This is a genomic window from Peptoniphilus sp. DNF00840, from assembly GCF_001553125.1.
Classification (GTDB): domain Bacteria; phylum Bacillota; class Clostridia; order Tissierellales; family Peptoniphilaceae; genus Peptoniphilus_A; species Peptoniphilus_A vaginalis.
Genome location: NZ_KQ960184.1, coordinates 1 through 56,550 on the forward strand (window position 1 = coordinate 1; position 56,550 = coordinate 56,550).

59 protein-coding genes are annotated in these 56,550 nt (G+C 34.9%); 55 read left to right on the forward strand and 4 right to left on the reverse strand.

Going from position 1 to position 56,550, the window contains the following annotated elements:
- Positions 1–118: 118 nt before the first annotated feature.
- Positions 119–310, reverse strand: a complete 192-nt coding sequence (rpmB, locus tag HMPREF1864_RS00005) for a 50S ribosomal protein L28 (RefSeq protein WP_005955693.1) — start codon at positions 308–310, stop codon at positions 119–121.
- A gap of 180 nt (positions 311–490) precedes the next feature.
- On the opposite strand from rpmB, the gene HMPREF1864_RS00010 reads away from it, so the two are divergent.
- From HMPREF1864_RS00010 to HMPREF1864_RS00035, 6 genes are all read left to right on the forward strand, one after another.
- The gene (locus HMPREF1864_RS00010; protein WP_062570813.1) at positions 491–844 is read left to right on the forward strand and encodes an Asp23/Gls24 family envelope stress response protein; all 354 of its coding nucleotides are present in this window, start codon (positions 491–493) and stop codon (positions 842–844) included.
- Between the two features lie 13 nt (positions 845–857).
- A complete protein-coding gene (locus HMPREF1864_RS00015) occupies positions 858–2,522 on the forward strand; it encodes a DAK2 domain-containing protein (RefSeq protein ID WP_062570814.1) in 1,665 nt (554 codons plus the stop codon).
- A gap of 70 nt (positions 2,523–2,592) precedes the next feature.
- Positions 2,593–4,623 carry an ATP-dependent DNA helicase RecG gene (recG, locus tag HMPREF1864_RS00020; RefSeq protein ID WP_062570815.1) on the forward strand — a complete coding sequence of 677 codons (2,031 nt, stop codon included), beginning with the start codon at positions 2,593–2,595 and terminating at the stop codon, positions 4,621–4,623.
- Positions 4,624–4,677: 54 nt separating this feature from the next.
- Complete coding sequence (rsmD, locus tag HMPREF1864_RS00025; protein ID WP_062570816.1) at positions 4,678–5,244, forward strand: 16S rRNA (guanine(966)-N(2))-methyltransferase RsmD; 567 nt, start codon at positions 4,678–4,680, stop codon at positions 5,242–5,244.
- Positions 5,222–5,707 carry a pantetheine-phosphate adenylyltransferase gene (gene coaD / locus HMPREF1864_RS00030; RefSeq protein WP_062570866.1) on the forward strand — a complete coding sequence of 162 codons (486 nt, stop codon included), beginning with the start codon at positions 5,222–5,224 and terminating at the stop codon, positions 5,705–5,707. Before rsmD ends, coaD begins: the two co-directional genes overlap by 23 nt.
- On the forward strand, positions 5,704–6,144 hold the full coding sequence (locus tag HMPREF1864_RS00035; protein ID WP_062570817.1) for an ATP synthase subunit B family protein: 441 nt from the start codon (positions 5,704–5,706) through the stop codon (positions 6,142–6,144). Before coaD ends, HMPREF1864_RS00035 begins: the two co-directional genes overlap by 4 nt.
- A gap of 594 nt (positions 6,145–6,738) precedes the next feature.
- On the opposite strand, the gene HMPREF1864_RS08785 is transcribed toward HMPREF1864_RS00035, so the two are convergent.
- Positions 6,739–6,822, reverse strand: coding sequence for a putative holin-like toxin (locus HMPREF1864_RS08785; RefSeq protein WP_369817822.1), 84 nt, complete (start codon positions 6,820–6,822; stop codon positions 6,739–6,741).
- 629 nt (positions 6,823–7,451) lie between these two features.
- Between HMPREF1864_RS08785 and prfB the strand changes: the two genes are divergently transcribed.
- From prfB to tsaD, 35 genes are all read left to right on the forward strand, one after another.
- A complete protein-coding gene (gene prfB / locus HMPREF1864_RS00040) occupies positions 7,452–8,567 on the forward strand; it encodes a peptide chain release factor 2 (RefSeq protein WP_062570818.1) in 1,116 nt (371 codons plus the stop codon).
- A 7-nt stretch (positions 8,568–8,574) separates the two neighbouring features.
- Positions 8,575–9,279, forward strand: coding sequence for an orotidine-5'-phosphate decarboxylase (gene pyrF, locus HMPREF1864_RS00045; RefSeq protein ID WP_062570819.1), 705 nt, complete (start codon positions 8,575–8,577; stop codon positions 9,277–9,279).
- Complete coding sequence (gene pyrE, locus HMPREF1864_RS00050; RefSeq protein ID WP_062570820.1) at positions 9,279–9,908, forward strand: orotate phosphoribosyltransferase; 630 nt, start codon at positions 9,279–9,281, stop codon at positions 9,906–9,908. Before pyrF ends, pyrE begins: the two co-directional genes overlap by 1 nt.
- 61 nt (positions 9,909–9,969) lie before the next feature.
- Positions 9,970–10,350, forward strand: a complete 381-nt coding sequence (locus HMPREF1864_RS08570; protein ID WP_062570821.1) for a YkvA family protein — start codon at positions 9,970–9,972, stop codon at positions 10,348–10,350.
- Positions 10,325–10,942, forward strand: coding sequence for a DNA-3-methyladenine glycosylase (locus tag HMPREF1864_RS00060; protein WP_082718884.1), 618 nt, complete (start codon positions 10,325–10,327; stop codon positions 10,940–10,942). The genes HMPREF1864_RS08570 and HMPREF1864_RS00060 overlap by 26 nt, the downstream gene beginning before the upstream one ends.
- A 57-nt stretch (positions 10,943–10,999) precedes the next feature.
- Complete coding sequence (locus HMPREF1864_RS00065) at positions 11,000–11,824, forward strand: energy-coupling factor transporter ATPase (RefSeq protein ID WP_062570822.1); 825 nt, start codon at positions 11,000–11,002, stop codon at positions 11,822–11,824.
- Positions 11,815–12,681 carry an energy-coupling factor transporter ATPase gene (locus HMPREF1864_RS00070; RefSeq protein ID WP_062570823.1) on the forward strand — a complete coding sequence of 289 codons (867 nt, stop codon included), beginning with the start codon at positions 11,815–11,817 and terminating at the stop codon, positions 12,679–12,681. The genes HMPREF1864_RS00065 and HMPREF1864_RS00070 overlap by 10 nt, the downstream gene beginning before the upstream one ends.
- Positions 12,674–13,471 carry an energy-coupling factor transporter transmembrane component T family protein gene (locus HMPREF1864_RS00075; RefSeq protein WP_062570824.1) on the forward strand — a complete coding sequence of 266 codons (798 nt, stop codon included), beginning with the start codon at positions 12,674–12,676 and terminating at the stop codon, positions 13,469–13,471. The genes HMPREF1864_RS00070 and HMPREF1864_RS00075 overlap by 8 nt, the downstream gene beginning before the upstream one ends.
- The gene (truA, locus tag HMPREF1864_RS00080) at positions 13,468–14,202 is read left to right on the forward strand and encodes a tRNA pseudouridine(38-40) synthase TruA (RefSeq protein WP_062570825.1); all 735 of its coding nucleotides are present in this window, start codon (positions 13,468–13,470) and stop codon (positions 14,200–14,202) included. The genes HMPREF1864_RS00075 and truA overlap by 4 nt, the downstream gene beginning before the upstream one ends.
- A gap of 348 nt (positions 14,203–14,550) precedes the next feature.
- Entirely contained in the window at positions 14,551–14,937 is a 387-nt protein-coding gene (locus tag HMPREF1864_RS00085; RefSeq protein ID WP_062570826.1) for an Asp23/Gls24 family envelope stress response protein, read from the forward strand.
- Positions 14,934–15,332, forward strand: coding sequence for a transcription antitermination factor NusB (gene nusB / locus HMPREF1864_RS00090; RefSeq protein WP_062570827.1), 399 nt, complete (start codon positions 14,934–14,936; stop codon positions 15,330–15,332). Before HMPREF1864_RS00085 ends, nusB begins: the two co-directional genes overlap by 4 nt.
- 1 nt (position 15,333) lies before the next feature.
- Positions 15,334–16,785, forward strand: coding sequence for an exodeoxyribonuclease VII large subunit (xseA, locus tag HMPREF1864_RS00095; RefSeq protein WP_062570828.1), 1,452 nt, complete (start codon positions 15,334–15,336; stop codon positions 16,783–16,785).
- Positions 16,786–17,010: an exodeoxyribonuclease VII small subunit gene (gene xseB / locus HMPREF1864_RS00100; RefSeq protein ID WP_060799977.1), complete on the forward strand. Its 225-nt coding sequence runs from the start codon at positions 16,786–16,788 to the stop codon at positions 17,008–17,010.
- Positions 16,994–17,851 carry a polyprenyl synthetase family protein gene (locus tag HMPREF1864_RS00105; protein WP_062570829.1) on the forward strand — a complete coding sequence of 286 codons (858 nt, stop codon included), beginning with the start codon at positions 16,994–16,996 and terminating at the stop codon, positions 17,849–17,851. Before xseB ends, HMPREF1864_RS00105 begins: the two co-directional genes overlap by 17 nt.
- Positions 17,851–18,651: a TlyA family RNA methyltransferase gene (locus tag HMPREF1864_RS00110; protein WP_062570830.1), complete on the forward strand. Its 801-nt coding sequence runs from the start codon at positions 17,851–17,853 to the stop codon at positions 18,649–18,651. The genes HMPREF1864_RS00105 and HMPREF1864_RS00110 overlap by 1 nt, the downstream gene beginning before the upstream one ends.
- A 7-nt stretch (positions 18,652–18,658) precedes the next feature.
- A complete protein-coding gene (gene recN, locus HMPREF1864_RS00115; RefSeq protein ID WP_062570831.1) occupies positions 18,659–20,320 on the forward strand; it encodes a DNA repair protein RecN in 1,662 nt (553 codons plus the stop codon).
- Positions 20,321–20,872, forward strand: coding sequence for an NUDIX hydrolase (locus HMPREF1864_RS00120; protein WP_062570832.1), 552 nt, complete (start codon positions 20,321–20,323; stop codon positions 20,870–20,872).
- A complete protein-coding gene (locus HMPREF1864_RS00125; RefSeq protein WP_062570833.1) occupies positions 20,865–21,665 on the forward strand; it encodes a purine-nucleoside phosphorylase in 801 nt (266 codons plus the stop codon). The genes HMPREF1864_RS00120 and HMPREF1864_RS00125 overlap by 8 nt, the downstream gene beginning before the upstream one ends.
- Positions 21,665–22,966 (forward strand): thymidine phosphorylase, encoded by a 1,302-nt coding sequence (locus HMPREF1864_RS00130; RefSeq protein WP_062570834.1) that lies wholly within the window; start codon positions 21,665–21,667, stop codon positions 22,964–22,966. The genes HMPREF1864_RS00125 and HMPREF1864_RS00130 overlap by 1 nt, the downstream gene beginning before the upstream one ends.
- 1 nt (position 22,967) lies before the next feature.
- Positions 22,968–23,600: a site-2 protease family protein gene (locus tag HMPREF1864_RS00135; protein ID WP_062570835.1), complete on the forward strand. Its 633-nt coding sequence runs from the start codon at positions 22,968–22,970 to the stop codon at positions 23,598–23,600.
- On the forward strand, positions 23,579–24,325 hold the full coding sequence (locus HMPREF1864_RS00140) for a segregation and condensation protein A (RefSeq protein ID WP_062570836.1): 747 nt from the start codon (positions 23,579–23,581) through the stop codon (positions 24,323–24,325). Before HMPREF1864_RS00135 ends, HMPREF1864_RS00140 begins: the two co-directional genes overlap by 22 nt.
- Positions 24,294–24,821, forward strand: a complete 528-nt coding sequence (gene scpB / locus HMPREF1864_RS00145; RefSeq protein ID WP_062570837.1) for an SMC-Scp complex subunit ScpB — start codon at positions 24,294–24,296, stop codon at positions 24,819–24,821. The genes HMPREF1864_RS00140 and scpB overlap by 32 nt, the downstream gene beginning before the upstream one ends.
- Positions 24,818–25,525: a pseudouridine synthase gene (locus tag HMPREF1864_RS00150; protein ID WP_062570838.1), complete on the forward strand. Its 708-nt coding sequence runs from the start codon at positions 24,818–24,820 to the stop codon at positions 25,523–25,525. The genes scpB and HMPREF1864_RS00150 overlap by 4 nt, the downstream gene beginning before the upstream one ends.
- A complete protein-coding gene (locus HMPREF1864_RS00155) occupies positions 25,522–26,076 on the forward strand; it encodes a tRNA 5-(aminomethyl)-2-thiouridylate-methyltransferase MnmM (protein ID WP_062570839.1) in 555 nt (184 codons plus the stop codon). The genes HMPREF1864_RS00150 and HMPREF1864_RS00155 overlap by 4 nt, the downstream gene beginning before the upstream one ends.
- Positions 26,073–27,263 (forward strand): BaiN/RdsA family NAD(P)/FAD-dependent oxidoreductase, encoded by a 1,191-nt coding sequence (locus HMPREF1864_RS00160; RefSeq protein ID WP_062570840.1) that lies wholly within the window; start codon positions 26,073–26,075, stop codon positions 27,261–27,263. Before HMPREF1864_RS00155 ends, HMPREF1864_RS00160 begins: the two co-directional genes overlap by 4 nt.
- An 86-nt stretch (positions 27,264–27,349) precedes the next feature.
- Complete coding sequence (gene cmk / locus HMPREF1864_RS00165; protein ID WP_062570841.1) at positions 27,350–27,970, forward strand: (d)CMP kinase; 621 nt, start codon at positions 27,350–27,352, stop codon at positions 27,968–27,970.
- Positions 27,971–27,973: 3 nt separating this feature from the next.
- On the forward strand, positions 27,974–28,564 hold the full coding sequence (locus tag HMPREF1864_RS00170; protein WP_062570842.1) for a lysophospholipid acyltransferase family protein: 591 nt from the start codon (positions 27,974–27,976) through the stop codon (positions 28,562–28,564).
- Entirely contained in the window at positions 28,549–30,654 is a 2,106-nt protein-coding gene (locus HMPREF1864_RS00175; RefSeq protein WP_062570843.1) for a bifunctional 4-hydroxy-3-methylbut-2-enyl diphosphate reductase/30S ribosomal protein S1, read from the forward strand. Before HMPREF1864_RS00170 ends, HMPREF1864_RS00175 begins: the two co-directional genes overlap by 16 nt.
- 218 nt (positions 30,655–30,872) lie before the next feature.
- Positions 30,873–31,478 carry a hypothetical protein gene (locus HMPREF1864_RS00180; RefSeq protein WP_062570844.1) on the forward strand — a complete coding sequence of 202 codons (606 nt, stop codon included), beginning with the start codon at positions 30,873–30,875 and terminating at the stop codon, positions 31,476–31,478.
- Positions 31,469–33,712, forward strand: a complete 2,244-nt coding sequence (locus tag HMPREF1864_RS00185; protein WP_062570845.1) for a DUF3160 domain-containing protein — start codon at positions 31,469–31,471, stop codon at positions 33,710–33,712. Before HMPREF1864_RS00180 ends, HMPREF1864_RS00185 begins: the two co-directional genes overlap by 10 nt.
- An 83-nt stretch (positions 33,713–33,795) precedes the next feature.
- A complete protein-coding gene (locus tag HMPREF1864_RS00190; RefSeq protein ID WP_062570846.1) occupies positions 33,796–34,329 on the forward strand; it encodes a nitroreductase family protein in 534 nt (177 codons plus the stop codon).
- The gene (gene tsaE, locus HMPREF1864_RS00195) at positions 34,313–34,771 is read left to right on the forward strand and encodes a tRNA (adenosine(37)-N6)-threonylcarbamoyltransferase complex ATPase subunit type 1 TsaE (RefSeq protein WP_062570847.1); all 459 of its coding nucleotides are present in this window, start codon (positions 34,313–34,315) and stop codon (positions 34,769–34,771) included. Before HMPREF1864_RS00190 ends, tsaE begins: the two co-directional genes overlap by 17 nt.
- Complete coding sequence (gene tsaB, locus HMPREF1864_RS00200; RefSeq protein WP_062570848.1) at positions 34,752–35,426, forward strand: tRNA (adenosine(37)-N6)-threonylcarbamoyltransferase complex dimerization subunit type 1 TsaB; 675 nt, start codon at positions 34,752–34,754, stop codon at positions 35,424–35,426. The genes tsaE and tsaB overlap by 20 nt, the downstream gene beginning before the upstream one ends.
- Positions 35,398–35,832 carry a ribosomal protein S18-alanine N-acetyltransferase gene (gene rimI, locus HMPREF1864_RS00205; RefSeq protein ID WP_062570849.1) on the forward strand — a complete coding sequence of 145 codons (435 nt, stop codon included), beginning with the start codon at positions 35,398–35,400 and terminating at the stop codon, positions 35,830–35,832. Before tsaB ends, rimI begins: the two co-directional genes overlap by 29 nt.
- 4 nt (positions 35,833–35,836) lie before the next feature.
- Positions 35,837–36,835 carry a tRNA (adenosine(37)-N6)-threonylcarbamoyltransferase complex transferase subunit TsaD gene (tsaD, locus tag HMPREF1864_RS00210; protein ID WP_062570850.1) on the forward strand — a complete coding sequence of 333 codons (999 nt, stop codon included), beginning with the start codon at positions 35,837–35,839 and terminating at the stop codon, positions 36,833–36,835.
- A gap of 271 nt (positions 36,836–37,106) precedes the next feature.
- On the opposite strand, the gene HMPREF1864_RS00215 is transcribed toward tsaD, so the two are convergent.
- Positions 37,107–38,624, reverse strand: coding sequence for an oleate hydratase (locus HMPREF1864_RS00215; protein WP_062570851.1), 1,518 nt, complete (start codon positions 38,622–38,624; stop codon positions 37,107–37,109).
- Between the two features lie 98 nt (positions 38,625–38,722).
- On the opposite strand from HMPREF1864_RS00215, the gene HMPREF1864_RS00220 reads away from it, so the two are divergent.
- The 13 genes from HMPREF1864_RS00220 to HMPREF1864_RS00280 all read left to right on the forward strand — a co-directional run bounded on the left by HMPREF1864_RS00220 (position 38,723) and on the right by HMPREF1864_RS00280 (position 54,895).
- Positions 38,723–41,614 carry an insulinase family protein gene (locus HMPREF1864_RS00220; RefSeq protein WP_062570852.1) on the forward strand — a complete coding sequence of 964 codons (2,892 nt, stop codon included), beginning with the start codon at positions 38,723–38,725 and terminating at the stop codon, positions 41,612–41,614.
- A 10-nt stretch (positions 41,615–41,624) separates the two neighbouring features.
- The gene (locus HMPREF1864_RS00225; protein ID WP_062570853.1) at positions 41,625–42,404 is read left to right on the forward strand and encodes an inositol monophosphatase family protein; all 780 of its coding nucleotides are present in this window, start codon (positions 41,625–41,627) and stop codon (positions 42,402–42,404) included.
- A 447-nt stretch (positions 42,405–42,851) separates the two neighbouring features.
- Positions 42,852–43,532 carry a phosphoribosylaminoimidazolesuccinocarboxamide synthase gene (locus tag HMPREF1864_RS00230; RefSeq protein WP_062570854.1) on the forward strand — a complete coding sequence of 227 codons (681 nt, stop codon included), beginning with the start codon at positions 42,852–42,854 and terminating at the stop codon, positions 43,530–43,532.
- Positions 43,533–43,541: 9 nt separating this feature from the next.
- Complete coding sequence (purE, locus tag HMPREF1864_RS00235) at positions 43,542–44,018, forward strand: 5-(carboxyamino)imidazole ribonucleotide mutase (protein WP_005955862.1); 477 nt, start codon at positions 43,542–43,544, stop codon at positions 44,016–44,018.
- A gap of 11 nt (positions 44,019–44,029) precedes the next feature.
- A complete protein-coding gene (purM, locus tag HMPREF1864_RS00240; RefSeq protein ID WP_062570855.1) occupies positions 44,030–45,061 on the forward strand; it encodes a phosphoribosylformylglycinamidine cyclo-ligase in 1,032 nt (343 codons plus the stop codon).
- Positions 45,030–45,650, forward strand: a complete 621-nt coding sequence (gene purN / locus HMPREF1864_RS00245; protein WP_062570856.1) for a phosphoribosylglycinamide formyltransferase — start codon at positions 45,030–45,032, stop codon at positions 45,648–45,650. Before purM ends, purN begins: the two co-directional genes overlap by 32 nt.
- 1 nt (position 45,651) lies before the next feature.
- Entirely contained in the window at positions 45,652–47,163 is a 1,512-nt protein-coding gene (purH, locus tag HMPREF1864_RS00250) for a bifunctional phosphoribosylaminoimidazolecarboxamide formyltransferase/IMP cyclohydrolase (RefSeq protein ID WP_062570857.1), read from the forward strand.
- Positions 47,164–47,171: 8 nt separating this feature from the next.
- On the forward strand, positions 47,172–48,416 hold the full coding sequence (gene purD, locus HMPREF1864_RS00255; protein WP_062570858.1) for a phosphoribosylamine--glycine ligase: 1,245 nt from the start codon (positions 47,172–47,174) through the stop codon (positions 48,414–48,416).
- Between the two features lie 116 nt (positions 48,417–48,532).
- Positions 48,533–49,204, forward strand: coding sequence for a YoaK family protein (locus HMPREF1864_RS00260; RefSeq protein WP_062570859.1), 672 nt, complete (start codon positions 48,533–48,535; stop codon positions 49,202–49,204).
- Positions 49,205–49,650: 446 nt separating this feature from the next.
- Complete coding sequence (locus HMPREF1864_RS00265) at positions 49,651–50,988, forward strand: DUF3798 domain-containing protein (RefSeq protein ID WP_062570860.1); 1,338 nt, start codon at positions 49,651–49,653, stop codon at positions 50,986–50,988.
- A 110-nt stretch (positions 50,989–51,098) separates the two neighbouring features.
- Positions 51,099–52,691 carry a sugar ABC transporter ATP-binding protein gene (locus tag HMPREF1864_RS00270; RefSeq protein WP_062570861.1) on the forward strand — a complete coding sequence of 531 codons (1,593 nt, stop codon included), beginning with the start codon at positions 51,099–51,101 and terminating at the stop codon, positions 52,689–52,691.
- Positions 52,684–53,760: an ABC transporter permease subunit gene (locus tag HMPREF1864_RS00275; RefSeq protein ID WP_062570862.1), complete on the forward strand. Its 1,077-nt coding sequence runs from the start codon at positions 52,684–52,686 to the stop codon at positions 53,758–53,760. Before HMPREF1864_RS00270 ends, HMPREF1864_RS00275 begins: the two co-directional genes overlap by 8 nt.
- The gene (locus HMPREF1864_RS00280; protein WP_062570863.1) at positions 53,753–54,895 is read left to right on the forward strand and encodes an ABC transporter permease subunit; all 1,143 of its coding nucleotides are present in this window, start codon (positions 53,753–53,755) and stop codon (positions 54,893–54,895) included. Before HMPREF1864_RS00275 ends, HMPREF1864_RS00280 begins: the two co-directional genes overlap by 8 nt.
- A 138-nt stretch (positions 54,896–55,033) precedes the next feature.
- Here the strand turns inward: HMPREF1864_RS00280 and HMPREF1864_RS00285 are convergent, their stop codons facing one another.
- Positions 55,034–55,909, reverse strand: a complete 876-nt coding sequence (locus HMPREF1864_RS00285; protein WP_062570864.1) for a DUF4300 family protein — start codon at positions 55,907–55,909, stop codon at positions 55,034–55,036.
- Between the two features lie 213 nt (positions 55,910–56,122).
- On the opposite strand from HMPREF1864_RS00285, the gene HMPREF1864_RS00290 reads away from it, so the two are divergent.
- Positions 56,123–56,389: a GNAT family N-acetyltransferase gene (locus tag HMPREF1864_RS00290; RefSeq protein WP_062570865.1), complete on the forward strand. Its 267-nt coding sequence runs from the start codon at positions 56,123–56,125 to the stop codon at positions 56,387–56,389.
- Positions 56,390–56,550 lie beyond the last annotated feature (161 nt).

The following is a 56,550-nucleotide window of genomic DNA, read 5'->3' on the forward strand; positions in this document are numbered from 1 at the left end:
GGTTTGTTAGTCCAACTTTTGGGGGTCAGTTCATACTCAAGGGGTTTTCTTATTGAAACTCCACTAGGGAGAATATGTAAATCCTAAATAAAAAAAGGATCTTAACCAAGACCCTTAATTATATAGCTCTTTCGACTTTACCAGATCTTAGGCATCTAGTACATACGTTAATTCTTTTTCTTGATCCATTAACTACAGCCTTAACTCTTCTAATGTTAGGAGACCAGCTTCTGTTAGAACGAGAGTGAGAGAAAGAGATTTTATTTCCAAATGATTTTTCTTTTCCACAAATTTCACATCTTTTAGCCATAACGCACCTCCTTTAGTTATTAAGCAGACAATATTTTATCAAAAAAGCCCGCTAAGTGCAAATATTTTTTCAATATGTTATTATTTTACACTAAATTATAATTTTTTACAAAGGATATTTTGAAAATCTGTTAATATAGGACAAGTTCTGATATAATGTATTAGATAAGGAGGTGCCCTCATGCCGGCAATTATAAATAGAGAACTTGGAAACATTGTAATAGAAGATAGCGTACTTGCAAATATAGCAGGAATTTCAGCTATGGAATCCTACGGAATTGTTGGAATGGCATCAAAAAATGCCGCAGATGGAATTTTTGAATTATTGAGATTCGAAAATCTTTCAAAGGGAATTGTAGTAAAGACTGACGAAAATGAAATTTCTATAGAACTTCACGTTATATTAGAATACGGAGTTAAAATTTCTACTGTTGGTGAAAATATTATAGAGAGAGTTAAGTTTAATATAGAAAATTTAACAGGACTTGAAGTTGACAACATTGAGGTCCTAGTAGAAGGTATTAGACTTAAGTAGTGGAGGTAAGATTTTGGAAATAAATAAAATTAATGGTCCCCTATTAAAAGAAATTTTTAAGGGAGCCGTAAATTATCTAATATCCAGAAAGGAAGAGGTCAACGCTCTTAATGTGTTCCCTGTTCCCGATGGAGATACAGGAACTAACATGAGCCTTACATCAAAATCTGCCTTAAAACAAATCGACAGTTTAGAAGGAGATTTTACTGCTGCAGATGTTTCAGCTGCTGCAGCTCGTGGTGCCCTTATGGGAGCTAGGGGTAACAGTGGTGTTATTCTTTCACAACTTTTAAGAGGTTTCTCAGAAGGCCTTGAAGGTATAAATGAAGCAAGCACTTCTGACCTTGCTCATGCCTTCAAAAAGGCAAGTGAAACAACTTACAAGGCTGTTATGAGACCTATTGAAGGAACAATCCTTACAGTTGGAAGAGAAACTGCTGACTTTGCCATTAGACATTACAAGAAGGCTGAAGACTCAATTACATTTTTAGAAGATGTAATAGTAGAAGCAAATAAAGCCCTTGATAATACACCAAACCAACTTGAAGTTTTAAAGGAAGCTGGAGTTGTTGATGCAGGTGGTAAGGGTCTTGTCGTTCTACTTGAAGGTGCGCTTAAGGTCCTAAAGGGCGAAGACATTGCTGATCAAAGCGATGACGAAACCCTAAAGAAAAAGGCCCAAAAAGAAATTCAATTCACTGAAGCAGATACTTCTTTAAAATATGGTTACTGTACAGAATTTATTATAAATACAGACTATGAAGACATTGATAGCTTTAGAGAAAAGATTTCTCCACTAGGAGACTGCCTTCTAGTAGTTGGTGGTGGTGGAAGTCACCTTATTAAGGTTCACGTTCATACCAACGACCCAGGAATTGTCCTCCAACATGCTTGCGAACTTGGACTACTTCAAGATATTAAAATTGACAATATGAGATACCAACACAGGGAAGTTCTCTTTGACGATGCAGAAGTAGCTGAAGCTAAAAAGAGAGAAGAAGAGGGAGAAGTAATCGAAGAAAAAGATTATTCCTTCATCACTGTTTCCATGGGAGATGGAATGACAGAAACTTTTAAATCTCTTGGCGTTGATTATGTTGTTGCAGGTGGACAAACTATGAACCCATCAACAGAAGACTTCTTAAGGGGAGTTGACAAGGTTGGTGGCAGGGTAATCTACCTAATTCCAAACAACAGCAACATAATTTTATCAGCAGAACAAGCAAGAGATATTTCTGATAGGGAAATCATTGTTATTCCATCAAAATCTGTTCCACAAGGTATAGCAGCTATGCTTGCCTTCAATGAAGATGCTTCAAAAGAAGAAAATCAAGAAAATATGATGGAAGCAATCCAAGATGTAATTGACGCATCAGTAACTTATGCCGTTAGGGACACTACAATCAATGGAAAAGAAATTCACAAAGACGACATTATTGGTATTGCAGCCAAGAATATAATTTCCAGTGGCAAGACTGTCTATGATGTTGTTTTAGACACTGTGGACAAGCTAATGGACGAAGATATTTCACTTGTTACTCTTTTCTATGGAGAAGATGTAAATGAAGAAGATGCAGAAGTAGTTCGTGAAGCTATCGAAGGAAAATATCCAGACATTGATATAGATGTAATAAAAGGCGACCAACCAATCTACTACTACATCATATCTCTTGAATAAATTTAGATTATTAATTAGCCCGAAGTTTTGCTTTGGGCTTTTCTTATAGGAAATAAAATAGGAGACAAATATGAACTTATGGGACCCTATAAAAAATTTAAAAGGAATTGGACCCAAGAGGGCAGAACTCTTTCACAAGCTTGGAATTTATACAATTGAAGACCTTCTCCACTTTTATCCCAGAAGATACGAAGACTCTTCAAAGGTAACTAGGGTTTCAGAAGCTAGGATTGGAGAGAAAAATACATTTAAGGTAAGAATACTTTCTAAACTTCAAAACAGAAGAATTAGAAAGGGACTTACCCTCACAAGCTTCTTGGCAGAAGATGAATCAGGTCAAGTAGAATTATCCTTCTTTAATGCCTTCTACCTTAACTCCAAAATTTTGCCGGGAAGATACTACCTAGTCTATGGCAAGGCAGACTACTTTAGGGGAAGGGTTACTATGTCAAGCCCTGAAATCGAAGAAGTCGACAACTTAAAGAAGCTTGGCAAGATTTCTCCAATTTACAATTTAACTGAAGGTTTAAACAATTTTGTTTTTGAAAAAGTTGTAGACCAAGTAATAGGAGAAAAACTTTTTAGGGAAAACCTACCAAGAGAAATTCTAGAAAAATATTCTTTTCTCGGTAAGAATGATGCCATAAGGTCCATACACTTTCCTAATTCGAGAAAAAATTACATACAAGCCAGGGAGCGACTTATCTATGAAGAACTATTTTTGTTTGAGCTTTCCATATTAAAGAACAAGGTCCAAAACGAGAGGCGAGATGCTATCAAGTTTGAAATTAAAGATCAAGTCTTTGATTTTATAAATAAGCTTCCCTTTAAATTGACTGAAGGACAAGATACAGTCCTAGAAGAAATCTTCAGCGATATGAAAGATGGCAAGGCCATCAACAGACTTATCCAAGGTGACGTTGGTAGTGGTAAGACAATTATTGCTATTATAATAATGTACCTTGCCTACCTAAATGGTTATCAGTCATCTATTATGGCACCAACAGAAATCTTGGCAAAGCAGCACTTCGAATCCTTTGTAGAATTACTAGAACCCCTAGGCATAAAAGTTGGACTCTTAATTGGTTCAACTTCCAAGAAGGCAAAGAGGGACATCTTAGATAATCTCGAGATAGGATCACTTGACATCCTCATAGGAACCCATGCCTTAATAGAAGAAAATGTAGTCTTTAAAAAGTTGGGAGTAAATGTTATTGACGAGCAACACCGCTTTGGAGTTGTCCAAAGAAATATGCTCCAAAATAAAAACAAGGACGCAGCAACTCTTGTTATGTCGGCAACACCAATCCCAAGGAGTCTCAGCCTTGTCCTCTATGCAGACCTTGACGTCTCCATAATAAAGTCTATGCCAAAGGGACGTAAGCCAATTAAAACAATAGCCATAAATGAAAATATGTTGGAAAAATCTCTTGCCTTTATAAAAAAAGAATTATCAGAGGGAAGGCAGGCCTATGTAATCTGTTCTCTAATAGAAGAAAACCAAGACTATGAAAACTTGCAAGCAGTGGAAAAAGTTTATGAAGAACTAAGCCAATATTTTAGTGGTTTTAATGTAGGACTCCTTCACGGCAAGATGAAGGCAGAAGAAAAAAATCAAGTTATGAATGACTTTGCAGAAAATAAAATCAAGCTCTTGGTATCCACAACAGTAGTAGAAGTTGGAGTCAACGTACCCAACGCCAGCGTCATAATGATTTACAACGCAGAGAGATTTGGTCTCTCAACCCTCCACCAACTTCGAGGTAGAGTTGGAAGAGGAGATCAACAATCCTACTGCATCCTCTACAATCTTTCTAAAAGTGAAATTTCTTGGGAGAGGATGAAGATAATGACGGACTCCAATGACGGATTTTATATTGCCAACAAGGATTTAGAGCTTAGGGGCTTTGGCGATATACTTGGGACAAGACAATCAGGTATGCCAAACTTAAGACTTGCAGATCCCTTTAGAGACGAAACAATTTTAAAATACGCAGCAGATGACGTGAAAAAAATCCTAGGAGAGGATCCAAACTTAGAAGGAGAAAAATATTCCTACCTAAACAAAGAAATCACTGAATTTTACTCAGATTTAAACTAAACATCTTTTAAATTATCCTTTCTTATGGTAAAATAAAACTAATTTGGAGGCTTTATGAGAATAATTTCAGGAAATAGAAGGGGACTCAAATTAATAGCTCCCAAGGGACTGGATACAAGACCCACAGAAGACAGGGTTAAGGAATCAGTTTTCAACATCTTGGGACAAAACTTCTTTGACGTTACAGTCTTAGATTTATTTTGTGGCTCTGGAGCCAATGGAATAGAATTTTTATCAAGGGGAGCCGAAAAAGCTTACTTTGTAGACAAGTCAAAGGAAGCCATAGACTGTGTGAAGAAGAACCTAGACAAGGCAAAACTCACAGACCAGGCTATAGTCATAGAAAACCATTTAAATCAGGCTATAAAAAACCTTGACACAGAATTCGACTACATCTACATGGACCCACCCTTCGAAAGACGAGACTTATACAAAAAAGCCTTTAAACTAATAAGAGAATATAGAATACTAAAGCCAAATGGAAAATTAATTGTGGAGTATAGCACAGATAAGCCACTTTTAATAGGCGAAGGCTTTGTAGAAATAAAAAACAAAAAATATGGAAACACATCAATTTCTATATGTGGATGGGATGAAAATGAAAGTAATATATGCAGGTAGCTTTGATCCAGTGACCAATGGCCACCTAGACATAATAAAAAGAGCAAGAGAAATCTTTGGAGAAGTCATAGTTGCAGTCCTAGACAACACTTCGAAAAAGGGACTCTTCACAGTGAAAGAGAGGAAATCCCTCCTTCATGAAGTCTTAGATGGCATGGAGGGAATAGAAGTAGATTCCTTTGACGGACTCTTAGTAGAATACGCAAAAAGGAAAAACTGCAAAGTAGTAGTTAGGGGACTTAGATCAGCAACAGATTACTTCAGTGAATACACCCTTGCCATGGCAAACAAAAATTACAAAGACAGGATAGAAACAGTCTTTTTATTGTCATCCAATGAAAATTTATTTGTGAGTTCATCACTTGCAAAAGAAGTAGCCAACTTTGACGGAGATACAGATTTATTCGTGCCTCCTATTGTAGGAGAAGCTATGAAGAAAAAATTACTTAGGAGGAAGATATGAATTTAATTGATTTAGTTGAAGAATTAGAAGACCTTGTGGAAACATCATCACAAATTCCACTAACAAGCAAGGTAATGGTAGACAGGGAAGAGTTTTTAGAAATTATTAGCGAATTAAAAACACAAATTCCTGGGGAAGTTTCAGAAGCACAAAAAATTGCTCAAGACAAGGAAGACATCATCAATGGAGCTCACGACGAAGCAGACAAGATTATCTCTGCAGCAAGAGCTCACTCAGAAAAGATTATTGACGAAAACGAACTTGTAAGACAAGCAAATGAAAGAGCAACTGAAATATTAAAATCTGCAAAAGAAGAGTCAACTCAAATAAGAGAAGGCGCCAGAGACTACGCAGACGAACTACTTGAAAACACACAAGTAAACCTTTCAGAAATTATAAAAATGCTTAACGAAAATAGACAAGAGTTAAGAGGATAAAATAAAGAGATAGACCTGAGTCACAACCTTAGGTCTTTTTTGTTGCAACAAATTAGATCAAAGAGAAAATAGAATAAAGTATAAGAGAAAGTGCAAGTAGAAAGCAAAATCTAACTTGCACTTTTTTGCTGCGTAAATTTAATAGTTTATAAATCAGTATATAATTATGACTTCACAAACTTATATGAAGTCATAGAATCTCACAAAGCGATAAAAATTCATAAGATTATAGAAAACTATGAGTTAAGTAAAATTTAAAAATTGAATCTTACAAGGTGATAGAAAACTATGAGTTAAGTAAAATTTGAAAATCAAAATTTATAAAGTCCTAGTAAATTAACAATCAATAAAAAATAAAAAACCAAAATTTATAAACTAATGAGGAGCAAAGAATAAAGTAGAACTTAAAAATCAAAACTTGTAAGTTTGTTAAAAATTTAAAATCGAATGGAACAATTCAAAGTCTAATAAGAATGAAAATTAAAACTAACAAGCAATAAAAGGCAAATAAAAAACTGACCTCCTTAAGTTGGTTTTTAAGTCCAACTTTTGGGGTTCAGTTCAAGCGATACGGGTGGTATTTTTTCATTCTAACTACTTATTTTTGAAAAGTGTTAGGATGATGACTATTAGTGCTGCAAACTCTAGCATTAATGATAGAATTTCATAATCACTCAATTAGTCATTCCTCCTAATAATTATATTAGGTGACCACCTTCGTATGTCCTCAAGCTAATTATAACATCTTTTTATTTGTTTTATTTTTCTATGGTTGGGAAGTCTTTTCTGCCTATAAGATATTTCAGATGTTAAATAATATTATCTTGTAAAAGTGTACGAGTTTATAAAAGTTTGTTAAGTTAAAAAAAGTTAGGACTTAACAAATATTTACGAACTTGTAGAATCTAATGAGTTATTATAAACTTGATACTTTATAAGAATTTGTTAAGGTATGAAAAGTTTGGACTTTATAATTATTTACTAATTTATGAAAACTTATGAGTCAATAAAAGTTTAGGACTCTGCAAAAATTTGTTGAGTCTATAGAATAATATAACCTTATAAAAAATTACGAAGTTGTAAAATGCTAGGGCTTTATAAAAAAGTCAAGACTTTAAGAAAAATTATGAAGTTGTAAAAATTTATGACTTTATGAAATTTTATGAAGTTGGAAAAATTAAAATTTAAAATCAAAACTATTCAATTCAAAACACAAACTCAAAATTTATTCCTATCTTCCAACAAAATATTAGTGTGATTATAGCAACTGTGTTATACTAAAATAAGCAATACAAAGGAGGATTTTTATGGAGCAAAATATCTATTTAGATAAGGAGCGCCTGGAAAATTCCAAGCTTACTACTAAGTCTCTTGGTGAATCTCTTGAGATAGATTCTCTTAAGAAAAAAGTTGTTGAGCTAAACAAAAAACAAATGGAACCAGGTTTTTGGGAAGACAATGAAAGTGCCCAAAAAGTTATACGTGAAACTAATTCATACCAAAGAAAGATAGATCAATACGACAAGTTAATTAACTTGATTGCTGATGCAGAGGACCTTATTGCCCTAATGGAAATCGAGGAAGATTACTCTTCTTATTCTGACTTCCAAAATCTTGTTAATGAGATTGAAAAGGACACTGCTGACTTTAAATTAAATACTTTATTAAATGGCGAGTACGATTCCCACGATGCAATTCTTTCTATCCACGCTGGTGCTGGTGGTACTGAGGCCCAAGACTGGGCAAGTATGCTTCTAAGGATGTACACTAGGTATGCTGAGAACAAGGGCTTCAAGGTTGAAACTCTTGACCTCTTAAAGGAAGACGAGGCTGGTATTAAGTCTGTTACTCTTAAAATTTCTGGAGACAATGCCTATGGTTATCTCAAGGGTGAAAAGGGAGTTCACAGACTTGTTAGGATTTCGCCTTTTGACTCCAACAAGAGGAGGCACACTTCCTTCTCATCTGTGGATGTCTTCCCAGAAATTGATGACGATACAGAAGTTGAAATCAAGGATGAAGAATTAAAGATTGATACTTACAGGTCATCTGGTGCTGGTGGACAACACGTTAACACTACTGATTCAGCTGTTAGAATCACTCACATTCCTACAGGGATTGTTGTTCAATGTCAAAATGAACGTAGCCAAATCCAAAACAGGGAAAAGGCAATGAATATGTTAAAGGCAAAACTTGTTGCCCTTGCTGAAGAAGAAAAGAAGGAAAAAATTGAGGACCTTCAAGGAAATTATTCACAAATTGCTTGGGGTTCACAAATTAGGTCTTATGTCTTCCAACCTTACACTATGGTCAAGGACCACAGGACTAATGTAGATGTTGGTGACGTGGAAAGGGTAATGGACGGAGATTTAGATATCTTTATTAACGCCTACTTGCAAGATAAGGCGACTGGAGAAAGCTGAGGTTAATATGGCAAAGGATGTAATTATTGCACTAGATTTTCCAAGTGGAGATAAGGCTCTTGATTTTTTAAAGGACTTTAAAGATGAAGAGGTCTATGTAAAGGTTGGGATGGAACTTTTCTACAAGGAAGGTCCAAGTATTATCAGGGAAATAAAAAAGCTTGGTCACAAGATTTTCTTAGATTTAAAAATTCACGACATTCCAAACACTTGTAAGGGAGCAACAAATTCCCTTATTGCTCTTGATGTTGACATGATTAACTACCACATTGCTGGTGGCAAGAAGATGTTAAGTGATGCCAGCGAAATTGTTAAAAGGGAAAAAAGTGACCTTATAACTTTAGGTGTTACTATGTTAACTTCTACTGATGAAGATGTGATGCACAGGGAACTTCAAATTGACAAGGACAAGTCCATTGATGAGGTTGTTCTTGCCTATGCAAATATTGCCAAGGAAGCTAACTTAAGTGGTATTGTTTGTTCTGCTCTTGAAGTGCCAAAGATAAAGGATAACTTGGGTGAGGACTTTATAACAGTTACTCCAGGTATTAGGAAGGTAAAAGGCACTGATGACCAAAAAAGGGTTGTAACTCCTAGCGAGGCAAGAGAGCTTGGGTCTGACTACATTGTTGTAGGTAGACCAATCACTAAGGCAGAGGACCCACTAAAGGAATATAGAGAAATCAAAAAAGACTTTTTAGGAGGAAAATAATGCGAGAAATTGCAAAAATTTTATTAAAATTAAAGGCTGTTACTCTTTCGCCAGAAGAGCCTTATACTTGGGCATCTGGTATAAAATCTCCAATCTACTGTGACAACAGACTAACTCTTTCTTATCCAGAAGATAGAAGCATAGTAGAAAAGGGTCTTGTTGATTTAATTAAGGAAGAGTATCCACAAGTGGAATATATAATGGGGACTGCAACAGCAGGCATCCCTCACGCAGCTATTATTGCTGACAAGATGGGTCTTCCTATGGGCTTTGTAAGATCTTCCAACAAGGACCACGGAAAGCAAAATAAAATTGAAGGTGCAAAGATTGAAGGAGCAAAAGTTGTAGTTATCGAAGACTTATTCTCAACTGGTGGCTCATCAATTGAAGCTGCAAAGGCCCTTGAAGAAGTGGGCTATGAAGTCCTTGGCATAGTTAGTATCTTCACTTATAATATGAAAAATGCTGAAGAAAACTTTAAGGCAGCTGGCTTTAAACACCACTCACTTACAAACTTTGATGAGTTAATAGAAGTTGCACACGAAATGGACTATATAAAAGAAAGTGAAATTGAAAAGTTAAAATTATTTAGGGACAATCCAAAGGATTCTTCCTGGATGAATGCCTAATTTCTTTTTGGGTAAAGAAATCAAGTAAGGGAAGTGCAAATTTTAACTTAGGGGGAGAAATTTGAATTATTACAGAACTTTGAAAAGGCTGATGCCCTATGCCCATCAGGTTTTTAAAAACAAAGATAGGCTTAACAGGGTTGTTCAAGAGTCCATGTCAAGAACAAATAAAAAGGAATTGTTCAAAAAGATTTCACGAGAGCTTATGCTTGCCCTAGGTCTTGTAATGGATTATTCTAAAGGCAATTATAGGGAAGTAAAAAAGAGGGATATATTTTTAATCTTGGCAGGCTTTTTATATCTTTTAAATCCTGCTGATATAATACCAGATTTTATTTTATTATTTGGATTCTTTGATGACCTAAGCGTGCTAACTTATATAGTTAAAAAATTTGACAAGGAATTGGAAAAGTATGATGTCTGGAAAAATTCTAGAGATTGATTTTTTTAAGAGAGACACAGTTGAAGTTGCAAAATCATTAATAGGCAAGAAAATTATCAGAAATATTTCTGGTAATTTTTTCTGTGCAAAAATAGTTGAGACTGAGGCTTATCTTGGTCTTGAGGATAGGGCTTGTCACTCCTATGGGGGAAAGATAACTGATAGGAATAGGACTCTTTATCTTCCAGGTGGTCACATCTACGTTTACTTGATTTATGGAATGTATGACCTCTTAAATATTGTGACAAGGGATGAGGACCATCCTGAGGCTGTATTAATTCGTGGAGTTGAGCCTATCTACAACTTAGATGGGATTGCAAAAAATCGCTTTGGCAAGTCCTATGATAATCTCTCTGCCTATCAAAGAAAAAATTTAACTAACGGACCAGGCAAGTTATCAAAAGGTCTAGGGATTGATAGGTCTCTAAATGGAAAGATTTTGTCAGAGGACTATCTCTACATAGGAGAGGGAGAAGCTGTCCCTGAAAAGGACCTTGTAATTACAAAGAGAATTGGAATAGATTATGCAGGCGAGGACGCTAAACTTCCCTTGAGATTTTGTCTTAGAAATAACCCCTATGTATCCAAATAAATTTTATAGATTTTTGTTAAGTTATCCTTTATAATAGGTTAACATAAAGGTGATAATATGATTAGTATAAAAAATTTGTCTTTTAAATACGACTACGAAGATGAAAATGCAATTCAGATTTTAAAAGATATAAATTTAGAAATAAAAGAGGGAGAGTTTGTTGCCTTGCTAGGTCACAATGGGTCTGGTAAGTCCACTCTTGCCAAGTTAATAAATGGTCTACTCTTACCAGGTCAGGGTGATGTCCTTGTTGATGGAATGAATACCAAGAATGAGGAAGAAATTTGGGACATAAGAAGGACTGCAGGCATGGTTTTTCAAAATCCTGACAACCAATTAGTAGCAACAATTGTTGAAGATGAAGTTGCCTTTGGACCAGAAAATATGGGAGTTGAACCAAGTGAAATTAGAAGAAGGGTTGACAGAGCCTTAGAAGATGTTGGCATGGGTGACTACAAGAAGAATGCTCCCCACCTTCTATCTGGTGGACAAAAGCAAAGGGTAGCCATAGCAGGGATTCTTGCCATGTCTCCTAAGTATATAATTCTTGATGAGCCAACTGCCATGCTTGACCCAAGTGGTAGGAGGGAAGTAATGGATACCCTTGTTAAGCTTAACAAGGAAGAAGGCAAGACAATTATTTTAATAACCCACTACATGGAAGAGGCTGCCATAAGCGACAGGGTTGTAGTAATGGAAGATGGCAACATAGTCCTAAGAGGGACACCGAGAGAAGTCTTTTCTCAAGTTGATAAGATTAAGGGACTGGGTCTAGATGTTCCTCAGGTGACAGAGCTTGCCTATGAACTTAAGAAAGATGGACTAGAAATTTCTACGGAAGTTTTAAATATAGAAGAAATGGTGAAGGAAATATGTCACTGATAGAAATTAACAACTTAAAGCATGTCTATAGTCCAGGTCTACCCTTTGAGAAAAAGGCTGTGGATGACATAAGCCTAAAAATCGAAGAAAATGAATTTATTGGCCTCATCGGTCACACAGGATCAGGCAAGTCAACCTTTATCCAACACCTTAATGGACTTCTAAAGCCATCATCAGGTGAAATTATTATTGATGGAACTAGGGTGGATAAGTCTGGATCAAACTTAACTGACCTTAGAAAAAAAGTGGGTCTAGTCTTTCAATATCCAGAGTACCAACTTTTTGAAGAAACGATTGAAAGAGATATTGCCTTTGGACCAAGAAACTTAGACATAAGTGAAGAAGAAGTCCAAGAAAGGGTCAAGTCTTCTATGGAGTCCGTTGGTCTCGATTACGAAACTTATAAGGACAAGTCACCCTTTGAACTTTCTGGTGGACTAAAGAGAAGGGTAGCCATAGCAGGTGTCCTTGCTATGGAGCCAAGAGTTTTAATACTTGATGAGCCAACAGCAGGGCTTGACCCAAGAGGTCGTGACGAAATCCTAAGTGAAATAAAAAGTATTCATGAAAATAGAAAAATCACAGTAATTTTAGTTTCCCACTCCATGGAGGACGTGGCAAAAATTGCTGAGAGAATTATTGTCTTCGACAAGGGCAAGGTCTTTTTGGATGGAGAGCCAAGGGAAATCTTTAGGAATGAAGATAAGCTACTTGGTGTTGGACTAGGAATTCCACAAATCACATCTCTTATGAGGACTTTAAAGAAGAAGGGTCTCGACATAAATGAGGATGCTATCACTGTGGAAGAGGCCAAGGAGTCTCTAATAAAATATTTGAGAGGTGCTTCTAATGTTTAAAGATATAACAATTGGTCAATATTTTCCTGGTGAAAGTGCCGTCCACAAGTATGATCCAAAATTAAAAATGATAACTATGATTTTATTTATATGTTCGCTCTTTTTTATAAAATCTGTTTTCATGTATGTGCCAGTAGTCTTATACTTGCTACTTATAATTGCAAATGCCAAGCTACCTCTTGGTATGGTCCTAAAGGGTCTAAAGCCACTTAAGTGGATTATCCTAGTTACTTTTATTATTAACTTGTTTTTCACACCTGGAGACCCAATTTACACTTTTAAATTTTTAAAAATTTCTCAAGAGGGACTAGACCTTGCAGTCTTTATGGGCATTAGACTTATCCTCCTAGTTCTTGGAACAAGTTTATTAACTTACACAACTTCTCCAATTGAATTAACTGATGGGATTGAATCACTTCTAAGACCCTTCAGGAAGATTGGAGTGCCAAGTCACGAGATTGCCATGATGATGACAATTGCCCTTAGGTTTATCCCAACTCTTATTGAAGAGACTGACAAGATTATGAAGGCTCAAATGGCAAGAGGGGCAGACTTTGAATCAGGAAATATTATTAAACGTGCAAAGAATTTAGTTCCACTCCTTGTGCCACTTTTTATTAACTCCTTTAGGAGGGCAGAAGAACTTGCCACTGCTATGGAAGCAAGATGCTACAGGGGTGGAGATGGCAGGACAAAGATGAATGCTTCAAAAATCGTGGGTAAGGATGTCTTAATTTTCCTTGGCAACCTAATCTTCTTTGTAATAATAGTTGTGGTTTCTAAGTTATGAAAAATATTTTAATAAAAATAAATTACGACGGGACCAACTTTCACGGCTTTCAGATGCAACCAAATGAGAGGACTGTGGAAGGGGAATTAAATCTTGGAATAGAAAAGACTGTCAAGCACCCAGTGAAAATTTTTTACGCAGGGAGAACTGACAGGGGAGTTCATGCTGAGGGACAATATGCAAATTTTTATTCTGACACCACAATTGACATTGGAAATCTTCCTAAGGTTTTAAACTTTAACCTGCCAGATGATGTATCAGTTGTTGATGCTAAGTATGTTCCTGATGACTTTCACGCAAGGTTTGATGCAAAGTTAAAGAAGTATCGCTATGTGGTTCACAGGTCAAGATACAGGCATGCCCTTTTATGCAACCGTGCCTATGAATATCCCTATGAAGTTGACCCAAGTAGGATGAGGGTGGCTCTTGCATCTTTAATAGGAGAACACGACTTCAATTCTTTTATGGGAAAAGGTGCCATAGTCAAGGACTCCATAAGGAGCATTGAGCGAATTGATGTCATTGAAGATGGAGATTTTTTGTATTTTGATTTTGTGGCAAAGAGCTTTTTAAAAAATATGATAAGAATTGTAACGGGAACTGTCCTTGAGATAGGACGTGGTCAAAGAGAAATTGAATATATGAAGGAAGCCTTGGAGAAAAAATCTCGCAAGGCTGCTGGACCAACAGCACCTGCCTGTGGACTATACTTGGTTGACGTCAAGTATTAAGTCCGCGGGCTTTTTTTATTTTTATGACCTTGTAGGATTTCATAACTTTATAAAAATTCATAACTTTATAAAAATTGTCTAACTTTATAAAGATTTATGACTTATTTTTTTCTTACAACTTCATAAAAATTTATGACTTTATAAATTTTTACAAAGTCATAAATTTTTATCACTTAAGTCTTTCTCAAAGAGCTAGAAATTTTTATTAAGTCATAAAAAAATTAAAATCCTCTTCCATAAGTCTTTATACTTTTAAATATCTTATTAAAAAAGTCAGGCAAAGTGCAATAAATTGATAATATAAGAAGTATTTGGTATAATTATTTTAGTTAATTTGGAGGTGTAATAGTGGATAATAAATATCTTGTTAATGGTAATGAGGCAGAAGGAAAAGTTAAGATTTCTGAAGATGTTATCGCTACAGTTGCATCAGTTGCAGCTGAAAATGTTGATGGTGTTGTTAAGGTTGGATCTAACTTCAAGTCTCAAGTTACTGACATTTTAAATACAAAAAATTTCAATAGGGGCGTCAAAGTTAATATTGGCGAGAGAGAAACTATTGTAGACGTATATATTACTATTGAATATGGAATAAAAATTGTTGAAGTATCTGAAAGGGTGCAAGAAGAAGTTAAAGAAGCTATTGAAAATATGACAGACTTTGATGTTGTAGAAGTGAATGTTCACATCTCCGGCATTGCTGTAAAAAATTCTGAAAAGACTGTTGTCAAATGAGTAGGAAGAGAGCAAGAATAGGGGTCATGCAGGCCCTATTCTCCATGGATCTTAATGATGATTTTTCCACTGACAAGCTAGATCTTTTTATGGAAAATCATGAATTCCAAGGAGACGAAGTTGACTACATCAAGAGGACTGTGCCAGACATTTTGGACAAGCTTGAAGTAGTTGATGAGACAATAGAGAAGAACTTAAAGGGTTGGACTATGGCAAGACTTGCCAAGGTTGACAGGCAAATCCTTAGGATTGCTGTCTACGAATTTCTCTACAAGGATGATATCCCTGAAGAGGTTTCTATTAATGAAGCTGTTGAGATTGCAAGACTTTATAGTTCTAACGAAGCACCTAAATTTATAAACGGAATTTTGGGAACAATTTACAGGAGTTTTTAATTTGGCAAAGTCTGCTTTTAATGTAAGTGAACTGAATAATTACATCAAAAAGCTAATTTCTATGGACTATATCCTAAGGGATATTAGCATCACTGGGGAGATTACCAATTTAAATTTCCACAAGAATGGAAATATTTATTTTTCTCTCAAGGATAAGTTCGCCCGCATTGATGCCATGGCTAGCCAAGAGGATATAAAAATAAATTTATTCGATGGCGCTAAAGTTATGGCAAAGGGAACTGTCACTTACTATGAAAGGAGTGGCAGGGTTTTTTTATATATTAGCCAATTAGAACTTGATGGCAAGGGTAACCTCTATCAGGAGTACCTGGACTTAAAGGAAAAGCTCACTAAGGAAGGGCTTTTTAATCCAGGACATAAGAAGAGCCTAAAGAAGTACCCATCAAGGATTGGACTTATTACATCAACTAGTGGTGCAGTCATTAAGGATGTTATAAATATTTTTAGGACGAGGAATAAGACTTGTGACATTATTGTTTATCCAAGTCTTGTTCAAGGAGCCTATGCTGCTGAGTCTTTGATTGCAGGTGTCAAGTATTTTAACCAAGAAGAACCAGTTGACACCATAATAATTGCTAGAGGTGGAGGAAGCTTTGAGGATCTCTTTGTCTTTAATGACGAGGACCTTGCAAGGGAAATTTTTGCCTCAAAAATCCCAGTGATTTCTGCTGTGGGTCATGAGGTGGACTACACTATTTGTGATTTTGTGGCAGATATGAGGGCGGCAACTCCAACTAATGCGGCAGAGCTTGTGACTATTAGTGAAGATGAAATTCTCTCTGAACTTGAAAAGAAGAAGTCACAACTTACAAATCTCATTGAGAGAAGACTTGATTACAATTGCCTAAGACTCTTAAACCTATACAAAAATATTTCTATAAAAAATCAAGTTTATAAGATTAATGAAAGGACTAGGGACCTATTGAGGGCTCATGCCCTTTTAAATTCTGCAATGAAAAATATTATTGAGGGTCAAGAGTATGATCTTCAAGAGAAAAAATTTTATCTGGAGAATTTTAAGCTTAAGGAGTCCAAGCTAATCGAAAATTATTCTTATAGACTAAAAAATATTTCTGTAAATATAAATTCTAGACTCAATAAGAATATTGAGAGTCTAAATTTTGATAAAAAACTTTTAAATTATTATTTTAAATCCTATGTTAATGACAATCACAGGAAGTTTAAAAACCTTGAAAAGTTTTTTACATCCTATGACCTAACATTAAGGTTAAAAAATGAGAGAAACAGGTTAAATCTCTTGAAGTTGGGACTTGATTCAGCCTTTGAAAAGATAAATAAGGTTGAAATCTTAGGAGCAGATGGTAAGAGTCTTAAGTCTGCAAGAGATGCAAGACCTGGAGATATTATTTCTCTCAAGTTTAAGGATGGCAAGCTAGAATCCAAGGTTCAAAAGGTGGAAGTGAGGGATTAAATGGAAAGAGATTATGAAAGTTCCTTTAGGGAGCTTGAAAATATAATAAGGGAACTTGAGTCTAAGGACATTAGTCTTGAAGATTCCATAAAAAAATACGAAAAGGGGATTGAACTTTACAAGTACTTGAACAATACCCTAAAGGCCTATGAGGGCAAGATTAAAACTATTGCAGAGGAAAACTCTGAGTTTATTGAGGACAAAAAAGATGAGAGATTTAGATAATTTACTAGAAAAATTTAATAATTATTTGAGTTCCTTACTTGAGTATGACAACAGCCCACAACACAAGGTGATTGACTCTATGAAGTACTCTTTGTTTTCTGGTGGAAAGAGGATAAGACCCCTTCTTTCTCTTATAACTTATTGTGAATTTTCTGAAGATTCTTTAGACAAGATTCTTCCCTTTGCAGCTGCAATTGAAATGATACACACTTATTCACTTATTCACGACGACCTACCAGCTATGGATGACGATGACTTTAGAAGAGAAAAACCAACAAACCACAAGGTTTACTCTGAGGGGATTGCAATCCTAGCAGGGGATGGACTCTTAAATATGTCTATGGAAATCCTCTTAAGACACATTGAAAACATTGAGGATCCTGAGGACCTAAAGCGTGCCATGAGGGCAATGAAATACATCTACAATGCCTCAGGTGTAAATGGAATGGTTGGTGGTCAAACAATTGATATAAGTAGGGATGTTGCTGATTACACAGAAGATGAATGCGAAAATATGTACAAGCTAAAGACTGGCGCCCTTATTAAGGCCTCTGTTGTAGTTGGTGGAATCATAGCAGGTCTTGACCCAGACAACATCAATAAGCTTGCAAGATTTGGCGAGTCCATAGGTGTTGCCTATCAATTTGAAGATGACCTCTTAGATGAAGAAAAGGATCCTGACAGCGGGGAGATCAATATGCTTGTCTTTAAGGACAAGGAAGACCTTAAAAATGAAGTTATTGACCTAACAAATGGCGCCTATGAAGCACTTGAAGGTCTTGAACTTAAGGATGATGCACTGAAGACTTTTGCAGCAAAGCTAGTAAATAGGAGCAAGTAATGGCAAAAAAACGAGCAGATGTATTATTAGTTGAAAAAGGTCTAATTGATTCAAGGGAAAAGGCCAAGAGACTAATAATGGAAGGCAAGGTTTTTATAGGAACAGATAGGGTTGATAAACCTGGAACCCAATTAAAGGAAGATGAAAAAATCTACATAAAGGGCCTTGAAGATTCCTTTGTATCTCGTGGTGGTCACAAGCTTGAAAAGATGATCCATGACTATGAAATTGATCTTAGGGATGCAATTTGCCTTGACATTGGAGCTTCAACTGGAGGCTTTACTCACTGTATGTTAAAGCATGGGGCAAAAAAAGTTTATGCCATAGATGTTGGCTACAATCAACTTGACTACAAGCTAAGGATGGACGAGAGAGTTGTCTCTCTTGAGAGGACCAACATAAGATATTTTGATAAGGACATAATAGAAGAAGATGTTTCTTTTATCTCTATTGACGTTTCCTTTATTTCACTTGAACTCGTTCTTCCAGTTGCCAAGGACATCTTGGGAGATCGAGGTGAGATTGTCGCTCTTGTTAAGCCACAATTTGAAGCTGGCAAGGGAAAAGTTGGCAAGGGTGGAATTGTAAGGGAGAAAAAAGTACATATTGAAGTTATAGAAAAAATAATTGACCTTGCAGGAGAACTAGGGTTAAATATCAAAGCTTTTACAAATTCTCCAATTAAGGGAACAAGTGGTAACATAGAATTTTTAATTTACTTGTCAAACTATGGAGAAGCTTCTGGGACTTTTGACGCCAAGGAAATTGTAGAAAAGGCTTATGAAAATTTAAATGATTAGGTGAAATATGCTTTTAGAGTTAAATATCGAAAATTTTGCAATAATTGAAAATATGAAAATTGAATTTGAACCTGGTCTTAATGTCTTAACTGGAGAGACAGGTTCTGGTAAGTCAATAATCATAGATTCCCTTGGACTTGTTCTTGGTCAAAGGGCCAACAAGGACATTATAAAAAAGGGGAAGGACAGGGCCTTTATTGAGGCTGTTTTTTCTTCTTATGACGTGGAAACTAAGGACCTTCTTCTTGAGTATGGCATTGAGTCAGGGGACCTAGTAGTTGTCTCAAAGGAAATTCGTGAAAAGGGGCCAACTATTACAAGAGTCAACAACAGGACAGTGACATCGCAAATCCTGTCAAAAATTTCAAGTCACCTCATCGATATTTTTGCTCAGCATGAATCCATCTCCCTTATGGACAACAAGAACCAGTTAAGGTTAATTGATGACTTTTCTGGTAAAGATCAAGGAGAACTTCTTGGAAATTTAAAAGACCTTGTTAATGAGATAAATTATTTAAAAAATGAGTATCATGAAAAGTCTACAATGGAACAAAATAAGGATAGAGAGATTGACCTTCTTGAATACCAAATAAAAGAAATTGAAGATGCAGGTCTAAGTGACTATGACGACGAAGAACTCTATGATGACTTCAACGTCCTTAACAATATGACAGACACCTTGATAAAATTATCTGAAGCCAAGTCCTTAATCAATGAGGGTTACGAGACAACTTCTCTTGAAGACATTTTAGACAAAGTAATTGCTAATGTAGTTGAAGTAACAAGATACAACAAGGACTTAAAGGAAGTCGAAGAAAACTTAGAGGACATAAGATTTAGGATTTCTGATATTGCCAAGGACCTTGACAGGTATGTGAACTCTAGTGAGATTGACGAGGAAAGGCTTCAATTTTTAAGGGAAAGAATAGACCTTGTTAACAATTTAAAACTAAAGTATGGAAACAATGTAAAGGCAATAAATTCTTTTTACGAAGAGATTAGTGAAAGACTTAAGTTTTTACAAAACTTTGAAGACAATTTAAATAAACTCTTAAAGAAAATTGAAGAGAAAGAAGCTGAAGCCTTAGTCCTTGCAGAGAAGATTAGTCAAAACAGGAAGAAAACTTCAGAAATTCTTGAGAAAAAAGTTGAAGAAGAGATCAACAAGTTAAATATAAAAGACGCAAAATTTAAAATTGAAATAAAAGAGAAAGACCTTTCCTTTGATGGGATTGACAAGATTGAATTCTTAATTGCACCGAACCTTGGTCAAGATCTTATGCCAATGGCAAAGGTTGCATCTGGTGGTGAAATGTCAAGAATTATGCTTGGCTTCAAGTCAATAATTGCAGAAAAAGACAACATCCCAACTCTTGTCTTTGATGAAATAGATACAGGTATAAGTGGAAAGACTGCCCAAATAGTTGGCAATAAGATAAAAGAAGTTTCAAAGGATAGACAAGTTATAGTAATTTCTCACTTGCCACAAATTGTTGCCCTTGCGGACACGCACTTTGCAATAAAAAAAGATGTGGTTAACAACAGTACAATTTCTACAATTGACAAATTAAACTATGACGAGAGAGTTAATGAAGTGGCAAGATTAATTGGCGGATTGAATGTAAGTGAAATTGCAATTGAGACTGCAAAGGAAATGATTGGTGATTAAATGACAAATACAAATTATGAAGAAAGAACTATGAAATCGACAAAGATTTTTGACGGTAAGGTCCTGCAACTAAGGGTTGATACTGTTGAGATGGAGGGACAAAAGTACACTAAGAGAGAGATAGTGGAAAGGCATCCTTCTGTAGGTATAGTTGCCATAACTGAAGGAGATGAAATTATTCTTATAAAACAATATAGGAAGGCAATTGACAAAGAAATCTATGAGATACCAGCTGGAATGGTTGACTTTGGAGAGGAACCTCAAAGGGCTGCCTTAAGAGAACTCAAAGAAGAAACTGGTTATGAGGCCAAGAAGTCTGACTACCTTGCAGAAATTTATTCTTCACCAGGTTTTACTAATGAAAAATTATTTATTTTTTATGCAGAGGACTTAAGTCTTGGTGACCAAGACCTTGATGAGTTTGAACATCTTTCTGTTGAAAAGATAAAATTTAATGAAGCTCTAAAGCTTGTTAACTTAGGAGAGATAAACGACTCAAAGAGTGTGGCAGGTATTCTTTACTACAATAACTTTAGGAGGAATAATGAATAAATCAATTGATTATATAAAAGAAAAAATTAAAAACCAACCTGAGATTGGTATTGTACTTGGATCAGGCTTAGGCGACTTTGCCGATGCCATTGAAGATAAAATTGAAATTCCTTACAAAGAAATTCCCGGCTTTCCAGTTTCTACAGTTAAGGGACACGATGGAAAATTAATTTTTGGTCAAATAAATTCTAAGGAAGTTTGCGTAATGAAGGGAAGGATCCACTATTACGAAGGCTACGACATCAAGGAAGTTGTTTATCCAATAGAAGTTCTTGCAGGTCTAGGAATTAAAACTATAATTCTAACAAATGCAGCAGGTGGAGTTAACACTAACTTTGAGCCAGCTGACCTTATGATTATCACGGACCACATCAACCTAATGGGCAAGAATCCACTTATTGGACCTAACGATGAAGACCTTGGTCCAAGATTCCCTGACATGACAGACATTTACAACAAAGAACTTGTTGAAGTAGCAGAAAAGTCTGCAAAAAAACTTGGCATCGGCATTAAAGAGGGAGTTTACATGTACTTCACTGGACCTTCTTATGAAACTGCAGCTGAAGTAAGGATGGCAAGAATCCTTGGAGCAGATGCTGTTGGCATGAGTACAGTTCCAGAAGCAATCATTGCAAGACATAGGGGTCTAAGGATTTTAGGTATCTCAACAATAACTAATATGTCTACAGGTATTCTTGACACACCACTTGATCACACAGAAGTTGTAGAAGTTGGAAAAGAAGTTGCAGGTAAGTTTAAAGAACTATTAAAAGAAATAGTTGAGGAAATTTAATGAATTTTTTAGATATTATTCAAAAGAAAAAAGAAAATAAAGTTTTAAGTCAAAGTGAAATAGAATTTTTTATAGAAAATTATGTCAAGGGAGAAATTCCTGACTACCAAGTTTCTACCTTCTTAATGGCAATTTATTTTAATAAGTTAAACCTAGATGAAACATACTATCTTACAAAGGCCATGATTGACTCAGGAGAAACTGTTGACTTATCAGAAGTCCCTGGATCAAAAGTTGACAAGCACTCAACAGGTGGAGTTGGTGACACAGTTACCCTTGTCCTTGGTCCCCTACTTGCATCAGTAGGTCTTGTTTTTGCCAAGATGAGTGGAAGGGGACTTGGCCACACAGGAGGAACGCTTGACAAGTTAGAAGCCATTCCTGGCTTTAACATAAATATTGGCGGAAGAGATTTTATTGAAATCTTAAAAAAATCTAATATTGCAGTAATTGGTCAAACAGAAAATATTGTTCCAGCAGATAAGCTTTTATATGCCCTAAGAGATGCAACAGCAACTGTTGATAATGTTAGCTTAATAGCATCCTCAATCCTTTCAAAGAAAATTGCATTGGGAACAGACGCCCTAGTTCTTGATGTCAAGGTTGGCAATGGTGCCTTTATGAAGGACGTTCCATCAGCAGTGGAACTATCAAAGCTCATGGTTGAACTTGGTAAGAAATTTGGAAGAAACACTAAGGCAATTATCACTAGCATGGAAGAGCCTCTTGGTGATGCAATTGGCAATAGCCTAGAAGTTATTGAGGCAATAAACATCTTAAAGGGCAAGAAGGAAGGTCACTTAAAGGACATTGCCCTAAGGATTGGTGCAAAGCTAATGCTAATGGAAGGCATTTCATCCTCTGAAGATGAAGCAATAAAAGTTCTTGAAGAAAAAATAAGTGATGGATCTGCTGTTGAAAAGTTCAAAGAAATGGTTGAGCTACAAGGTGGAGACAAGACTTATATTGATGACACAGACAAGTTTAAAAAATCTTCAATAGTAAGAGAAATTTATGCTGAAGAGTCTGGCTACGTAAAATCCATTGAGGCAATTGAAATTGGAATTGCGTCAAGAGACTTGGGAGCTGGCAGACTAAAAAAAGGTGATCTCCTTGATTTATCTGCAGGAATATATCTTCACAAAAAAATTGGCGACCTTGTAGAAAAGGGCGACAAGCTTGCTACAATTTACACTGAAAAAGAAAATGAAGTTGAGGGAGCAATCCAAAGAATAAAGTCTGCCTATGCTTTTTCTGATAAGAAGGAAGATTATAAATTAGTTATAGAAGAGATTGATTGAGATGGATAACTTAGATATTGTATCAATATTAATAAACATTGTCGCCCTACTGGTGGCAATAATTCCTCACGAGATAGCTCACGGTTATGTGGCATATCTCTGTGGAGATACAACTGCAAAGGATGACGGAAGACTTAGCTTAAACCCACTACATCACATTGACCCTGTGGGTTTAATTTCTATGGTTATTTTTAGATTTGGTTGGGCAAAGGCTGTACCTATTAATCCCTATAGGTTTAAGGGGAATAGAAAAGTTGCATCACTTTTAGTTTCTCTTGCAGGAGTCTTTACTAACTTTGTTCTTGGACTTATATCTGGGATAATTTTAGTTTACTTAAATTACAAGTCATCTGCCTTGGTGCCACTTTTCACATCAATCTTTTGGTACAATATTATGCTTGGCGTATTTAACCTTGTGCCCCTTCCACCACTTGATGGGTCAAAGGTCTTGGCGACATTCTTGCCAGAAAATTTGGAATACAAGTTTTATAAGTACGAAAAATATTTTTACTTTGTATTAGTTATAATGATTTTTTCTGGACTTGTTGACAAATTTATTGGGCCAATTGTCTATGGAATAATCAATGGAATTATTTCTTTGGGAATTAATTTATGGAATACAATATTGTTTTAAAAACTTATGAAGGTCCAATGGATCTTCTTTTAGATTTAATAAAAGAAAATGAAATAGATATTTACGACATACCAATTTTTAAAATTACTGAAGAATTTTTAAAATACATTGAGAACATGAAGAAGTTAAACCTAACTCTTACTTCAGATTTTATTTTAATGGCCTCAACTCTTTTAGAGATAAAGTCTAAGATGCTTCTACCTAAGAAGGAAGACTTTGATGAAGAAGGAGAAGAGGAAGAAGACCCAAGGCAGGACTTGGTGGAAAGTCTTTTGGAGTATAAGAGGTATAAGGAAGCTTCAGAAATTTTAAAAGTTCAAGAAGAGTATGAGTCTAAGTCCTTTTACAAGCTTAGGACAGAAATTTTTTCTATGAGCGAGATGGACTTCTTAAAGGATTCTAACGTGGACAAACTTTCCTTTGCCTTTTTTAATATCTTAAAAAGATACAAGGACAAGGAGGTTGTTGGGATTGAAAGGGAGTACTTCAAGGTTGAAGATGCTGCCAGAAAGATTAAACTTGCTCTTCACAAGAATAAGGAAATAAAATTTAGTGATCTCTTAGTGGACATAGTTTACAAGGTGGACGTCATAACTTATTTTTTGGGTATGTTGGAACTTATTAAGAATGAGTATATTTATGCAGAGCAAAGCGATAACTTTGCAGATATTTTAATTAAAGAGAGAGAATACAATGGACAGGAACAAGCTGAAATCAATAATTGAATCAATACTTTTTATTTGGGGCGACCCCATAAGCTTAGAGGATCTTGCATCTACCTTAGAACTCAGGAAGGACTACGCAAGAGAGATTCTTTTGGAGATGAAGGAAAACTATAAAAACGAAACATCAGGACTAAGGCTTAGAGAAGTTGATGGTAAGTTTCAACTTGGTACTAAGCAAGAAAATGAACCCTATTTAAAAAATTTGATTCAAGAAAAAAATGAAAAAAATCTTTCAAAGCCTGCCCTTGAAACTCTTTCTATTATTGCTTACAAGCAGCCAGTGACAAAGTTAGAGGTAGAAGAACTAAGAGGAGTTAATTGCGACTCAACTATTAAGGGACTTTTGGATTTTGATTTAATAGAAGTTTCTGGCAAGCTAGATAGGATTGGTCATCCTAATCTTTATTCCACAACAGAAAAATTTTTACAAAAATTTGGAATGGAAAACTTGGAAGAGCTACCTGACTTGAAGGAATTAGAGGAGGAATCTAATTGAGATTACAAAAATATATGGCTCACTGCGGAGCTGCATCGAGAAGAAAGTGCGAAGAGTTTATAAAGGAAGGACTTGTTAAGGTTAACGACGAAGTAGTGACAGAACTTGGAACAAAAATTGATCCCAATGTGGACAGGGTATATCTTGATGGAAAAAGACTTACACTTGAAGGTAAAAAAGTTTATATGATTTTAAATAAACCTATTGGAGTTGTAACTTCTGCATCTGATGAAAAGGACAGACTAACTGTGACAGACCTTGTGCCAGATGACTACAGGGTTTATCCAGTGGGAAGGCTTGACATAGATACAACAGGTCTAGTCTTTCTTACAAATGACGGTCAACTTGCAAATATTATGATGCACCCAAGATATAAAATCGGCAAAAAATATATTGTAACAGTTGATGGGACTCCTAATGCTCGTGAACTTTCTCTCTTGAGAGAGGGACTTAACATTAGGGACTTAAAAACTTCTCCAGCAAATGTTAAGATTTTAAAATCCTTTAAACAAGATTCTATTCTTGAAATTGAAATTTTTGAGGGACAAAACCATCAAGTGAAGAGGATGTTTGATTACATTGGTCACAAGGTTAAGAAGTTAAAGAGAATTTCTATGGGTGAGATTCATCTCTTAGACCTTGAACCAGGGAACTACAGATATCTTAGTGAAAAAGAAGTTAAGTATCTAAAGGGATTAAAATGATAGTAAAGGAAAAGTATTTTGAGATAGTGGATGAGACCCTATCTCATAATTTTTTAGGAAAAATTGCAGTTGATGCAACTGTGGGCAAGGGAAAGGACACTCTAAAACTATTAAAGGCTGTTGGCAAAGATGGTTTTGTCTATGGATTTGACGTTCAAGAAGAGGCTATCAATAAGGCAAGGGTCTTGTTAGAAGGCTATGACAATTATGAATTATTTTTGGATTCTCATGCAAATATTGACAGGCTTGAAAGTTTTGACCTTGTGATTTATAATCTTGGGTTTTTACCAGGGTCTGATAAAAAAATTACAACTTTAAGGGAGTCTACTCTTGAGTCCTTAAGGAAGGCCACAGAAAAAATAAATGAAGCTGGAATAATAATTGTGGTTTCGTACCTGGGTCACGAAAACTCTCTTGAAGAGAGAGAAGGCGTGGATGAGTTCTTAAAGTCTCTTGATCAAAAAATCTTTAAGCTTGAGAAGAGAGAATTTTATAATCAAAAACACAATCCACCCATTGTTTACTTAATTGAGAAGAAGGTGACGAGATGAGAATAGGAATTATAGGAGGAGGACCTGCTGGTATGATGTGCGCCATTAAGGCAGGAGAAAATCATGAAGTTGTCCTCTTTGAGAAAAATGAAAAACTTGGGAAAAAATTATTTATAACAGGCAAGGGAAGGTGCAACTTAACAAATTATGTAGACGAGAAAGAATTTATGAAAAACCTTGTGAGGAACACTTCCTTTATGTTCTCATCAATTTATTCTTTTTCTCCCTTCGCAACTTACTATTACTTTGAAGGCCTAGGCTTGCCCCTAAAGGTTGAGAGAGGGGATAGGGTCTTCCCAGCAAGTGACAAGTCATCAGATGTCATAAGGACCTACGAAAAAAAGTTAAGACAAGTGGGCGTTGAAGTAAGACTTAATACAGAAGTGAGGTCTATAAAAAAAGATGGAGAGGTCTTCATCTTAAATGACAGGGAAAAATTTGACAAAGTTGTTATCGCAACAGGTGGTCTTTCTTACAAACTTACGGGGTCCACTGGTGACGGCTATAGGTTTGGAAAAGAATTTGGTCACAAGCTTGTAGAACCTAAGCCAGGGTTAATTGGTATCAATCTTTCAAATAATTTTGACTTGGCAGGTCTTAGCCTAAAGAATGTTGAGCTAAGAGTTGAAAAAGATAAGAAAGTTATCTCGAGAGAGTTTGGAGAGATGCTCTTCACTCACAGGGGCATATCTGGTCCCATTGTCTTAACAAGTTCAAGTAAAATTAATAGGATGGGGGACTTTGATTTATACTTGGACTTAAAGCCTGCACTTACAAGTGACAAGTTAGATAAGAGAATCTTGAGAGACTTTGATGAGAACCAAAATAAAAATTTAGAAAATGTTATGAAAAATCTCCTTCCAAGAGATTTAATTTCTTATGTCCTTGATGAAGCAAAAGTTCATGGAGACAAGAAGGTCAATCAAATCACCAAAGAAGAGAGAGAAGAACTTGTTAAAACAATTAAAAACTTTAAATTAAGATTTGATAGCTTAGACGACATCAACAGGGCAATAGTAACCAGTGGAGGAATCGACGTCAAAGATCTTGATCCAAAGACTATGGAGTCAAAGCTTGCTAAGGGCTTATACTTTATTGGTGAAGTCATAGATGTTGATGGACTAACTGGTGGATATAATATTCAAGTTGCGAACTCAACAGGATACTCCTGTGGCATCAATCTCTAAGCCTTTACTTATTTTCAAAAATAAAATATAATAAACACAAGGATAAGAGTCACTACAGAAAGTAGTGATTTTTTTTGGAGGTAAAAATGAAAATTGCAATTGATGGACCAGCAGGCTCTGGCAAAAGTTCCCTTGCAAAGGAAATTGCAAAGAGACTTGGCGTTCTATATGTTGACACAGGCGCAATGTATAGGGCAATTACTCTTAAACTTTTAAAGGCAGATGAATCTTCTTACGAAGAAATTCTTAAAAATACAAAAATAACTTTTGATGGAGATAAAATTTTTCTCGATGGAAGAGATGTCTCAAAGGAAATCAGAGAAAATGAAATTTCCAACAAGACTTCAGAGATGTCCAAGAAGAAAATCATAAGAGACTATCTTGTGAAGATGCAAAGAGAAATTGCTAGGGACAAGGACGTTGTCATGGAGGGGAGAGACATTGGTTCAGTTGTCCTAAAGGATGCTGAATACAAATTTTTCTTAACTGCTGATGTAGAAACTCGTGCCATGAGAAGGTACAAACAAATTAACGACGACAAGGTTAGCTTTGAGGGAATCCTAGAAGACTTAAAGGTGAGAGACTACAATGACTCTCACAGGGCTAACTCTCCATTAATTCAAACAGAAGATGCAATCTTAATTGACAGTACGGACTTAAATGCTGAAGAGACAATTGAAAAAATAATTTCTTATATAAAAAGGTGATTTATGTTTTACTTTGCTGTTAGAAATTTTGTGGGATTTTTTATAAGACACATTTATAGGATTGAAGTCTTTGGACTTGAAAATATTCCACAAGATGATGAAAGATTAATAATTTGTGGCAACCACAAGTGCAACCTAGACCCTGTAGCCATATCAGCAGTTTTTGACAGACAAATTTTTTGGATGGCAAAGAAGGAACTCTTTAAAAATAAATTATTAGGTGCTTTCTTATCTAAGCTTGGAGCCTTTCCAATTGATAGGCAGGGTAATGACCTTGTAGCCATAAAGAAGGCTCTAAAAATTTTGAAAAATGAAAATGTCCTTGGGATCTTTCCAGAAGGTACAAGGATGAAGAAAGTTGACTACACGAGAATAAAATCAGGTATTGCCCTTATTGCACAAAAGACAAATTCAAGAGTCCTTCCAGTTTATATTGAGGGAGACTACAAGCCCTTTAGGAAGACTAGGATTCACTTTAGGAAGCCTGTAATGGTTAAGAAGGAAATAAAATATTCTCCTGAGGAACTTGAAAATATTTCACAAGACATAATGAGAATAGTATATGGTGATGAAGTCAAATGGAAATTATTGTAGCTGACAAGCATGGATTTTGTGGCGGTGTAAAGAGAGCTGTTAAGATGGCCTTTGGCAATGCAGGCAAGGGAGTCTACTCCTATGGTGATCTTGTTCACAACGAAAGAGTTGTAAAGGAACTTGCTGACTTGGGAGTTATTACTATTGATGATACAAGTGTAGAGAACTCTAAGGTCATAATAAGAAGTCATGGAGTCCATAAAAAAATTTTAGACCAGCTAGAAGAAAAAAATAATGAAATAATAAATTGTGTTTGTCCCAAGGTAGAAAAAGTTTATAATATAGTAGATAATTTCTATAAAAAAGGATATAATGTAGTAATTATAGGGAATAGAGACCACCCCGAAGTGGTGGGAATTAATTCTCGATGCAATGATTCTGCAACAATTATTTCCAATTTGGAAGAGATTAAAATCCCAGAGGGAAAAATAGTTATAGTCTCACAAACTACAAACAAGGTAGATTTTTTCGAAAAAGCAACAAATCTTATAAAAGATATTTCAAAAGATGAAGTTTTAGTTTATAATACTATATGTAATGCAACTTTCGAGAGACAAGAGAGTGTTAGAGATTTATCGAAAAAAGTTGACGCCCTAATCGTTTTAGGAGGCAAAAAATCTTCCAACACAAAAAAACTTGCAGAAATTGCAAAATTAAATTGTAAAAATGTATTTTTAATTCAGTCCATTAGAGATATTGATTTAAATATATTTAAAAAATTTAATAAAATAGGTATTACCGCCGGAGCATCCACACCGGAATCGGTAATCAAGGAGGCTGTTAGTAGGATGGAAAATTTTGACAAAGGTGAGATGATGGAAGCCATCGAAAATTCTTTTAAAAGAATTAGACGTGGTGAAGTAGTAACTGGAGAAGTTTTATATATAACTGATTCAGAAGTAATGGTAAATCTTGGATACAGATCAGATGGTATCATTTCAAGAGATGAACTTGCAGGAGGGCCTGATGTAAATCCTCAAGATCTTTATGAACAAGGTCAAGAAATTGATGTTTATGTTCTAAAGATGGATGATGGAGACGGCAATGTTGTTCTTTCAACAAAAAGAGTTGCTGACATGAAGGTTTGGGATGAAGTTGAAGAACTTTATAACAACAAAGAAAACATAAAAGTAACTGTTAAGAACCAAGTTAAAGGTGGACTAACTGCAGATTTCAGAGGACTTAATGCATTTATACCTGCATCTCATGTTTCTGTTAGATTCCAAAAAGATTTAAGCAAATTCATTGGAGAAGAATTCGAAACTGAAATTATCGACTTTGATAAGAGAAAGAGAAGAATTGTTCTTTCAAGAAAGAATGTACTTCAAGAAGAACTAGACAAGGTTCGTGACGAAGTATATGACAAGCTTAAAGAAGGAGACATTATCGAAGGAACTGTACAAAGATTAACTAACTTTGGTGCATTTGTAGACGTTGGAGGAGTAGATGGACTTATCCATATTTCTGAACTTTCTTGGAACAGAGTTAAACACCCTTCAGATGTAGTAGCACCTGGAGACCTTGTTAAGGTACAAGTTCTTAATGTAGATAAAGAAAAGAATAGAATCGCACTTGGACTAAAACAAACTATGGAAAAACCATGGGATGTATTTACTAAAGAAGTTAAAGTTGGCGACGTTGTTAAGGGTAAGGTAGTTAACCTTCTTGACTTCGGTGCTTTCGTTAGACTTGAACAAGGCGTTGATGGTCTACTTCACGTTTCTCAAATCTCAAGAGAACACGTTGAAAAACCACAAGATAAACTTTCTATTGGTGAAGAAGTTACAGTTAAGGTAACTGACATTGATGAAGAAAATCAAAAGATTTCTCTTTCAATCAAGGCTCTAATTGAACCTGAAGAAAAAGAAGAAGGCGAAGAAGCTAAACCAAAGGAAAGAAAACCTAGAAAAGAAAGAAAAGCTCCAAAGAGAGAAAAGAAAATTGAAGAACCTAAACAAGATGACTTCAATATGACTATTGGAGAAATGCTAGGAATTAACTTCTCAGATGCAAGTCTTAACGCTGATTTAGTTGATGAAGATGTAGTTGGAGAAAAAGTAGCTGAAGAAGAAAAAGCAGATCAAGAATAATAATTCTTATTTGAATTTTAAATATCAAGAGACTCGCAAGCCGGGTCTCTTTTTTGTTACTCTTTTACATATAAAATTAATTTACTTGTCATTCTAAACTTTCACAATCTTATCTCACAGACAAAGCTTATAAAAAATTATGGCTTGTGATAAAAATTTTTAAAAATAATGTGTTAAACAAACAAATAAATTGTTAAATTAAATGATATAATCATCTTATGAGATACATAATTTTTTTACTTATTTTTTTGACGGGATGCAGGGGCAAGGAAGCTAAAGTTCTAGATAAGGCTGCTCATGATAATCTGTCTGCTGAAATTATTTCTCTTGATGGAAGATATGGGAGCGAATTAAAAATTAAAAGTAAGGGAAGAGAATTTTCTATTGACGTAAATGACTTAAGACCCTGGAAGCTTGATTTTTGTAATGTGGATGGAGGTGAGATGGAGCTTGCACTTGGTGTTTACAAAAAGACTCCCTTTGATAAAAAGTTTGACAGGAGGTGTTTCTTATATAACATTGACTTTAAAAACAAAAAGCTAAGACCAAAACTTAGAATATCAAGATTATGCAATCCCATTAAAGATTTTAACTTGTGCGACATTGATGGAGATGGATATGATGAAATTATTTCCATAGAAAAAAACCTTGATGGCAATTATTTATTTGGTGTGTATGACTGGACTAATTTCGCTGTCGAAAGAAATCATGGGAGCGAAGTCTTAAAGGATGAGCCAAAGTTTTTAGACAAGGAGAAAAAAGTTGAGATAGATGGAAGCGAAAGAGAATTATATTTAGTAGGAGATGAAATAAAATGGAAGTAAAGAAAAAAATACTTATAAGTTTTCTTGTAGCACTTACGCTTTTGACTGGATGCAAAAATGTTAAGGGGATTTTGTCAGACAAGGAGGCTGCAAATATTAAACTTCAAGATACAAAGTTCTTGGATGAAATGGAAAATAAAACTACTCACATTGATTACAAGCTTTCTGATTTCACACCAAGCCTTGAAGATTATAAAGTTGCAGATGATTTTTCAAATGTAGTTAATTTTTCTGACTTTGGAGATTTTACAGAAAGACAAAAAGAAATGCTTTTAAAAAATGGTTTTGTAATTACAAGACCAAAAAATTTGGAAAACAACGCGTACAGTGAAAACCCATGGGATTATGAGTTCGATCAAATTCACCAAGTTTATGAAGACAATGAATATAAAAATTGGGCAAGTTTTGTTACAACTGATTCAGTAACTCACATCTTCCATATATTCTACGATGGATTTTTGAGAAATTTGGAAAAGGAAGAGCTCTATCCAAAATCTATTAGCTTAAATCAAAGTTTGCTTGCTGAAAATATAAATCTTTTAAGTGAAATAAAAAACGAGAGATTAAAAGAAATCCAAAATAGAAATATTGCTTTTATAGCAACTGGTCTTAAACTCTTGGGAATTGAACCAGAAAACTTACCTGAAGAAGCCAAGAAGATTTATGAAGAAGAGATAAAAAAGGCAAACTCAGAAGAAATTGCTTCTTCAGCTATCACTGGAAGGGACGTAGATTTTTCACAACTTAAACCAAGAGGTCACTACACTAGAAGTGAAGATTTAAAAAGATATTTTTCAGGCACAATGTACTTTGGTCAAGTTGGACTTTTTATAGAGAATGAAGGAAAACCTGATGAAGACAGTATCATGCAAGGACTACTTCTAACTCATTCAATTTATAAAAATCCTGAAATTTTAAAAAAATGGGAAGATTTAGTTGAGCCAATTGACTTTATGGTGGAATCTGCTGATGACCTTTCAATAAGAGAATATGCAAGGACACTCTATGGAGTTTATGGAAAAGATTTTGACATAAACAAACTAGATGATAAGAAAAATTTAAGCAAAGCTTACACAGTTTTAAAGTCCTATCCAGATCCACAAGTCGCAGGTTTTATGGGCAAGTCCTTTAGGTATATGCCACAAAGAGCAGTTATGGATAGCGTATTGATGCAAAATGTTGTTGATATTGTACGTCCAAATCACCCATCTGATAGACCAATTTATTCTGGCTTGGACCTTATGGCTGCCTTTGGAAATGAAAAGGCGAGAGAAATTTTAGACAAGGATTCTTACAATTCTCACTGGGATAAGTACAAGGAAAGAACTGATGAAAATATTTCGAGTGTTAAGAAGATGGAAGACTTAGACTGGCAAAAAAATATGTATCGTGGATGGCTATGGATGCTAAAGTCCTATGACCAAAAATTTGGAGAGGGCTACCCAATGTTTATGAGAAATGATGCTTGGGAAAGAAAGGACCTAGTATCTGCACTTGGATCTTTTGCAGAGTTAAAACACGACACAGTTCTATATGGCAAGGCTGTTATGGCAGAAATGGGTGGCGGAGGAGAAATGGAAATTCCAAAATCCTACGTTGAACCAAATGTAGAACTCTATGAAAAATTAAATTGGCTACTTGAATTTACAAAGGTTAATTTAAAAAATCGTCAAATGCTAAGTGAAAAGTATGAAGAAAAATTAAACAACTTCCAAGCTATGGTTATTAAGTTTAGAGATATTTCTATTAAGGAACTTCAAAACGAACCACTTACTGAAGAGGAAATTATTGATTTACTAAACATTGGTGGAGAGATGGAAAGAATAATGGTTGACTTTGTTGAGTCATCTGATGAAAATAATATTTCTTATTGGTATGAAATTCAAAATGCAACTGACAGGAGGATGCCAGTAGTAGTTGACCTAATGAGAGTTGTGAAAAACAGCGTTGGTCTTCCAGAAGGAGAAATCTCTCACATAGGAACAGGCAAGCCAATGGAAATTTTTGTAATCTATCCTCACCAAGATAAACTTTACATGGGTAGGGGAGCAACTTTTTCTTATTACGAATTTTTAAATAAGGAAAGACTTACTGATGAAGATTGGCAAAAAATGGTTTATGATGAAAAAATAGATTTTCCAAACTGGTATGGTGATCTTGTGACAGAAGAAAAGAAAGCTATAGAATATGATAGTTATGGACCAGATTATGAAGAAAGCATGTATAAAAAGTAGTTAAAGAGGGCGAGTCCCTCTTTTTTTCTTGCAAATTTTTAAATTTAAAATTACTATGTGTTATAATACTTTGAGGTGATGATATGCTTTTAGATTTAGTTGAAAAGAGAAGAAGTATAAGAAAATTTACTGACGAAAAAGTTTCTGAAGAAGACTTGAGAGAAATCTTAACTATTGCACTTCATGCCCCAACGGCAAAAAACAGAAACCCAGTTAGATATATAGTTGTTAGAGATAAAAAAAGATTGGAAGAACTTTCTAATTATAAAGTTAACAGTGCCAAGTTCTTGGCTGGCGCTGACCTCGCTATTGCCATTGTAACAGATAGTGAGATTGCACCGAACACCAACCACCAAGATGCCTCTATTGCTGCAACTTATATTTTATTAGCAGTAGCTGACCTAGACCTTGGAGCAACTTGGGCAAATGTTGTTGATGCAAAACACGAGAGTGGTATCTCTGCTCAAGAATTTTTGCACAAGTTCTTTGATCTTGAGGATAAGTTTGATGTTGAGTGCATAATTGGCATAGGTCATCCAGCTGAAGAAAAGTCAGAAAAAGTTCCCTTTGAATATTCAGAAAATGTATTTGAGGATTTACATGATAAGCTTAAATAATTTAGAAGAAACAGAAAAATTTGGTATCTTTCTTGGAAAAAATTTAAATCCAGGAGATGTTGTCTGCCTCAATGGTGACTTGGGAGCAGGAAAGACTACCCTAACTAAATCTATTGCCAAGGGACTTGGAATTGATGACTATGTAACAAGTCCTACTTTTACCATCGTCAATGAATATTATGGCAAGACAGATCTATATCACATTGACACTTATAGACTTGATGACAAAATTGATGTGGACTATCTTGGCTTTGATGAATATTTTTATTCTGATGGAGTTACCATAATTGAGTGGGCAGAAAAAATTAGAGATGCCTTACCAGAGGAATATATGGAGATAAATATTAAGTCCCAGGATGATAAGAGGGACTTAGAAATAAAATACCTTGGAAATAGGTTTGATGAATTGAAGGAGAAATTAGATGAAAGTTTTGGGGATTGATACTTCCACAAGAACAACTGCTATTGGACTAATTGAAGATGATGAGGTCCTAGCTGAATACAACTTAAGAGGTCGTGTTTCTCATTCGGAATCTGTGACAGATATGATTGAAGAGATTTTCAAAAAATTTGAATTTTCTTTAGAAGACATCGACTTAATTGCTGTTGGAATAGGACCAGGATCCTTTACTGGACTTAGGATTGGAATTACTATTGCCAAGGTCTTGGCATTTTCACTTAATAAGGACCTAGTTGGAGTTTCTTCTCTAGTTGCAAATGGTATGTCCGACTATGGTAAGGTTGCAACTATTGTTGACGCAAGGCGTGGAAATGTCTATGGATCTATAATTGACAATGAAGAAGAACCGGAAGTTCTATTCGAAGATTCCCTCTTGCCCTTTGAAAAGTTTAAGGAAGAATTAAATAAGTATGATGAAGTCACTCTTGTGGGGCTTGATGCAGAAAAGTTCTTAGGAGATCTTCCTCAAGGCAAATTATCCAAGAATAAGGGAATGAGGGGGACAAACATTGCAAGGCTAGGTCTAATAGATTATAAAAAGAAGGGACCTATGGATGTCTTTAATCTTGTCCCAAATTATTTGAAACTATCACAGGCAGAGGCTCAGTATGAAAAGAATCACGAGACTGGCAAATAAGTCTGACATAGATAGGATTCACGAGCTTGAAGTTGAGAATTTCGAAAACCCCTGGTCAAAAAAATCCATTGAGAATGCCATAGTTTCTGATGAACTTTCAGATATTTTAGTGGTGGAAGTTGATGGTGACATAGGAGGTTTCATTTCTTTTATGAGGATTTATGACGAGATCCACATTGGGAATGTTGCAGTCGGAAAGAAATATCGTGGGCAAAAATTTGCTAATGACCTCTTTGAAGGTCTAATAGATCTTGCAGAGAAGGGGTCCTATAAGATAACCTTAGAAGTTGAAAACTCTAATAGGATTGCCTTTAATTTGTATAAAAAATTTGGATTTATTATCCAAGGAATGAGAAAAAATTATTATGGCATCGACAGGGATGCCTATATAATGTGGAGGGAGTGATGAGATGAAAATTTTGGCAGTGGAATCCTCTTGCGACGAAACTTCTGTTGCTGTAGTTGAGGACGGACGAAAAGTTTATTCCAATGTAATTGCATCACAAATTGATACACACAAAAAATTTGGTGGAGTAGTGCCTGAGATTGCATCGAGACAACACGTTGAGGCCATTAACACAGTCTTAAAGGAAGGACTTGATGAGGCAGAAGTGGACCTTAAGGATATAGATATTATTGCAGCCACAAAGGGACCAGGACTTATTGGAGCCCTACTAGTTGGTCTAAGTGCAGGAAAGACTCTTGCCCTTGCAACTAATAAACCCTTTGTTGGAGTTAATCACATAGTGGGACATGTTTGTGCAAACTATATTTCCTTTAAAGAGTTGGAACCACCCTTTATTGGTTTAATAATTTCTGGTGGTCACACTTACTTAATTGAAGTTAAGGACTATGTTGACTTTACACTTCACGGAAGAACTGTTGATGATGCAGTGGGAGAAGCCTTTGACAAGGTGGCAAGGGCCATGGGCATTGGTTATCCCGGTGGACCTATAGTTGATAAACTTGCTAAGGAAGGCAAGGAGACCATAGACTTCCCAAGAGTTATGATCAAGGAAGACAATTACAACTTTTCTTTTTCAGGACTTAAGACTGCAGTCCTAAATTATTTAAACTCAACTATGCTTCGTGGAGAAGAAGTTGTAAAAGAAGATGTTTGTAGGTCTTTCCAAGAAGCAGTTGTTGATGTACTACTTGAGAAGGCCTTTAGGCTTGCAAGAGAAAAGGGCATGGATAAGATTGTCCTTTGTGGTGGAGTTTCAGCAAACTCTAGGATAAGGGAAGCCTTTGAAGAAATGGGCAAGGAAGAAGATATTAAAATCTTCTATCCTGAACTAAAGCTTTGCACAGACAATGCGGCTATGATTGCTTCAGCAGCCTACTACGAATACATGTCTGGCAAGCTTGATGAAAAAAATTTTGCAAATCCAAATTTAGGTTTGGAATAAGTCAGATATTAAAAAATCTAAGTCGTGGAATTAATAATATTTCATTACTTAGATTTTTTTTATTTTGTAGTAAAAGTTTACAAGCTTAGAGTTGTTTAAAAAGAAGTAGATATTTGTTAAGTGATAGTTTTTTAAGAAGAAGTAGATATTTTTGAAGTCATAATTTTTTATAAAGGGACAAGATTTTATGAAGTCATAATTTTTCACAAGTTAGTGAAAACTTGTGGAATCAAAAAATTTTATAAAAAAAAGTGCATTTCTGCACTTAATTTTATAAAGAATTAATAAATTTTAAAACTTCTATCTTAGAAAGATTGTTTTCAATAACTTCTAGGTGGTCAATGCCCATGACTTCGTGGGCAGTTTTTATGCCCTTCTTTACTAACTTTTCAACAGAGTAAAGTTCTCCAAAATCAGAAGCCTTCGATGAAAGGAAAATTAAATTTGAAATTTGATTTACATTTTTATTGTAAACTTCGCCAGGAAGTTTTTTGTAATTTTCCATCAAGGAAATAGAAACGGATTTTAAATTAAACCTAAGCTCGCCAAAGTCATCTTCAAGTCCAAATAGTTTAATAAGTTCGAAGAAGAAATCTTCGCCATTTAATGCCTTAAAGACATCACCAATAAAAATTGAATTTTTATTTGGATTTAAAACCTTTAGGATAATCTTATTGCCAAGAATCTTTGCAGAAACCCCAGACTTAGTCTTAAAAATAAAGAAGTCACTGTCTCTTAAATTATTTTTAATTTTCTCTGAGAAGTTAGGTCCAGAGAATTCAAAGTTCACATATAAGATACCTGAGTCAGAAGTCTTGCCTTGGATCTCCTTGTAAATGTTATTGCTAGAAATTTTTTTGTCAAAATAATAGGTGTTTAAAATATTTTCTGGCAGGCTTTCTGTGTTGCCAAGATATAGATTGTCCAAGTAAGTTGGGGACTCAATGGAAATAATATCCTTTAAATCTGTATAAACTTCTTCAATATGTTCATCTTTTTCAAAGGCAAGCTTGTCAACGTGAGTATAGGCAGAAGAAAACTCAACGAACTTGTAGCCATCTAAAAACTTAACGCCAAGATTTTCCAAGTAAGTACGGAGTTTTTCGTAAATCATATTGGAGTCCAAGTTGAAGTAAGAAGTTGATCCAATATAATCAAGTATAGCTTCCTTAAGTTCACTAACTGGGGAGGATGCTTTTAAGTTGTAGATACTTGCCAAGTAGTAAAATAAGTTTGAATTCAAAAAGTCTGAAGATAAAAAGTACTTCTCAATACTTGATTCACTAGCGAAATCAAGGGGAGATAGCATTAGCTTGTAGATTTTCTTCTTGCTAACTTCATCTATCTCATTCACATCATAGGATGCATTCATAGACAAGTCCAAGATTCTTGGGCTTTCTTTTTTTGCAATCTTTTCATTTATGTCTTGAAGTTCTTCTTCACTCATTATATTTTTTAAAATCTCAAGTGTGTTTTTAAAATTGTATTCAGAAAACCTATTGTCAAAGGTCATATAAGTATCTTCTCCCTGAGAGATATTTGTAAATTCGTTAAAGCCCTTTGTATAAATATTTATATTTTGGGGATCTAAGTTTGCGTGATTAATAAGTCCATAGGCAAGAGCTAGGTTGCCGAAACCATCGCCTAAGAGATAGGCAAGTGAGCCTTCGTCACGATTTGGCATTAGGACCTTTACATCATCATTAGAAACTTTTTTTGCAGCAAGGATGGCTGCAGAAATTGTGGCAGCTGCAAGAGCTAATTTTTTGATGTCATCTTTTCTTGACATAATTTCACCTCAAGTAGACTTTACCCAATAAATAGCTACTTAATTCTAGTTTGTTAAATTGTTTTTGAACAAGTATAATGGACCTTGGAGGGATTAACTTGAATAATTATAAATTAATCGAAGAAAAATATATAGACGAGGTTGCATCCACTTGCAAGGTCTATACTCATATAAAGACAGGAGCAAGAGTCTTAACTCTTGAAAACAATGACGACAACAAGGCCTTTGGTATTGGATTTAGAACGCCACCTGTAAGGGGCAATGGTGTTTGCCACATTGTTGAGCACTGTGTACTTTCTGGTTCAAGAAAGTTCAAGACCAAGGAACCTTTTATGGACTTGATTAAGTCATCACTACAAACTTTTTTAAATGCTATGACTTTTCCAGACAAGACAATTTATCCAGTGTCGTCAAGAAATGAAAAGGACTTTTACAACTTGATGGATGTCTATCTTGATGCAGTTTTCCACCCAGCAATTTATGAAGAAGAAAAAATATTTCTTCAAGAGGGATGGCATTATGAATTAAAGGACAAGGATGACGAATTAAAATACAATGGAGTTGTTTACAACGAGATGAAGGGAGTTTACTCTTCATCAGAAAATATTGTATCAGATGCTATGGTCTTTGCCCTTCATGAGGACTCATCCTATGGAGTTGACTCTGGTGGAGATCCTAAACTTATACCTAGCCTAAGCTACCAAGAGTTTAAGGACTATCACAAAAAATACTACCACCCATCAAACTCCTACATCTATCTTTATGGAAATCAAAATATGGAAGAAGCCTTAGACTTTATTGACAAAAATTATTTGCAAGACTTTGACAAGGCTGAAATAAATTCAAAAATTATTTTAAATGACGAATTAAAGAAAACTAAGGATGTGGAAATTACATTTTCTGCATCAAAGGAAGAAATGAAGGACAAGATTGACTACCTATCCAAGGGTTGGACTCTTGGCTATGCCGACTCCAAGATGGATGTCTTTATGCGTGACTTCTTGGCAGAACTTTTAATTGAGGCTCAAGGAGGACCACTAAGGAAGGCAATATTAGATGCAGGTCTTGCTGAAGATGTTTATTCAGAAACTTCATCATCACTTCCTCTTGACCTTTCTATAGTTTTAAAAAATACTGACGCAGATAAGAAAGATGAATTTTTAAAAGTTTTAAAGGACACTTTAGAAAAACTTGTTGAAGATGGAATTGACAAGGACCTACTTGAAGCAACTTTAAATAAATTTGAATTTATCTTTAGAGAAGGTGGAGGAACTCAAAAGGCAATAATTTATTATATTAGGTCTCTTAACTCATGGCTTTACGACCAATCACCACTTGATGCCCTCTACTACAACGATGTTTTGGAAGTAGTTAAAGAAAAGCTTGACGAAGGTTTCGTAGAAAATTACATCAAGGAAAAACTTATAGACAACGAGTACTCTGTAAACTTACTTGCAAGACCTGAGTTAAATAAAAATGGCAAGGAAGAAGAGGTCATGAGAAAAGAACTAGAAGACCTCAAAGCAAAAATGTCAGATGAAGAGATTGAAGAAATTGTAAAGAAGTCAAGAGACCTTGAAGACTATCAAAATGCAGAAGACTCTAAGGAAAATAAGGATACAATTCCTTCACTAGACTTAGCTGACATAGACGAAAAAGTAACTCAATATCCAGTGGAAGAAGATAAGATTGGAAATGTGATTTATCTAAAATCCAATCAAGAGACAAATGGAATTGTCTACACAAGTCTATCTCACGATATCTCTTTTATTGAAAAAGAAGAGATGGAGACAATGTCCCTTCTACTTTCCTTGATTGGTTTAATTGATACAGAAAACTACACTTATGAAGAATTAAATAATGAAATTTATAAGGCAAGTGGTGGAATTTCCTTTAACCCTGTTGTGTATGTTGATGAAAAGGACAAGACAAAATATGTCCTAAGGATGAACATTAAGATGAAGTCCACAGCAGATAAGTTTGGACGAGGACTTGAAATTATAGATGAAATAATGAAGAGGTCGATTCTTGATTCTAAAAAGAGGGTAAAGGAACTTCTAAACATTTTAAAATCAAGAATTGAATCAACAATGCTACAAAATGGTCACCAATTTATAATTTCAATTTTAAAATCCTACTATTCAAAAGTTGCAGACATCCAATCCCACCTTGGGGGAATAAATTATTACAACTTTATGAGAGACCTAGTGGAAAACTTTGAAGATAAGTGGGAAGATTTTGAAAAAGAAGCAGAAAAAATTTATGAAAAACTCTTTGTCAGGGATAATTTAATTATTTCCACAACAGGAAACCTAGCTGACTTAGATAGACTTAAGCCTGAGTTAAAAAAATATATTAACTCCTTAGAAGTTAAAAATATAAAGCCAGCGACTTATGAATTTGTAAGAGAAAATAAAAATGAGGGACTTTATACAACTTCAAATGTTGTCTACGTATCAAAGGGTTATGACCTTGAAGACTTGGGATTAAAATACAGGGGCGACCTAACAGTTCTCGCAAATATACTAAACTCATCCTTCCTTCACAACGAGATCAGGGCCAAGGGTGGAGCCTATGGCGGAGGAATTTCTATTGGAAGGTCTGGCGATATGGCAACTTACTCTTACAGGGATCCAAATTTAAAAAATACAGTCAAGGTTTACGATTCTATTGGAAACTTTGTAGAAAACTTAGAGATGGCAGATGAGGATCTAAAGAACTTTATTATTGGATCAATGAATTCCTTTGACCCACTACTTTCTCCAGAACAAATTGGCGACATAAACCTATCAAGATTTATAACAGGACTAACTATTGAGGACTTAGAAAAATCTAAGAAGGAAGCTCTTGAAACAAACTTGGAAAGATTAAAGACCTATGGAAAGTTCTTTGATGAAGCTATGAAGAAAAATTATCTTGCTGCCTTTGGTAGTGAAAGCATAATTAGGGATGGGGCTGACCTCTTTAAGGCAATAAAATCTATTAAGTGATTGGTGACCTATGATAAATTATGAAGATATATTAAGTGAAAGTGAAAGGCTAATAAAGAAAGCTTCAAAATTTTTCTTTGACCTAGACCCTCAAAATAATTTTGAGATGAAGGGAAGGAATGACTTTGTAACAGAAGTCGACTTCAAGGTCCAAGAAGTTTTAGAAGGTGAACTTTTAAAACTAATAGAAGGCTCTAACCTCTTGGCAGAAGAAAAGGACAAGTCAAGTGCAGAGATAAGAGACTACACATGGGTCTTGGATCCCGTAGATGGCACAACAAATTTAGTCCACGGATTTCAACACTCAGTCATTAGCCTTGCCCTAATTGAAAAATCAGAAGTTGTTCTTGGAGCAATTTATGATCCCTTTAGAGATGAATTTTTCTCAGCGATAAAGGATGAAGGCGCAAAATTAAATGGTCAGGGAATAAGAGTATCTGAGAAGGAAGAACTTGCAAACTCTCTTATTGGTGTTGGAACTGGCGGAGGAAGGTTGGGAAGAGTTGACGAGACCTTCGAGATGATGAGGTATATCTACGAGAATTCAAATGGAATTAGAAGAATTGGGTCTGCAGCCCTTGAGATGTGCTACTCCGCTTGTGGAAGATATGACGCCTTCATAGAAGATGGCTTAAATCTTTGGGACTACGCAGCAGGAACTTTAATAGTTAGAGAAGCTGGCGGACAAGTCATCAATATGCATGGAGAAGAAGTCGGGACAGAAAGAAGAGGCGGAATAATATCCGGCTCCAAAAAAATTGTTGATGAATTAAAAAGATTTACCTATTAAACCAAAAATTTTAATTTTATAAGATCAAAAAACTTTTAAGACAGGATGAAATTTCATTCTGTCTTTTTCGTGAATTGAAAAATAAAATAGAAAAGAAGAAATAAATTGAAGAAACAATCTTACAAAAAATTATAAAAACCAAAAAAATTTTTTATAAAAATGTACCTTTACTTTTTGAATAGGGCTATTTTACTTTATATTCTAAGACTTTATTAATTATTCTCTACTTTATAAAAACTATTGACAATTAAAAACTAAATTGTTACTATCTAAGAGTACGAGAGCTCTTATCATGAGTGAAAGTGTACCTAGGGATCCAGGCATTGCCAAGGACCGAGCGGTACGGGTACTTTTATTAAAGTATCACACCTTAGGGAAAAAAGCCCAGAGGGGTAGGTTTTACGAAATCTGCCTCTTTGGGCTTTATTTAATTTACTGGAGGAAATTATGAAAACTATTTACCAAGGAAAAACTAAGAATGTTTTAACAGAAGACGGAAGATGTTATTTACAATTTAAGGATGACATGACAGGAACTGACGGAGTTTTTGATACTGGTGGAAACCAAGTAGCTGGTAGTATTGAAGGTGCAGGTAAAGAATGTTTAAAGGTTACTAAATACTTCTTCGAAAAAATCAACGAAGCTGGAATTAACACTCACTACATTTCTTCTGACCTTGACAATAATTTAATGGAAGTAAAAAAAGCAACTGTATTTGGTAAGGGCCTTGAAGTTATCACAAGATTTAAGGCTGTTGGATCTTTCTACAGAAGATATGCTCTTTATATAGAAGAAGGTGCTGACCTTCCAGAATATACTGAAATCACTTTAAAAGATGATGGAAGAGACGATCCACTTATTACTAAAGATGGACTTGTTACCCTAGGTATCCTAAAAGCTGAAGAATATGATACAATAGTAGAAATGAACAAAAAAATTGCAAATATTGTAAAAGACCTTTTAAAAGAAAAGGGACTTGACCTTTACGATATTAAATTTGAATATGGTAGACTTGAAGGATCTGACGAAATCGTCCTAATTGACGAAGTTAGTGGTGGAAACATGAGAGCCTACAAAGATGGAGAATATGTAAAACCTCTTGATGTTTCAAAATATCTAGGAATTTAAGGAGCAAAAATGAGAGTATCAATTATTATGGGTTCAATTTCTGACAGAGAAATTGCAGACAAGATTGTTGCAAAATTAATGGAATTTGGAATTGAATATGAAGCCAAAGTAATTTCTGCTCACAGAGCCTTAAAAGAACTACAAGAATATGTAAAAAATGCTGAAGATGAAAGCCAAGTATTTATTTCTATAGCAGGCAAGGCTGCCCACCTTGGTGGAGTTATAGCAGCTCTTACTACAAGACCTGTTATTGGAGTTCCTGTTAAGAGTTCAACTCTTGACGGACTTGATGCACTTCTTTCCACCGTTCAAATGCCAAGTGGAGTACCTGTTGCTACAGTTGCTATTAATGGTGGAGAAAATGCTGCAATCCTTGCTGCAGAAATTTTGGCTATTTCTGATGACAATTTAAAGGAAAAGCTAAGACAATTTAGGTCTGATATGTCAGAAAAAATTGCAAACACCGAATATATTTACGAAGGATAAAAGGAGCGGAGATGGCAATTAATTATAAGAATGCAGGCGTAGATGTTGATGCCGGTCAAAGAGAAGTTGAATTAATTAAGGGTATTGTTAAAAAAACTCAATCAAGGGATGTCTTATCATCCCTTGGGGGTTTTTCTGGTTTATTTAATTTAGACCTAGATGAAATAAAAAATCCCGTGCTTTGTAGTGGTACAGATGGTGTTGGAACCAAGGTTATCTTGGCTCACATGCTTGATAAGCACGATACTATTGGTATTGACTGCGTGGCTATGTGCGTAAATGATATTTTATGCCAAGGTGCTAAGCCACTTTTCTTCTTGGATTATATTGCAACTGGCAAGTTAATCCCAGAAAAGATGGAAGAAATTGTTAAGGGAGTTGCTGAAGGTTGCATCCAATCTTCTGCATCACTTATTGGTGGCGAAACAGCAGAAATGCCTGGAGTTTACCAAGAAGATCAATACGACCTAGCAGGCTTTGCTGTTGGAGTAGTTGATAAGGATAAGATTATTGACGGTTCTAGTATCAAGGAAGGCGACATAGTATTTGGACTTTCTTCCAATGGCATCCACTCTAATGGGTATTCACTTGTTAGAAAAATTGTCTTTGACCACTGCAAGCTTGATTTAAATGAAGAAATTGATGAATTAAATTGTACTCTAGGGGAAGAACTTTTAAAGCCAACAAGGATTTATGTTAAGGAAATTCTTGAACTTTTAAAAACTGTAGATATAAAGGGAATGAGTCACATCACAGGTGGTGGCTTCTACGAAAATATTCCAAGGATGATTCCAGATGGACTTTGTGCAAAGCTTGATGCATCTGTAATAGAAACTCCTAAAATATTTAAGCTATTAAAGAAGTGGGCTGATCTTAAAGATGAGGATATGTATGCTACCTTTAATATGGGAGTTGGATTTACCCTTGTTGTATCTCAAGATGATAAAGAAAAAGTTGTTGACTTCTTTAAGAATACTGACTTAAAGCTTTATGAACTTGGAAAAATTGTAGATGGAGAAGATAAAATTGATCTTAGCCTCTAAAAAAAATATTGCAGTTTTAATTTCAGGTGGTGGCACAAATCTACAAGCCATCATTGACAATACAGAAAACAATTATATCAATGGAAAAATAAAAATTGTCATTTCCAATATAGAAGATGCTTATGGTTTAGTTAGAGCAGAGAAGGCAGGTATACCTGGCTTCTTTATAAAAGATGATGAAGAACTTATAAGCAAGTTAAGAGAATATAATATTGACTTAATCATTCTGGCAGGGTACTTAAAAATCTTGCCAGAAAAAATTATAAAGATTTATGAGAATAAAATAATAAATATACATCCATCATTAATTCCCGCCTTTTGTGGCAGGGGTTATTATGGATTAAAAGTCCATGAGGCCGTCATTGAAAAAGGTGTCAAGTACACTGGTGCCACTACTCATTTTGTAAATGAGGGGGCAGATGAGGGTCCTATTATCATGCAAAGAATTGTTGAAGTTGAAGGGGAAAGTCCCGAAGAGCTCCAACAAAAAGTTTTAAAGGTTGAGCACGAAATTTTGCCTCTATCTGTAAAATATTTTTGCGAGGACAAGTTAAAAGTTGTTAAGGGAAAAGTTGTAATTGGAGGTTAGGATGAGGGCACTTATTTCAGTTTATGACAAAGAAGGAATTGTTGAGTTTGCCAAGGAACTTGTTAATAGAGGTTGGGAAATCATTTCTACTGGGGGAACTTATAATAAGTTAAGAGATGCAGGAATAGATGTAATATCTGTAGACAAGCTTACTGGCTTTCCGGAAATTTTAGATGGAAGGGTGAAGACTCTTAACCCAAAAGTTCACGCTGGCATCCTTGCTAGACGTGACTTAAAAGAACATATGGCAACTTTAAGGGAAGAAGAAATTGGGACAATTGATATTGTTGTAAACAATCTTTATCCCTTTGAAGAAAAGCTACTTGAAAAAGCTGATCACGAAACTATGATTGAGAACATAGATATTGGTGGACCTTCTATGATAAGGGCTGCTGCCAAAAATTATAAGGACGTCTACATTGTAACTGATCCAGCAGACTACAAGCTTGTACTCGAGTACATAGATAAAAAAGATTCAAAATTTAATGAATATCTTGCCAACAAGGCCTTTAGCTACACTGCCCATTATGATGCTGTAATTTCAAATTATTTCGCAAAAAGACAAGGGGAAAGATTTCCAAGATATATCAATAAATCATACAAGCTTGTTGAAGAGTTGAGATATGGAGAAAACCCACATCAAAGTGCCGCCTTCTATGAAGACTCTTATACACCAGACAAGGTTGAATACAAGGTTCTTCATGGAAAACAAATTTCCTACAACAACTTAAATGATATGTATTCTGCCTTAAATGCAGTGATAAATTTTGAAAAGCCAGCTGCTGTTGCTATTAAACACACTAACCCTTGTGGAATTGGAACAGGTGACAGTCTCGAAGAAGCCTTTGTAAAGGTCTATGAATGTGATGACGAATCAATTTTTGGTGGGATTATTGCACTTAATAGGGAAGTTGATGTAAAAACAGCAGAGCACCTTTCAAAGATTTTCTTGGAAATTGTAGCTGCTCCAAGTTTTTCTAAGGAAGCCTATGAACTTTTAGCACAAAAGAAAAATATAAGACTTATAGAAATCCCTGACTTTGAAAAACTTTATAAGCCTAGCTTTAGATTTAAGCAAGTTCTAAATGGGATTATTATCCAAAACTCTGATGATGTGATTTGGGACCAAGATAAACTTGACTTCGTTTCAAATAGAAAGCCAACAGAAAAGGAACTTGAAGAATTAAAATTTGCCTTCACTTGCTGCAAGACAACTTTTTCAAATTCAGTTGTAATTGCTAAAGAAGGAGGAACTCTTGCCCTTGGTCAAGGTGAAACAAAAAGGTCTTGGGCAGTGGAAGAAGCCATTGAAAGAGCTGGAGAAAAAATAAGGGGAGCAGTCCTTGCTTCTGATGGATTTTTCTTCAGGGACACAATTGAACTTTTATACCAAGCAGGAATTGATGTAATAGTTCAGCCAGGTGGATCTGTTAAGGACCAAGAAGTTATAGATTTTGCAAATGAAAATAATATTTGTCTTGTCTTTACTAATATGAGACATTTTAGACACTAGGAGGCCAAATGAAAGTACTTGTAATTGGAAATGGTGGAAGAGAGCACGCACTTGCATGGAAGCTTAAAGAAAGTAAATCAGTAGATAAAATTTACATGGCTAGGGGAAATGGTGGAACAGAAAACTTCTGCGAGAACCTAGACATTGACCCAACAGATATTGAAAAACTTCTTGCCTTTGCAGTGGAAAATAAAATTGATTTAACTGTAGTGGGACCAGAAGATCCCCTTTGCGGAGGAATAGTCGATGCCTTTAATGAAAAGGGACTTAGGATATTTGGACCAAACAAGGCTTGTGCAAGATTTGAAAAGTCCAAGGAATTTACAAAAATATTTCTAGAAAAATATTCTATACCAACAGCAAAATATAAGAGTTTTGAGTCCTTTGATGACGCAGAAAAAGGTCTTGAAGAATTCTATTACCCTTTAGTTGTAAAAGCAGATGGACTTTGCCTAGGCAAGGGAGTTATAATTTGCCAAGACAGAGAAGAGGCAGTTGATGCTCTTGAAAAAATCTTTAAGGACAAGATCTTTGGAGACCAAGGCAAGACAGTTGTTATTGAAGATTTCTTGACAGGAGAAGAAGCATCTGTTCTTTGCTTAGTTTCAAACAACAAATTATTCCCACTTGAAAGAGCCAAGGACCACAAGCAAATCTTTGATGGAGACAAGGGACCAAACACTGGTGGAGTTGGAACTTACTCTCCAGTATCAGCAAGTCCTAAGTTAGAAGAAAATCTTGAAAAAATTTACAAACAAATTGAAGATGGACTTAATAAGGAAGGGCTTCACTATTCAGGAATCCTCTTTGTTGGATTTATGATTGAAGATGATATGCCAAAAGTCCTTGAGTTTAATGTAAGATTTGGAGACCCTGAGACAGAAGTCCTAATGCCAAGACTTGACGTTGACTTGTGCGAACTTTTAAACAAGACCATAGATGGTAAGCTTGAAAAAGATGACATAAGATGGAAGGATGAAACTTGCCTCACTCTTATAATGTGTTCAGGTGGTTATCCAGGATCCTATGAAAAGGGAAAACTTATCAAAGGACTCGATAGAGTTGACAGGGATATAATTGTCTTTCACAATGGAACAAAGAAGACTGATGGACTTTACACAAATGGTGGAAGAGTCTTATCCATTACGGCTCTAGGTAAAAATTTAGAGGAAGCTCGCAAGAAGGCCTACGACAATGTAGAAAAAATTTCCTTCGAAGGAGCTTACTATAGAAAAGATATAGGAAGCAAATAAAAATTTTTCTTCCCACAAAAAATAAAAAATGAAAAATTTGCAGGTAATTGATTACAATTATCTGTTTTTTCTTGCAGAAATTTATTTTTGTATTAGACTATATGTTGGTGGTTAATATGAAATTAAAATCTTATGAAAACTTACACGAAACTTTTTTGGTATTGATATTTATAACTTTGGCTGGAGGCTTTCAAGATGCCTACTCCTATCTAATGAGGGGGAAGGTCTTCGCCAACGCACAGACAGGGAACATAGTCCTCTTATTTAAAAACATAGTGGACTTAAACTTTAAAGAATCTATAGCTTACTTAATTCCAGTTCTTTCATTTGTACTTGGTGTTTATGTTGCAGTTCGATTTGAAGACGCAATAGAAAAAAGAATTCTTCACTGGCGCCAATATATAATTGGTTTTGAAATTATAATTATGATATTAGTTTCTATGATTCCAGAGAACTTAAATAACTTAGCTAACGCCCTTCTATCATTCTCTTGTGCCATGCAAGTCTACTCCTTTAAAAAAATTTATGGACTTAGCTTTGCAACAACAATGTGCATTGGCAACTTAAGATCAGCAACTGAAAATCTTTCCAAGTATCACATCACAAGGCAAGATGTATATTTAGAAAATGCAAAGAAGTATTACGCAGTTATAATTATCTTTGGCTTAGGAGCAGCCCTTGGTTATTTAACTTCAAAGACCTTTGGCTTTAAGTCAATCTTAATAGCAGCAGTCCTTTTGACAATTTCCTTCTTTATTTTATTCTTAGAAGACCGCGGGGAAATTTAATTGCCTTGAATAGGACTATGAATCTTAACTATACTTAAGAAAATTAAAAATATTAATAAAAAATATTAGATTTTTTAAAGAACTTTATAAAAATAAATTTTTTGCCTGACTTATGGCAGGTTTTTTTATTTGAAATACTTTAGATTGATAGGGGTTAAAATGGCAAAAGTTTTATACTTTTGTAAGCTTATAAAAATCATCTTTTTATAAATTAAATCTAAAGACAAGATTTTAAAAATTTTTAGAATATGTTAATATCAAGTTTATTTTAAGTACATAAAACTAATTAAATTTATAATTTGAAATGTAGACAAGTGAAATTATTGTATTTTTATTTTTAAAAATATGAAAATTAAATCATATTTCCATTGTATTTTGCCATTTAATGTGATAAAATCTCTTTAATTTATAAACCAATATTAAATAAATTAAAAGAGGTGTTAAAAATGAAAAAATTTAAAGGGTTTATGGGTATCATGCTTTTAATGCTTATGGCATTAGCATTCACTGGTTGTCAAAAAGTAGACAACGGAGCTGCAAAGGAAGGCAATGATGCTTCCAAGACTGCAGCTGCAGGACAAAAAGCAAAGTTTGAAACTCTAAAAGATGGCGAAGAATATCACATAGGAATTGTTACTGGTACAGTTTCTCAAGCTGAAGATGAGTTCCGTGCTGCTGAAAAAGCAATTGAACTTTACGGCTCTGCTGATAACGGTGGAATTATTAAACATGACACTTATCCAGACAGATTTGAAGCTGAACAAGAAACAACAATTTCAAAAATTGTTGCTATGGCAGACGATCCTCTAATGAAGGCTGTTATTGTTAACCAATCAGTTCCAGGAACTGTTGCAGCATTTAACCAAATTAGAGAAAAAAGACCTGATATCCTTCTTGTAAACTTAGTTGCTCAAGAAGATACAGTAATGGTAGAAAATGCATCTGACCTTGTAATGGATGCTGACAACGTATCAAGAGGATACAGAATTATTGCAGCTGCTAAAGAAATGGGAGCTAAAAAATTTGCACATATCACTTTCCCAAGACACATGTCTATTGAACTTCTAGCTCTTAGACGTGCAATTATGGAAGAAGCTTGTAAGGACCTAGGCCTTGAATTTATTTCATTAAACGCACCAGATCCTACAACTGATATTGGTGTTCCAGGAGCACAACAATATATAGCAGAAAACATCCAACCATGGATTGATAAGTATGGTAAAGACACTGCTTTCTTCTGTACAAATGACGCTCACACTGAACCACTTCTTAGAGGTGTTGCAGCTGGTGGAGCAATCTTTGTAGAACAAGATTTACCATCTCCAATTATGGGTTATCCTAAGGCATTCTCAGTAGACATTCAAAATATGGCTGGAGACTGGAAGGCAATTAACGCAGCTGTTGAAAAAGCAGTTATTGCAAAAGGTGGAGACAAGAGAATGGGTACTTGGGCATACTCTCTAGGTTATTCATTAACTCTTGGTGCTGTTGACCACGTTATGGAAGTTCTTAAGGGTCAAGGCGAACTTCTTAACAAAGAACAAATCCTTGCTTCTATTCAAAAGCATACTGAAGGTGCAAAATGGATGGCTGAAAACTATATAGATAGAGCAACTGGGGAAACTAAGGACAATCACTTCTTACTAGCTCAAGACACTTATGTATATGGTAGAGGATACCTAGGAATGGATAAAGTTAAAGTTCCTGAAAAATATCTAAACCTAAACGTAGACTTAGATGCTATTAAGGAAGCTCAAGAACACGCAGAAGGAAAAGCTGAATAATTAAATTATTCTAAAAAAATAACAAATAAGTAAATATCTTATTAAAAAAATTAAAGTCAACGGGCTACCGTTGATTTTAATTTTATAATTATGAAGATGGAGGGATTTTGTTGACAAATAGTTTACTTGAAGTCAAGAATGTCAGCAAGAGTTTTGGCGAAAACGCCGTCTTAAAAGATGTTAATTTCTCTCTCAATAAAGGAGAAATCTTAGGGCTTGTTGGAGAAAATGGTGCCGGTAAGTCTACTCTAATGAATATAATTTTTGGAATGGAAGTTATTAGAGATACAGGCGGTTACAACGGTGAAATTTATTTTGACGGAAAATTAATTGACTTTAAAAATCCAATTGACGCCTTAAATGCAGGCATAGGAATGGTACATCAAGAATTTAGTTTAATCCCTGGATTCACAGTTGCAGAAAATATTACTCTAGATATGGAAGAAACAAACTCTTCTGTAATTTCTAAAATTTTTGGAAAAAAATTAGAAAGTATTGATGTAAAGGAAAATATAAAAATTGCAGGAAAGTCTTTAGACACTCTTGAAGTTAATATTGACACTAATGCACTTGTTTCAGAAATGCCTGTAGGTCACAAGCAATTTATTGAAATTGCAAGGGAAATGACAAGAAAAGATGTTAAGTTAATTATTATGGATGAGCCAACAGCAGTTCTTACAGAAAGTGAGGCTAATAACCTTACAGATTCTTTGAGGACTCTTGCTGATCTTGGAATTTCCATAATATTCATCACTCACAGGCTACGTGAAATCACAAGTGTTTGTGATCAAGTGGTTGTTCTAAGAGATGGTGAAATAATTGAAGATAGAAAAAATGAAGACCTGTCTATTGAACAAATAGCTCAATGGATGGTTGGAAGAGATGGAGAGAAGAAGCTAGCCAAGGAAAAACTTGAAAAGCACCTTGAATCAAATGACCATATAATGGAAATTGAACATCTCTGGGTTGATATGCCAGGTGAAGCTGTATATGATGTTAATCTTTCAGTTATTAGAGGAGAAATCCTAGGTATTGCTGGTCTTGCTGGTCAAGGAAAGCTTGGCATACCTAATGGAATCCTTGGAACTTATCCTGTAGGTGGTAAAATAACTTACAATGGAAAAGAATTAAAACTTGGGGATACTCTAGATATCTTAAAAAATAAAATTGCCTTTGTATCTGAAGATAGAAGGGGAGTTGGACTTTTACTAGAAGAGCCAATCTTTTGGAATATTGCCTTTAATGCAATGCAGGTCCAAGAAAAATTTATTAAAAAAATATTTGGATTCAAATTTAGAGATGAAGTTAAGATGAGAGAATTATCTGACGAATATATTAAGTCTCTTGCTATCAGGACTACTGGTTCTGACCAAAAGGCAGGAAACCTATCTGGTGGTAACCAACAAAAAGTTTGTCTTGCCAAGGCCTTTGCCATGGATCCAGAACTTCTATTTGTATCTGAACCTACAAGAGGTATTGATATAGGTGCTAAAGAACTAGTTCTTGATGCCTTAAAGGAATCTAATGAAAAGGATAATACTACTATTGTAATGGTTTCATCAGAACTTGAAGAACTAAGAAGTATTTGTGACAGGATAGCTGTTATCTGCGAAGGTAAAATCGCAGGAATACTCCCAGCTAGTGCTGATCCAACAAAGTTTGGACTTCTAATGAGTGGGGAAGGAGAGCTTGGAAATGACTAAAAAGAAAAGTTTAATACAACAAATAGGAATACCAAGACTTATTATTGGAATTTTCCTCTTAATGCTTTTTATAGCTGCTCCAATGGCTGGTGTTTCTCTAACTGACTCAGTCCAAAACGTGCTTTCAAGATTTGGAATGTTCTCTGTTTTAGTTCTGTCTCTTGTGCCAATGGTACAATCTGGTTGTGGACTTAACTTTGGTATTCCAATTGGCGTTGTAGCAGGAATACTTGGTGGAGTTACATCTATTGAGTTTGGTTTTAAAGGTTTTACAGGTATTTTTATTGCAATGATATTTGCTGCTCTTATAGCAGTAGTTTTTGGATTTTTCTACGGAATTTTATTAAATAGGATTAAGGGCGATGAAATGCTTATAGCTACTTATGTAGGTTATTCATTCACAGCCTTCATGTGTATTGCTTATTTAATCCTTCCATACAAGAATCCAGTTTCTGTATTAAGTTATAGTGGTAAGGGACTTTCACAACAAGTTCCAGTTGCAGATTATTGGATGAAGTCCAAGGTCCTAGAAAATGGAACTAAAATTACAGAAGGTCTTTTAAACAACTTATTATCTATTAATATACTTGGAGTTAGGATTCCAGTTGGAATGTTCTTAATTTTTGCTCTTATGGCTTTTATTGTTTGGGCATTCTTCAAGACAAAGACTGGTACAGCTATGACAGCTGTTGGATCAAACCCAGAATATGCAAGAGCATCTGGAATTAATATTAACAGGGTAAGGCTTGTTTCTGTAATATTCTCTACAGTACTTGCTGCAGTTGGAATTATTATTTACCAACAATCTTATGGTTTTATCCAACTTTACCAAGCTCCACTTGCCTTTACTTTCCAAACAGTAGCGGCCCTACTAATTGGTGGTGCAAGTATTAACAAGGCATCTATTCCAAATGTTATAATTGGTACATTTTTATTCCAAGGTGTAATTACACTTACTCCTACAGTTATAAATGGTGCACTAAATATAGATATTTCAGAAATACTAAGAATGATAATCACAAATGGAATGATAATTTACGCACTAACAAGGAGGAGTAAAGATGAATAAAAAATTTAATTTAAAAGAATTTTTATACAGATTTATGGTTCCAATTTTGTTTATAATCATAGTTGTGGCAGGTCTTATTATTGCCAAACCACCACTATCTTATATAACAAATGAACTTTCAAAGAGAATGGTAAGAAATACCTTCTTAGTACTTTCTCTTATTATTCCAATCATAGCTGGTATGGGAATTAACTTTGGTATTCCTCTAGGAGCTATGGCAGGACAAATTGGAATAATATTTGCCCAAGACTGGGGATTCACTGGAGCAACAGGGCTTCTTATTGCTGCTCTTATTGGTACTCCAATTGCAATTTTACTTGGACAATTTTCAGGTAGAGTTCTTAACAGGGCAAGGGGTAGAGAAATGATCACATCAATGATGCTTGCATTCTTTATCCTAGGTTGGTACATGCTATTCCTACTTTACTTCTGCGGAACTTTAATTCCAATGAGAACTAAGGCTATGGTCCTTTCAGCAGGTTACGGTATTAAAAACTCTATTACCCTAGCGTCTGCTCAAGGCTTTGACAACATTATGAAGTTTAGAATTAATATTCCTATAACTCCTAAACATCAAATACTTTTTGATGTGCCAGTAGTTACTCTTGCAATAATCGGTCTACTTTGCCTATTCATCGTATGGTTTAGAAATACAAAACTAGGTCACGATATGAAGGCAGTAGGTCAAGATCAATTTGTTGCACAAAATGCAGGAATGAATTCTGATAAAATAAGAATTGCATCAATTGTTATGTCAACAGTTCTTGCTTGCTACGGACAAATTATTTATCTACAAAACATTGGTACTCTTGCAACTTATGCAGGACAAGACCAAGCAGCCCTTTATGCAGCAGCATCAATCCTTGTTGGTGGTGCATCTGTATCAAAGGCTTCAATACCAAATGTTATCTTAGGTACAGCTCTTTTCCACTTAATGTTTATAGTTCTTCCACAAGCGGGAAGAGTTTTAACAGGCGATGCTATGATGGGTGAATACTTCAGAACATTTATCTCTTATGGAGTTGTAACTCTTGCACTTATCCTTCACGCTTTTGAAAGAAAGAGAGAGCTTGATGCAAATAGGTTAAAGCTAAGAGAAGACAAGATAAATAAGGGAAATAAAGTAGCAGAATAAAAATAAAAAATTTAAGCAAAAAAAAGTTGCTCCATGTAAAAGTGGGGCAATTTTTTTGTGAAAATTTTTAGATTTTATCCTATAAAATATGAGAATTGAAAATTTTAAAATTCTCATACTCAAATATTATTAAACTAATTAAAGGTCAACATACCTATCATTATCCATAATGAAGGGTGGAGCAACTTCTGGATCTACATAGTCCTTGTACTTATCTTTTAAATACTTGTAGGCATCTTCCTTCTTGGAAAACTTTATAGCTTGATAAGGTTCTTCGAAAGAAATCTTTTCTAAGAATAAATATCCATCTTCAAGGGGAAGAAGGACTCCCACGTGACCTATAAAGAGGTAGTCGCCATCGAGCTTGTCATTTATAATTACTGAAAGCATACGGACATCCCTTGGGAAGTTAAACTTCGACAAAAACTTTTCCATTACTTTAGCTTGAACCTTTGGGTCCTTAGATGGATTTGTCTTGACTCTTGAAAATAATTTATAAAATTTTTCAAGCTCGTCGCCCTTAAATAAATTAGAGGACCTTAGGGCTTCCTTATCCATAAAAAGAATTTCATCGTCTATTGGGATGTCCTCTTTAAGTGATAAGTTGTCCTTTAAGAGCAAGAAAGAATTTATCCTGCAATTAGTGTCAGGGTATGAATGCTTAATAGATGACCTCATCTCCAAAATTTTATCAAGCTTATCTTCTTTAGGGGGCTCCCTAAAGTCACCACTTAATAATTCTTTTGGGATTGATTTATTGTAGTCACTTACAAGACTTGCAAAGACTTCTCCATTCTTCTTATTTAAATTCTTTTCGATTGCTGATTTTACAAAATTAAGTGAGGTTTCGTCATTCATATTTGAAACAAGATAATCTCCACTTTTATTTTCATCAAGATTGACCTCTTGAATTTTTTCAGCTTTATTTTCTATTTTATTAGTTTTATTTTTATTTCCACAAGCAGAAGTCAAAAGACTAAAGCAAGTGATAAATATTATAGATTTTTTATTCATCCTTCCTCCATAAAAAATATTTTCTAAACTATTATACAATAGAAATTTAAAATTTAATAAAAACTAATTAAACTCAAATAAGTAGATTAAAAATCAATATAAATATTTAAGACTTTGAGCAAGCCCAAGAATATTTGAAAAGATAAAATAGGCGTGAACTTTTATTTTAAATGGGTAACTTCTAAATAGAAAGATTTAAAATAGGAGGTCATCATGGAAGTTAAAAAAGGTAGAAATTGTTATTATATAGGAGAAGGCGAAAATAATTATAAGGGAATTTTACAATATGTTGAAGAGGGTCATGTAATAGATGCTCAGCACACAATTGTTAAGCCAGAATTTGGTGGCCAAGGTCTTGCAGGTCAACTTGTAAAACAACTTGTGGCGGACGCAAGGAGAGAAAACAAAAAAATAAAAGGAACTTGTTCTTACGTAAAAAAGAAACTTGAATCAAGTGACTTTGATGATGTGAGAGCTTAAAGAAATGTGAAATAATGTAAGATCATAAAAGAAGATGGGGCAACCCATCTTTTTTAGTGCAATAAACTTTCATTCTCTTCTAAAAATTTTAAACTTTATAAGACTTAACAGATAAAAAATATTTATATAATAAGTTGTAAAATTAAATGCGACACAAATAA

What these genes read in the sequence shown, in the direction of transcription:
- rpmB (WP_005955693.1), bottom strand. Translation starts at nt 310, where the DNA reads ATGGCTAAAAGATGTGAAATTTGTGGAAAAGAAAAATCATTTGGAAAT.
- HMPREF1864_RS00010 (WP_062570813.1), top strand. Translation starts at nt 491, where the DNA reads ATGCCGGCAATTATAAATAGAGAACTTGGAAACATTGTAATAGAAGAT.
- recG (WP_062570815.1), top strand. Translation starts at nt 2,593, where the DNA reads ATGAACTTATGGGACCCTATAAAAAATTTAAAAGGAATTGGACCCAAG.
- rsmD (WP_062570816.1), top strand. Translation starts at nt 4,678, where the DNA reads ATGAGAATAATTTCAGGAAATAGAAGGGGACTCAAATTAATAGCTCCC.
- coaD (WP_062570866.1), top strand. Translation starts at nt 5,222, where the DNA reads ATGAAAGTAATATATGCAGGTAGCTTTGATCCAGTGACCAATGGCCAC.
- HMPREF1864_RS00035 (WP_062570817.1), top strand. Translation starts at nt 5,704, where the DNA reads ATGAATTTAATTGATTTAGTTGAAGAATTAGAAGACCTTGTGGAAACA.
- prfB (WP_062570818.1), top strand. Translation starts at nt 7,452, where the DNA reads ATGGAGCAAAATATCTATTTAGATAAGGAGCGCCTGGAAAATTCCAAG.
- pyrF (WP_062570819.1), top strand. Translation starts at nt 8,575, where the DNA reads ATGGCAAAGGATGTAATTATTGCACTAGATTTTCCAAGTGGAGATAAG.
- pyrE (WP_062570820.1), top strand. Translation starts at nt 9,279, where the DNA reads ATGCGAGAAATTGCAAAAATTTTATTAAAATTAAAGGCTGTTACTCTT.
- HMPREF1864_RS00060 (WP_082718884.1), top strand. Translation starts at nt 10,325, where the DNA reads ATGTCTGGAAAAATTCTAGAGATTGATTTTTTTAAGAGAGACACAGTT.
- HMPREF1864_RS00065 (WP_062570822.1), top strand. Translation starts at nt 11,000, where the DNA reads ATGATTAGTATAAAAAATTTGTCTTTTAAATACGACTACGAAGATGAA.
- HMPREF1864_RS00070 (WP_062570823.1), top strand. Translation starts at nt 11,815, where the DNA reads ATGTCACTGATAGAAATTAACAACTTAAAGCATGTCTATAGTCCAGGT.
- HMPREF1864_RS00075 (WP_062570824.1), top strand. Translation starts at nt 12,674, where the DNA reads ATGTTTAAAGATATAACAATTGGTCAATATTTTCCTGGTGAAAGTGCC.
- truA (WP_062570825.1), top strand. Translation starts at nt 13,468, where the DNA reads ATGAAAAATATTTTAATAAAAATAAATTACGACGGGACCAACTTTCAC.
- nusB (WP_062570827.1), top strand. Translation starts at nt 14,934, where the DNA reads ATGAGTAGGAAGAGAGCAAGAATAGGGGTCATGCAGGCCCTATTCTCC.
- xseB (WP_060799977.1), top strand. Translation starts at nt 16,786, where the DNA reads ATGGAAAGAGATTATGAAAGTTCCTTTAGGGAGCTTGAAAATATAATA.
- HMPREF1864_RS00105 (WP_062570829.1), top strand. Translation starts at nt 16,994, where the DNA reads ATGAGAGATTTAGATAATTTACTAGAAAAATTTAATAATTATTTGAGT.
- HMPREF1864_RS00110 (WP_062570830.1), top strand. Translation starts at nt 17,851, where the DNA reads ATGGCAAAAAAACGAGCAGATGTATTATTAGTTGAAAAAGGTCTAATT.
- recN (WP_062570831.1), top strand. Translation starts at nt 18,659, where the DNA reads ATGCTTTTAGAGTTAAATATCGAAAATTTTGCAATAATTGAAAATATG.
- HMPREF1864_RS00120 (WP_062570832.1), top strand. Translation starts at nt 20,321, where the DNA reads ATGACAAATACAAATTATGAAGAAAGAACTATGAAATCGACAAAGATT.
- HMPREF1864_RS00125 (WP_062570833.1), top strand. Translation starts at nt 20,865, where the DNA reads ATGAATAAATCAATTGATTATATAAAAGAAAAAATTAAAAACCAACCT.
- HMPREF1864_RS00130 (WP_062570834.1), top strand. Translation starts at nt 21,665, where the DNA reads ATGAATTTTTTAGATATTATTCAAAAGAAAAAAGAAAATAAAGTTTTA.
- HMPREF1864_RS00135 (WP_062570835.1), top strand. Translation starts at nt 22,968, where the DNA reads ATGGATAACTTAGATATTGTATCAATATTAATAAACATTGTCGCCCTA.
- HMPREF1864_RS00140 (WP_062570836.1), top strand. Translation starts at nt 23,579, where the DNA reads ATGGAATACAATATTGTTTTAAAAACTTATGAAGGTCCAATGGATCTT.
- scpB (WP_062570837.1), top strand. Translation starts at nt 24,294, where the DNA reads ATGGACAGGAACAAGCTGAAATCAATAATTGAATCAATACTTTTTATT.
- HMPREF1864_RS00155 (WP_062570839.1), top strand. Translation starts at nt 25,522, where the DNA reads ATGATAGTAAAGGAAAAGTATTTTGAGATAGTGGATGAGACCCTATCT.
- HMPREF1864_RS00160 (WP_062570840.1), top strand. Translation starts at nt 26,073, where the DNA reads ATGAGAATAGGAATTATAGGAGGAGGACCTGCTGGTATGATGTGCGCC.
- cmk (WP_062570841.1), top strand. Translation starts at nt 27,350, where the DNA reads ATGAAAATTGCAATTGATGGACCAGCAGGCTCTGGCAAAAGTTCCCTT.
- HMPREF1864_RS00170 (WP_062570842.1), top strand. Translation starts at nt 27,974, where the DNA reads ATGTTTTACTTTGCTGTTAGAAATTTTGTGGGATTTTTTATAAGACAC.
- HMPREF1864_RS00175 (WP_062570843.1), top strand. Translation starts at nt 28,549, where the DNA reads ATGGAAATTATTGTAGCTGACAAGCATGGATTTTGTGGCGGTGTAAAG.
- HMPREF1864_RS00180 (WP_062570844.1), top strand. Translation starts at nt 30,873, where the DNA reads ATGAGATACATAATTTTTTTACTTATTTTTTTGACGGGATGCAGGGGC.
- HMPREF1864_RS00185 (WP_062570845.1), top strand. Translation starts at nt 31,469, where the DNA reads ATGGAAGTAAAGAAAAAAATACTTATAAGTTTTCTTGTAGCACTTACG.
- HMPREF1864_RS00190 (WP_062570846.1), top strand. Translation starts at nt 33,796, where the DNA reads ATGCTTTTAGATTTAGTTGAAAAGAGAAGAAGTATAAGAAAATTTACT.
- tsaE (WP_062570847.1), top strand. Translation starts at nt 34,313, where the DNA reads ATGATAAGCTTAAATAATTTAGAAGAAACAGAAAAATTTGGTATCTTT.
- tsaB (WP_062570848.1), top strand. Translation starts at nt 34,752, where the DNA reads ATGAAAGTTTTGGGGATTGATACTTCCACAAGAACAACTGCTATTGGA.
- rimI (WP_062570849.1), top strand. Translation starts at nt 35,398, where the DNA reads ATGAAAAGAATCACGAGACTGGCAAATAAGTCTGACATAGATAGGATT.
- tsaD (WP_062570850.1), top strand. Translation starts at nt 35,837, where the DNA reads ATGAAAATTTTGGCAGTGGAATCCTCTTGCGACGAAACTTCTGTTGCT.
- HMPREF1864_RS00215 (WP_062570851.1), bottom strand. Translation starts at nt 38,624, where the DNA reads ATGTCAAGAAAAGATGACATCAAAAAATTAGCTCTTGCAGCTGCCACA.
- HMPREF1864_RS00225 (WP_062570853.1), top strand. Translation starts at nt 41,625, where the DNA reads ATGATAAATTATGAAGATATATTAAGTGAAAGTGAAAGGCTAATAAAG.
- HMPREF1864_RS00230 (WP_062570854.1), top strand. Translation starts at nt 42,852, where the DNA reads ATGAAAACTATTTACCAAGGAAAAACTAAGAATGTTTTAACAGAAGAC.
- purE (WP_005955862.1), top strand. Translation starts at nt 43,542, where the DNA reads ATGAGAGTATCAATTATTATGGGTTCAATTTCTGACAGAGAAATTGCA.
- purM (WP_062570855.1), top strand. Translation starts at nt 44,030, where the DNA reads ATGGCAATTAATTATAAGAATGCAGGCGTAGATGTTGATGCCGGTCAA.
- purN (WP_062570856.1), top strand. Translation starts at nt 45,030, where the DNA reads ATGGAGAAGATAAAATTGATCTTAGCCTCTAAAAAAAATATTGCAGTT.
- purH (WP_062570857.1), top strand. Translation starts at nt 45,652, where the DNA reads ATGAGGGCACTTATTTCAGTTTATGACAAAGAAGGAATTGTTGAGTTT.
- purD (WP_062570858.1), top strand. Translation starts at nt 47,172, where the DNA reads ATGAAAGTACTTGTAATTGGAAATGGTGGAAGAGAGCACGCACTTGCA.
- HMPREF1864_RS00260 (WP_062570859.1), top strand. Translation starts at nt 48,533, where the DNA reads ATGAAATTAAAATCTTATGAAAACTTACACGAAACTTTTTTGGTATTG.
- HMPREF1864_RS00265 (WP_062570860.1), top strand. Translation starts at nt 49,651, where the DNA reads ATGAAAAAATTTAAAGGGTTTATGGGTATCATGCTTTTAATGCTTATG.
- HMPREF1864_RS00275 (WP_062570862.1), top strand. Translation starts at nt 52,684, where the DNA reads ATGACTAAAAAGAAAAGTTTAATACAACAAATAGGAATACCAAGACTT.
- HMPREF1864_RS00280 (WP_062570863.1), top strand. Translation starts at nt 53,753, where the DNA reads ATGAATAAAAAATTTAATTTAAAAGAATTTTTATACAGATTTATGGTT.
- HMPREF1864_RS00285 (WP_062570864.1), bottom strand. Translation starts at nt 55,909, where the DNA reads ATGAATAAAAAATCTATAATATTTATCACTTGCTTTAGTCTTTTGACT.
- HMPREF1864_RS00290 (WP_062570865.1), top strand. Translation starts at nt 56,123, where the DNA reads ATGGAAGTTAAAAAAGGTAGAAATTGTTATTATATAGGAGAAGGCGAA.